At 69.4% G+C, this 55,135-nt stretch carries 51 protein-coding genes and 1 riboswitch (2 of these 52 only partly in view); of the genes, 24 read left to right on the forward strand and 27 right to left on the reverse strand.

The genetic code is table 11. The features are described from left to right. The 11 genes in view from WG898_RS09120 to WG898_RS09170 are tightly spaced (at most 32 nt apart) and all read right to left on the reverse strand, a layout consistent with a single transcriptional unit that may run on beyond the window. On the reverse strand, window positions 1-31 hold the beginning of the coding sequence (locus WG898_RS09120; RefSeq protein WP_339602459.1) for a hydroxymethylglutaryl-CoA lyase. It extends 878 nt beyond the left edge of the window; 31 of the gene's 909 nt are visible here — the first part of the coding sequence; it begins with the start codon at window positions 29-31; its stop codon lies off the left edge, out of view. A gap of 2 nt (window positions 32-33) precedes the next feature. Then, window positions 34-2,028 (reverse strand): acetyl/propionyl/methylcrotonyl-CoA carboxylase subunit alpha, encoded by a 1,995-nt coding sequence (locus WG898_RS09125; protein WP_339602460.1) that lies wholly within the window; start codon window positions 2,026-2,028, stop codon window positions 34-36. A gap of 25 nt (window positions 2,029-2,053) precedes the next feature. Then, complete coding sequence (gene bioB, locus WG898_RS09130; protein WP_339602461.1) at window positions 2,054-3,157, reverse strand: biotin synthase BioB; 1,104 nt, start codon at window positions 3,155-3,157, stop codon at window positions 2,054-2,056. Then, window positions 3,154-3,870 (reverse strand): dethiobiotin synthase, encoded by a 717-nt coding sequence (gene bioD, locus WG898_RS09135; RefSeq protein WP_339602462.1) that lies wholly within the window; start codon window positions 3,868-3,870, stop codon window positions 3,154-3,156. Before bioD ends, bioB begins: the two co-directional genes overlap by 4 nt. Continuing rightward, window positions 3,867-5,096, reverse strand: a complete 1,230-nt coding sequence (locus WG898_RS09140; protein ID WP_339602463.1) for an aminotransferase class I/II-fold pyridoxal phosphate-dependent enzyme — start codon at window positions 5,094-5,096, stop codon at window positions 3,867-3,869. The genes bioD and WG898_RS09140 overlap by 4 nt, the downstream gene beginning before the upstream one ends. Next, a complete protein-coding gene (gene bioA / locus WG898_RS09145) occupies window positions 5,086-6,381 on the reverse strand; it encodes an adenosylmethionine--8-amino-7-oxononanoate transaminase (RefSeq protein ID WP_339602613.1) in 1,296 nt (431 codons plus the stop codon). The genes WG898_RS09140 and bioA overlap by 11 nt, the downstream gene beginning before the upstream one ends. A gap of 2 nt (window positions 6,382-6,383) precedes the next feature. After that, window positions 6,384-7,169, reverse strand: a complete 786-nt coding sequence (locus tag WG898_RS09150) for an enoyl-CoA hydratase/isomerase family protein (RefSeq protein WP_339602464.1) — start codon at window positions 7,167-7,169, stop codon at window positions 6,384-6,386. Next, on the reverse strand, window positions 7,166-7,720 hold the full coding sequence (locus WG898_RS09155; RefSeq protein WP_339602465.1) for a GNAT family N-acetyltransferase: 555 nt from the start codon (window positions 7,718-7,720) through the stop codon (window positions 7,166-7,168). Before WG898_RS09155 ends, WG898_RS09150 begins: the two co-directional genes overlap by 4 nt. After that, window positions 7,708-8,109 (reverse strand): type II toxin-antitoxin system VapC family toxin, encoded by a 402-nt coding sequence (gene vapC, locus WG898_RS09160; protein ID WP_339602466.1) that lies wholly within the window; start codon window positions 8,107-8,109, stop codon window positions 7,708-7,710. The genes WG898_RS09155 and vapC overlap by 13 nt, the downstream gene beginning before the upstream one ends. Beyond that, the gene (locus WG898_RS09165; RefSeq protein ID WP_339602467.1) at window positions 8,096-8,359 is read right to left on the reverse strand and encodes a type II toxin-antitoxin system VapB family antitoxin; all 264 of its coding nucleotides are present in this window, start codon (window positions 8,357-8,359) and stop codon (window positions 8,096-8,098) included. The genes vapC and WG898_RS09165 overlap by 14 nt, the downstream gene beginning before the upstream one ends. 32 nt (window positions 8,360-8,391) lie before the next feature. After that, window positions 8,392-9,999 (reverse strand): carboxyl transferase domain-containing protein, encoded by a 1,608-nt coding sequence (locus WG898_RS09170; protein WP_339602468.1) that lies wholly within the window; start codon window positions 9,997-9,999, stop codon window positions 8,392-8,394. Window positions 10,000-10,163: 164 nt separating this feature from the next. Between WG898_RS09170 and WG898_RS09175 the strand changes: the two genes are divergently transcribed. The 6 genes from WG898_RS09175 (at window position 10,164) to WG898_RS09200 (ending at window position 16,601) form a co-directional block, all read left to right on the forward strand. Then, on the forward strand, window positions 10,164-10,904 hold the full coding sequence (locus WG898_RS09175; RefSeq protein WP_444718928.1) for a TetR/AcrR family transcriptional regulator: 741 nt from the start codon (window positions 10,164-10,166) through the stop codon (window positions 10,902-10,904). A 74-nt stretch (window positions 10,905-10,978) separates the two neighbouring features. Beyond that, window positions 10,979-12,586 (forward strand): ABC transporter substrate-binding protein, encoded by a 1,608-nt coding sequence (locus tag WG898_RS09180; protein WP_339602470.1) that lies wholly within the window; start codon window positions 10,979-10,981, stop codon window positions 12,584-12,586. Between the two features lie 64 nt (window positions 12,587-12,650). Further along, on the forward strand, window positions 12,651-13,661 hold the full coding sequence (locus WG898_RS09185) for an ABC transporter permease subunit (RefSeq protein WP_339602471.1): 1,011 nt from the start codon (window positions 12,651-12,653) through the stop codon (window positions 13,659-13,661). Beyond that, a complete protein-coding gene (locus WG898_RS09190; RefSeq protein WP_339602472.1) occupies window positions 13,654-14,535 on the forward strand; it encodes an ABC transporter permease subunit in 882 nt (293 codons plus the stop codon). Before WG898_RS09185 ends, WG898_RS09190 begins: the two co-directional genes overlap by 8 nt. Window positions 14,536-14,646: 111 nt before the next feature. Next, window positions 14,647-15,636, forward strand: a complete 990-nt coding sequence (locus tag WG898_RS09195; RefSeq protein ID WP_339602473.1) for an ABC transporter ATP-binding protein — start codon at window positions 14,647-14,649, stop codon at window positions 15,634-15,636. Then, on the forward strand, window positions 15,633-16,601 hold the full coding sequence (locus tag WG898_RS09200) for an ABC transporter ATP-binding protein (RefSeq protein ID WP_339602474.1): 969 nt from the start codon (window positions 15,633-15,635) through the stop codon (window positions 16,599-16,601). Before WG898_RS09195 ends, WG898_RS09200 begins: the two co-directional genes overlap by 4 nt. A gap of 13 nt (window positions 16,602-16,614) precedes the next feature. Here the strand turns inward: WG898_RS09200 and WG898_RS09205 are convergent, their stop codons facing one another. Then, on the reverse strand, window positions 16,615-17,202 hold the full coding sequence (locus WG898_RS09205; RefSeq protein ID WP_339602475.1) for an Hcp family type VI secretion system effector: 588 nt from the start codon (window positions 17,200-17,202) through the stop codon (window positions 16,615-16,617). Between the two features lie 82 nt (window positions 17,203-17,284). On the opposite strand from WG898_RS09205, the gene WG898_RS09210 reads away from it, so the two are divergent. From WG898_RS09210 to WG898_RS09220, 3 genes are read left to right on the forward strand one after another with little or no spacing between them, the layout of a single operon-like run. After that, window positions 17,285-18,712 carry a methyltransferase regulatory domain-containing protein gene (locus tag WG898_RS09210; protein WP_339602476.1) on the forward strand — a complete coding sequence of 476 codons (1,428 nt, stop codon included), beginning with the start codon at window positions 17,285-17,287 and terminating at the stop codon, window positions 18,710-18,712. Window positions 18,713-18,771: 59 nt separating this feature from the next. Then, window positions 18,772-20,379, forward strand: coding sequence for a FecR family protein (locus WG898_RS09215; RefSeq protein ID WP_339602477.1), 1,608 nt, complete (start codon window positions 18,772-18,774; stop codon window positions 20,377-20,379). Then, window positions 20,379-22,742 (forward strand): CHASE2 domain-containing protein, encoded by a 2,364-nt coding sequence (locus WG898_RS09220; RefSeq protein WP_339602478.1) that lies wholly within the window; start codon window positions 20,379-20,381, stop codon window positions 22,740-22,742. The genes WG898_RS09215 and WG898_RS09220 overlap by 1 nt, the downstream gene beginning before the upstream one ends. Here WG898_RS09220 and WG898_RS09225 read toward each other — a convergent pair. After that, complete coding sequence (locus tag WG898_RS09225) at window positions 22,735-23,325, reverse strand: DedA family protein (RefSeq protein WP_339602479.1); 591 nt, start codon at window positions 23,323-23,325, stop codon at window positions 22,735-22,737. The genes WG898_RS09220 and WG898_RS09225 overlap by 8 nt on opposite strands. After that, the gene (locus tag WG898_RS09230) at window positions 23,325-23,618 is read right to left on the reverse strand and encodes a hypothetical protein (RefSeq protein ID WP_339602480.1); all 294 of its coding nucleotides are present in this window, start codon (window positions 23,616-23,618) and stop codon (window positions 23,325-23,327) included. The genes WG898_RS09225 and WG898_RS09230 overlap by 1 nt, the downstream gene beginning before the upstream one ends. 124 nt (window positions 23,619-23,742) lie before the next feature. Between WG898_RS09230 and WG898_RS09235 the strand changes: the two genes are divergently transcribed. Both WG898_RS09235 and WG898_RS09240 read left to right on the forward strand, forming a co-directional pair. Further along, entirely contained in the window at window positions 23,743-24,213 is a 471-nt protein-coding gene (locus WG898_RS09235; protein ID WP_339602481.1) for a (2Fe-2S)-binding protein, read from the forward strand. 2 nt (window positions 24,214-24,215) lie between these two features. Then, window positions 24,216-26,357: a xanthine dehydrogenase family protein molybdopterin-binding subunit gene (locus tag WG898_RS09240; protein ID WP_339602482.1), complete on the forward strand. Its 2,142-nt coding sequence runs from the start codon at window positions 24,216-24,218 to the stop codon at window positions 26,355-26,357. A 4-nt stretch (window positions 26,358-26,361) separates the two neighbouring features. Here the strand turns inward: WG898_RS09240 and WG898_RS09245 are convergent, their stop codons facing one another. Beyond that, window positions 26,362-26,556: a heavy-metal-associated domain-containing protein gene (locus WG898_RS09245; protein WP_339602483.1), complete on the reverse strand. Its 195-nt coding sequence runs from the start codon at window positions 26,554-26,556 to the stop codon at window positions 26,362-26,364. Window positions 26,557-26,682: 126 nt separating this feature from the next. Beyond that, entirely contained in the window at window positions 26,683-29,532 is a 2,850-nt protein-coding gene (locus WG898_RS09250; protein WP_339602484.1) for a TonB-dependent receptor domain-containing protein, read from the reverse strand. 138 nt (window positions 29,533-29,670) lie between these two features. Here WG898_RS09250 and WG898_RS09255 point away from each other — a divergent pair, with 138 nt between their 5' ends. Continuing rightward, complete coding sequence (locus tag WG898_RS09255; protein WP_339602485.1) at window positions 29,671-32,049, forward strand: heavy metal translocating P-type ATPase; 2,379 nt, start codon at window positions 29,671-29,673, stop codon at window positions 32,047-32,049. Further along, window positions 32,049-32,459 carry a Cu(I)-responsive transcriptional regulator gene (gene cueR / locus WG898_RS09260; protein WP_339602486.1) on the forward strand — a complete coding sequence of 137 codons (411 nt, stop codon included), beginning with the start codon at window positions 32,049-32,051 and terminating at the stop codon, window positions 32,457-32,459. The genes WG898_RS09255 and cueR overlap by 1 nt, the downstream gene beginning before the upstream one ends. Window positions 32,460-32,463: 4 nt before the next feature. Here the strand turns inward: cueR and WG898_RS09265 are convergent, their stop codons facing one another. After that, window positions 32,464-34,428: a GspE/PulE family protein gene (locus WG898_RS09265; protein ID WP_339602487.1), complete on the reverse strand. Its 1,965-nt coding sequence runs from the start codon at window positions 34,426-34,428 to the stop codon at window positions 32,464-32,466. 96 nt (window positions 34,429-34,524) lie between these two features. On the opposite strand from WG898_RS09265, the gene WG898_RS09270 reads away from it, so the two are divergent. Continuing rightward, entirely contained in the window at window positions 34,525-35,076 is a 552-nt protein-coding gene (locus WG898_RS09270; RefSeq protein WP_339602488.1) for an NADPH-dependent FMN reductase, read from the forward strand. 1 nt (window position 35,077) lies between these two features. Further along, complete coding sequence (locus tag WG898_RS09275; protein ID WP_339602489.1) at window positions 35,078-35,983, forward strand: pirin family protein; 906 nt, start codon at window positions 35,078-35,080, stop codon at window positions 35,981-35,983. Here WG898_RS09275 and WG898_RS09280 read toward each other — a convergent pair. After that, the gene (locus tag WG898_RS09280; protein WP_339602490.1) at window positions 35,961-37,982 is read right to left on the reverse strand and encodes a hypothetical protein; all 2,022 of its coding nucleotides are present in this window, start codon (window positions 37,980-37,982) and stop codon (window positions 35,961-35,963) included. The two genes, WG898_RS09275 and WG898_RS09280, sit on opposite strands and share 23 nt — an antisense overlap. Then, window positions 37,979-38,530 carry a hypothetical protein gene (locus WG898_RS09285; RefSeq protein ID WP_339602491.1) on the reverse strand — a complete coding sequence of 184 codons (552 nt, stop codon included), beginning with the start codon at window positions 38,528-38,530 and terminating at the stop codon, window positions 37,979-37,981. The genes WG898_RS09280 and WG898_RS09285 overlap by 4 nt, the downstream gene beginning before the upstream one ends. Before the next feature lie 210 nt (window positions 38,531-38,740). Between WG898_RS09285 and WG898_RS09290 the strand changes: the two genes are divergently transcribed. After that, window positions 38,741-39,124, forward strand: coding sequence for a hypothetical protein (locus tag WG898_RS09290; RefSeq protein ID WP_339602492.1), 384 nt, complete (start codon window positions 38,741-38,743; stop codon window positions 39,122-39,124). A 70-nt stretch (window positions 39,125-39,194) separates the two neighbouring features. Here WG898_RS09290 and WG898_RS09295 read toward each other — a convergent pair whose 3' ends face one another. Genes WG898_RS09295 through WG898_RS09305 form a run of 3 tightly spaced genes read right to left on the reverse strand, consistent with a single transcriptional unit; the run spans window position 39,195 to window position 41,135 of the window. Next, window positions 39,195-40,058, reverse strand: a complete 864-nt coding sequence (locus WG898_RS09295) for a pirin family protein (RefSeq protein WP_339602493.1) — start codon at window positions 40,056-40,058, stop codon at window positions 39,195-39,197. A 39-nt stretch (window positions 40,059-40,097) separates the two neighbouring features. After that, window positions 40,098-40,454, reverse strand: a complete 357-nt coding sequence (locus WG898_RS09300) for a DoxX family protein (RefSeq protein WP_339602494.1) — start codon at window positions 40,452-40,454, stop codon at window positions 40,098-40,100. Window positions 40,455-40,502: 48 nt separating this feature from the next. Continuing rightward, window positions 40,503-41,135, reverse strand: a complete 633-nt coding sequence (locus tag WG898_RS09305; RefSeq protein ID WP_339602495.1) for an FMN-dependent NADH-azoreductase — start codon at window positions 41,133-41,135, stop codon at window positions 40,503-40,505. 140 nt (window positions 41,136-41,275) lie between these two features. Here WG898_RS09305 and WG898_RS09310 point away from each other — a divergent pair, with 140 nt between their 5' ends. After that, window positions 41,276-42,238 carry a LysR family transcriptional regulator gene (locus WG898_RS09310; RefSeq protein WP_339602496.1) on the forward strand — a complete coding sequence of 321 codons (963 nt, stop codon included), beginning with the start codon at window positions 41,276-41,278 and terminating at the stop codon, window positions 42,236-42,238. Here WG898_RS09310 and WG898_RS09315 read toward each other — a convergent pair. Continuing rightward, window positions 42,207-42,890, reverse strand: coding sequence for a TonB family protein (locus WG898_RS09315; protein ID WP_339602497.1), 684 nt, complete (start codon window positions 42,888-42,890; stop codon window positions 42,207-42,209). The two genes, WG898_RS09310 and WG898_RS09315, sit on opposite strands and share 32 nt — an antisense overlap. A 118-nt stretch (window positions 42,891-43,008) precedes the next feature. Further along, a riboswitch (TPP riboswitch) is annotated at window positions 43,009-43,136 on the forward strand. 101 nt (window positions 43,137-43,237) lie between these two features. Here WG898_RS09315 and thiC point away from each other — a divergent pair. Genes thiC through WG898_RS09340 form a run of 5 tightly spaced genes read left to right on the forward strand, consistent with a single transcriptional unit; the run spans window position 43,238 to window position 48,700 of the window. Continuing rightward, on the forward strand, window positions 43,238-45,088 hold the full coding sequence (gene thiC, locus WG898_RS09320; RefSeq protein ID WP_339602498.1) for a phosphomethylpyrimidine synthase ThiC: 1,851 nt from the start codon (window positions 43,238-43,240) through the stop codon (window positions 45,086-45,088). Window position 45,089: 1 nt separating this feature from the next. Beyond that, a complete protein-coding gene (locus WG898_RS09325) occupies window positions 45,090-46,148 on the forward strand; it encodes an FAD-dependent oxidoreductase (protein ID WP_339602499.1) in 1,059 nt (352 codons plus the stop codon). Then, entirely contained in the window at window positions 46,145-46,357 is a 213-nt protein-coding gene (gene thiS / locus WG898_RS09330) for a sulfur carrier protein ThiS (protein ID WP_339602500.1), read from the forward strand. Before WG898_RS09325 ends, thiS begins: the two co-directional genes overlap by 4 nt. Before the next feature lie 7 nt (window positions 46,358-46,364). Continuing rightward, window positions 46,365-47,162, forward strand: a complete 798-nt coding sequence (locus WG898_RS09335) for a thiazole synthase (protein ID WP_339602501.1) — start codon at window positions 46,365-46,367, stop codon at window positions 47,160-47,162. Next, window positions 47,159-48,700 (forward strand): PfkB family carbohydrate kinase, encoded by a 1,542-nt coding sequence (locus WG898_RS09340; RefSeq protein WP_339602502.1) that lies wholly within the window; start codon window positions 47,159-47,161, stop codon window positions 48,698-48,700. Before WG898_RS09335 ends, WG898_RS09340 begins: the two co-directional genes overlap by 4 nt. A gap of 201 nt (window positions 48,701-48,901) precedes the next feature. Here the strand turns inward: WG898_RS09340 and WG898_RS09345 are convergent, their stop codons facing one another. Together WG898_RS09345 and WG898_RS09350 are read right to left on the reverse strand one after the other, a co-directional pair. Continuing rightward, window positions 48,902-49,393, reverse strand: a complete 492-nt coding sequence (locus tag WG898_RS09345; protein WP_339602503.1) for a GNAT family N-acetyltransferase — start codon at window positions 49,391-49,393, stop codon at window positions 48,902-48,904. Window positions 49,394-49,549: 156 nt separating this feature from the next. Then, on the reverse strand, window positions 49,550-49,927 hold the full coding sequence (locus WG898_RS09350; protein ID WP_339602504.1) for a nuclear transport factor 2 family protein: 378 nt from the start codon (window positions 49,925-49,927) through the stop codon (window positions 49,550-49,552). Between the two features lie 182 nt (window positions 49,928-50,109). Here WG898_RS09350 and WG898_RS09355 point away from each other — a divergent pair, with 182 nt between their 5' ends. Then, window positions 50,110-50,925, forward strand: coding sequence for a transporter substrate-binding domain-containing protein (locus WG898_RS09355; protein WP_339602505.1), 816 nt, complete (start codon window positions 50,110-50,112; stop codon window positions 50,923-50,925). Window positions 50,926-50,946: 21 nt separating this feature from the next. Here the strand turns inward: WG898_RS09355 and WG898_RS09360 are convergent, their stop codons facing one another. Beyond that, entirely contained in the window at window positions 50,947-51,522 is a 576-nt protein-coding gene (locus tag WG898_RS09360; protein WP_339602506.1) for a CAP domain-containing protein, read from the reverse strand. Between the two features lie 177 nt (window positions 51,523-51,699). On the opposite strand from WG898_RS09360, the gene WG898_RS09365 reads away from it, so the two are divergent. Next, window positions 51,700-52,383 (forward strand): alpha/beta hydrolase, encoded by a 684-nt coding sequence (locus WG898_RS09365; protein ID WP_339602507.1) that lies wholly within the window; start codon window positions 51,700-51,702, stop codon window positions 52,381-52,383. 12 nt (window positions 52,384-52,395) lie between these two features. Here the strand turns inward: WG898_RS09365 and WG898_RS09370 are convergent, their stop codons facing one another. Then, a protein-coding gene (locus WG898_RS09370) for a transglycosylase domain-containing protein (protein ID WP_339602508.1) crosses the window boundary here: on the reverse strand, window positions 52,396-55,135 show its 3' portion. Its footprint extends 131 nt past the window's final position; the window shows 2,740 of its 2,871 coding nt (coding positions 132-2,871); the start codon falls outside the window, past its right edge; the stop codon is at window positions 52,396-52,398.

Here is a 55,135-nt window from a genome sequence, read left to right on the forward strand (position 1 = left end):
CGACCAGGGTGACGCGGCTGGGCAGGCTCATGATCAGACCTCCAGGCGCAGCAGTTCGGCGCCGTCAGTGACCTGGTCGCCGACGGCGAACAAGAGTTCGGCCACCACGCCGTCGCGCGGCGCATTGATGGTGTGCTCCATCTTCATCGCCTCCATCACCGCCAGGGCCTGGCCCTTGGCCACCTTGTCGCCGGGCTGGGCCAGGAAGGACACCAGCTTGCCTGGCATGGGGGCGGTGAGGCGGCCGGCGCTCGCGCCGTCATCGCCGGCATGGGCGATCACGTCCACCTCGGTGACGAGGGCCGAGCCCTGGGCCGCGAACACCGCGACGCGCTCGCCCTGGGCGTAGGTCTTCACCATCAGACGTTTCAGCGCCAGTCCTTCGCCGAGCAAGAGCTCGTGCGACTCCAGCCCCTGCGAATTCACCGCAAATGGCAAGACCTGACCCTCGACCGTGAGCTGCATGCCGCCCTGGTGGTGGCGCGAGAGCAGCACCTCGTGGTGCGTGCCGCCGGCCTCCAGATCGAAGCGGCGCGCCGAGGCGCCGTACATGCGCCAGCCGTCGCGTGCGGTCCAGGGGTCGGCGCTCTGCAGCGCGGCCTCCTTGGCCAGGGTATGGGCCACCACCGCGGCGGCGCTGATCTGCAGCGGCAGGCCGGGCTGGTCGAACAGCGCGGCGCGCTCGCGCTCTATCAGGCCGGTGTCCAGATCGGCACCGGCAAAGCTGGCCGTGGCGGCGCAGCGGCGCAGAAAGGCCACATTGGTCTGCAGGCCCACGATATGGGTGTCGCGCAGCGCTGCATCCAGGCGCGCCAGGGCCTGGGCGCGGTCCTCGCCCCAGACGATAAGCTTGGCCACCATCGAATCGTAGAAGGGGCTGATCTCGTCGCCCTCACCCACGCCCGCGTCGATGCGCACGTTGCCGCGCTCGAAGCTCACATGCGCCGGCCAGCGCGCCACATCGAGGCGACCGGTGGCGGGCAAAAAGCCGCCATCGGGGTTCTCGGCGCAGATGCGCGCCTCGATGGCATGGCCGTGCATCTGCAACTCATGCTGCTTGAGCGGCAGCGGCTCGCCGCTGGCCACGCGCAACTGCCACTCGACCAGGTCCTGGCCGGTGATCGCCTCGGTAACCGGATGCTCGACCTGCAGGCGGGTATTCATTTCCATGAAATAGAAGCGCCCGTCCTGCTCGGCGATGAACTCCACCGTACCGGCGCCCACATAGCCCACCGCCTTGGCGGCCGCCACCGCGGCCTCGCCCATCTCGCGGCGGCGTGCCGCGCTCATGCCGGGGGCCGGCGCCTCTTCCAGCACCTTCTGGTGGCGGCGCTGCACCGAGCAGTCGCGCTCGAACAGGTAGACGCATTGGCCCTGGCTGTCGCCGAACACCTGGATCTCGATATGGCGGGGCTTTTGCACATAACGCTCTATCAGCACGGCATCGTCGCCAAAGCTGTTGATGGCCTCGCGCTTGCACGAGGCCAGCGCGGCGTCAAACTCGGACGCCTGCAGCACCGCGCGCATGCCCTTGCCGCCGCCGCCGGCGCTGGCCTTGATCAGCACCGGATAGCCGATGCGATCCGCCTCACGCTTGAGCAGCGCGGGGTCCTGGTCGGCGCCGTGGTAGCCGGGCACCAGGGGCACGCCGGCCGCTTCCATCAGGCGCTTGGACTCGGCCTTCAGGCCCATCGCGCGAATCGCCGACGAGGGCGGGCCGATGAAGACCAGGCCGGCCTTGGCGCAGGCTTCAGCGAACTCTTCGTTTTCCGACAGAAAGCCGTAGCCGGGGTGCACGGCCTGGGCGCCGCTGGCCTTGGCCGCCTCGATGATGCGCTGCCATTGCAAATAGGAGTCGCGCGGCGCCGGGCCGCCGATCAACACCGCCTCGTCGCAGGCCTGCACATGCTTGGCGCGCGCATCGGCCTCGGAATAGACCGCCACGGTCTGGACACCCAGGCGCCGTGCCGTGGCCGCTACGCGGCAAGCAATCTCACCGCGATTCGCAATCAGGATCTTCTTGAACATGGGGTTCCTCGGCTCAATCGCCTACTCAGTGGGACACCGTCGCGCCGCTGCAGCCGCAGCTGCCGCTGCCACAACCGCCGCTGGCGCTGGCGCTCAGCTGGATCTTGGCTTCCTCGGGGCTCAGCTCGGCCTCGCTGGCGCAATGCATGCCCAGGCGCTCCAGCAGGGCGCGGTCCTTGGCGGCCTGGGGGTTGGCGGTGGTGAGCAGCTTGTCGCCGTAGAACATGCTGTTGGCGCCGGCCAGGAAACACAGGCTTTGCAGCGACTCGGGCATCTCCTCGCGGCCGGCCGACAGGCGCACCATGGCGCGCGGCATGCAGATGCGCGCCACCGCGATCATGCGCACGAATTCAAACGGGTCCAGCGCCGCGGTGCCGGCCAGCGGCGTGCCCTCGACCTGCACCAGGTTGTTGATCGGCACCGATTCCGGATACGGGTCCAGATTGGCCAGCTGCACGATCAGGCCGGCACGCTCGCGACGGCTCTCGCCCATGCCGACGATGCCGCCCGAGCAGACCTTGAGGCCGACATTGCGCACGCGCTCCAGCGTATCCAGGCGGTCCTGGAAGGTGCGGGTGGTGATGATCTGGCCGTAGAACTCGGGCGAGGTGTCGAGGTTGTGGTTGTAGTAGTCCAGGCCCGCCTCGCGCAGCTGCTCGGCCTGGCCCTCGCCCAGCATGCCGGCGGTGAGGCAGGTCTCCAGGCCCATGGCCTTGACCTCGCGCACCATCTCGCCGATCGCCTCCAGATGGCGCTCCTTGGGCGAACGCCAGGCCGCGCCCATGCAGAAGCGCGTCGCGCCATTCGCCTTGGCGGCACGCGCCGCCTCCAGCACCTCGTCCAGCGGCAGCAGCTTCTCGGCCTTCAGGCCGGTGTCGAAATGCGCCGACTGCGGACAGTAGGCGCAGTCCTCCTCGCAGCCGCCGGTCTTGATCGAGAGCAGCGTGGAGAGCTGCACCGCATTCGCGTCGAAGTTCTCGCGGTGCACCTGCTGGGCACGGAACAGCAGGTCGTTGAAGGGCAGCTCGAACAGCGCCGCGACCTCGTTGACGGTCCAGGGCTTGGCCTGGCGGCGCTCGGCATCGGTGCTGGGGGTGAGGGACTGGACTTGATTGGCGGTCTGTTTCATGGGAAGGATTCCAGGGCTTGCAGCAGCAGCGACGACGGCTGAGGCAGATGCGCGGCGACTGCCGCAGGGGAAGGATCGAACAGCCGGGGCACATGGCCCCAGCAGGGAGCGTTGAAGGGGGCGGCGCCCAGCAGCGCCGTCAATGCGGCCAGATTGTCCGCCACATGCGGCATGTCGGCGTCCACGGTATTGGCCACCCAGGCGGCCAGCCTGAGGCCGCGCGCGGCAATCGCCTCGGCAGTGAGCAAGGCGTGGTTGATGCAACCCAGGCGCAGGCCGACCACCAGCACCACCGGCAACCGCAGATCGGCCGCCAGGTCGGCGGTGTCCCAGTGCGGGCTCAGCGGCACACGGAAACCACCCACGCCCTCGACGATGCTCAGCTCGGCGCGCGCCGCGGTGCTGCGCACCGCGTGCAGCAGCGGCGCGCGGTCAATGGTGCAGCCCTCCAGGCGGGCTGCGATATGCGGTGCGCAGGCGGCGCGTAGCTGCAGCGGGCCTACCTCGGCATCGCTGAGCGCCATATTGCTGGCCGCGCGCAGGCGCCGCACATCCTCGTTGACCCAGGCCCCGTCGATGAAGTCCTGCCCCGCTGCGATCGGCTTGATGGCGGCCACGCGCAGGCCCAGCCGCGCAAATGCGTGGGCCAGGCCGGCGCTGATACAGGTCTTGCCGATCTCGGTATCGGTGCCGGTGATGAAAAGGCCTCTCATGCGGCAGCCTTGTCCATATCGTCAGCGCACGCAGACAAGGCGGACAGCAATTGCTCAACATCGGCCGCGGTGTGCGTCGCGCACAGCGTGATGCGCAGCCGCGCCTCGCCCTTGGGCACGGTGGGCGGGCGTATGCCGGGCACGCGCAGGCCCTCGCGCTCCAGCCTGGCGGCCAGCTGCATCACCTCGGCATTGCCGCCCACGATGAGCGGCTGCACCGGCGTGTCCGAGGCGGCCAGCTTCCAACCCAGGCGCGGATGGCGCTCCAGCAGGTCCGCGATGCCCTTGCGCAGCTGGGCCTGCAGGCGCAGCAGGTTCTCGCGCCGCTGCACGCCGGTGTCGCTGGCGATCAGATCGAAGCTGGTGAGCAGCGCATGCTCGATCGCCGCCGGCGAAGCGGTGGAAAAAATGAAGTTGCGGGCCGCCTGCAGCAGGTACTCGACCACCGTCTCATGCGCCACCACGAAGGCGCCGGACAGGCCCGCGGCCTTGCCCAGCGTGCCGACCAGGATCAGGCGCTGGCTGTGCAGATCGAAGTGCTCCAGCGAGCCACGGCCCTTGGCGCCCAGCACGCCGAAGCCATGCGCGTCGTCGACGATCAGCCAGGCATCGAATTCCTCGGCCAGGGCCAGCAGAGCGGGCAGCGGCGCGAGGTCGCCGTCCATGCTGAACACCGCGTCGGTGACGATCAGCTTGATCTTGGCCTGGCTCGCCGCCAGCAGCGCGCGCAGCTGGGCCACGTCGGCATGGCCGAAGCGCGTGACCTTGGCCTTGGCCAGGCGCGTGCCGTCAATCAGCGAGGCATGGTTGAGCGCCTCCGAGAAGATCTCGGTCTGCTCGTCTCCCAGCGCGGTGACCACCGCCAGATTGGCCATATAGCCGGTGCAGAAGCCGATCGCGCGCGCCTGCGGAATATGCGGCGCAAACCAGGCCGCCAGGGTCTGGGCGACGCGCTCATGCGCCACCGTGTGGCCGCTGATCAGCGGCGATGCGCCCGAGCCGCCGCCGTAGATGCGCGCACCCTCGGCCAGGGCCGCGGCCACGCGCGGATGTGCGGCCAGGCCCAGGTAGTCGTTGGAGCAGAACATCAGCAGTTCGCGCGCATGGCCGTCCGCTCCCCGCACGATCTGGCGCGGCGCGGTGCGGCTCTCGGCCTGGCGCAGAAAGCGCGTCAGGCTTTGCGCCTCAATGGCCTTGAGTTTGGTGTTCAGGTGTTCAAGCAACATCGTCGAGGGTCCGGCGCACGGCCTCGGCCAGCAAGGCCGCGCTCTGCGCATCAATCAGATAAGGGGGCATCAGGTAGACGGTGGCGCCGATAGGCCGGATCAGCAGCTCATGGGCGCGCGCCGCCAGATGGAAACGCTCGGCGAAGCGCTCGCCGGGCTGCTTCACGTCGAAAGCCAGGATCATGCCGCGCTGGCGAAAGTGCTCGACGCGCGCGTCCCCGGCCAGTGGCGCGAAGGCCTCGGCCAGCAGTGCGGCCTGCACGCGGTTGGCCTCCAGCTGGCCGGCGTCGAAGCGGTCCAGCACCGCGTTGGCGGCGGCGCAGGCCAGGGCATTACCGGTGTAGGAATGCGAATGCAGAAAGCCGCGCGTCACGTCCTCGGACCAGAAGGCACGGTAGACCGCATCGGTGCTCAGCACCAGTGAGAGCGGCAGGGTGCCGGCGGTGATGCCTTTGGAAAGCAGGATGAAATCGGGCCATTCGGCCCCCGTTTGTTCCCAGGCGAAAAAAGTCCCCGTCCGCCCGCAGCCGACGGCAATTTCGTCGGCGATCAGGTGCACATCGAACTCGCGCGTTAGCGCACGCAAGGCCGACAGGTATGAAGGCGCGTGCATCACCATGCCCGCGGCGCCCTGCACCAGAGGCTCGACGATCACCGCGGCGATATGCGCATGGCGCTGCTCCAGCAGCGCGCGCATCGCGGCCAGGGCCTCGGCCTCGTTGCCCAGCCGGCTGTCGGGCGAGGCGACGATGTGGGCGCGCATCAAGAGCGGATCGTAGGCGTCGCGGAAGATCGCCACATCGGTGACGGCCAGCGCGCCAATCGTCTCGCCGTGGTAGCCGTTCTTCAAGCACACGAACTCGCGCTTGTCGCCGCGGCCCAGATTGCGCCAGGAATGAAAGCTCTGCTTGAGCGCGATCTCCACCGCGCTGGCACCGTCGCTGCCGAAGAAGCAATGACCCAGGGCGCCGCCGGTGCGCGCCGCGAGCCGCTCGGCCAGCCGCACCGCCGGCTCATGGGTGCAGCCCGCCAGCATCACATGCGGCAGGGTATCGAGCTGGCGCTTGATGGCGGTGTTGATGCCGGCGTCGGCATGGCCGAACAGGTTCACCCACCAACTGCTGTTGGCATCGAAGTAGCGCCGGCCGTCGAAGTCGTACAGCCACGGCCCCTCGCCGCGTGCGATCGGCAGCGGCGGCACGGCTTCGGCCCGCGCCATCTGGGTGCAGGGGTGCCATACCGCATCGAGGCTGCGGCGCTGCAGGGCCTGGGTCGCGCTTGTCATGCTCATGCCAGCCAGCTGGGCTTGCTCTTGTTCAGGAAGGACTGCACACCTTCGCGCCCCTCGGCGCTGGCGCGGATGTCGGCAATGCGGCGCGCGGTGTCGTCGCGCAGCGCCGGCGTGATCTCGCGCTGCGCCACGTCCTGCACCAGCTTCTTGCAGGCGCGCACGGCGGCCGGGCCGTTGGCGCTGACAGCGGCGAGCAGCGCGTCGACCTTCTCATCCAGGGTCTCGGGCGTGGCCAGCTCATGCACCAGGCCCAGGCGCTGCGCCTCGGCGGCGCCGAAGCGCTCGGCGCTAACGAAATAGCGGCGCGAGGCCTGCTCGCCCAGCGCGCGCACTACATAGGGGGCGATGGTGGCCGGCAGCAGGCCCAGCTTGGCCTCCGAGAGGCAGAAGCCCGCGCCCTCCACCGCCACCACCATGTCGCAGGCCGACACCAGGCCCACGCCGCCGGCATAGACATCGCCATGCACGCGTGCGATCACCGGCACCGGGCAGCTGTAAATGGTCCACAGCATCTCGGCCAGGCGCGCGGCATCGGCATGGTTCTCGTCCCAGCTGTAGCCGGCCATGGCCTTCATCCAGTTGAGATCGGCGCCGGCGCAGAAGGCCTTGCCCTCGGCGGCCAGCACGATGGCGCGCAGGGTCAGGTCTTGCCCGAGTTCGGCAAACGCGGCCGTCAGCTCGGCGATCACCGTCTCGTTGAACGCGTTGCGCACCTCGGGGCGATTCAGGGTCACGCGGGCCACATGGCCCTTGCGTTCAATCTTCAAACTGCTGGTCGTCATACGATTTCCTTCGTCCGCAGCGGCTTCACCATCAGCACGCTGGAATAGCTCTTGCCTTCCCACTGCACCTCGCCCACCTGCTGGTAGCCGCGCTTCAGATAGCGCTGGCGCAGATGCTGGGCCGGGCTGGCGGTGTCGAGTGCCATATGGGCAAAGCCGCGCTCGGCGGCCCAGGCCTCGGCGGCGTCCATCAGACGCTCGCCCAGGCCCTGACCCTGGCAATCCGGGTCGACCGCGAACTGCGACAGGATGGCGGTGTCCTCGCGCAGGTACCAGGGCGTGTTGAGGCACCAGGCATCCTGTTCGGGGCGGTAGGGGCCGCGCACATTCACCGTGCCAACCAGCCGCCCATCCTGCTGCGCCACCAGGCAGCCGCCGGCGGCCACGCGCTTGGCGGTGACGTCCACGCTCTGGTCGGCGGCGGTGAAGTTCCAGCCCTGCGCGGCCAGCGCCGCATAGGCCTTGTGCAGCAGCGCGGTGAGCGCGTGCAGATCATCGTCGGCACGCAGGGGGCGGATGGGCGCTGGCGCGCTGGCGTTCAATGCGTCCATACCTTCAATCCGCGCTGCGTCTCCAGCGCATCAAAGTCCCGGTCCTTGTGCAGCAGGGCGTAGTCGTTCTCTATGCAGAAGGCTGCTACCAGCACATCGACGCTGCTGCGCACCGTGTGGCCCTGGGCACGCAGGCCGCGGTAATGCTGCACACCGGCCAGGGCCACGGCCTCCCCCACGCAGGGCTCGATGCTCAGCCCCTGCATCAGGAGGCTGGCCTGGCGCAGGTCGCGCTCATGCCGAAAGCCGCGCAAGACCTCGTAGAGCACCAGGTCCGGCACCACCAGGCGCACCTCGCCATGGCCCAGCAGCAGAGCCAGCTGCTCGACCGCCGGATGGCGCGAGCCGCGGAAGAAGTCGATCCAGACCGAAGAGTCAACGACCAGCATGGCGCTTCTTGCCGATGGCCGGCTTGGGTTCTTGGGCCGCCAAGGCGGCGGTCTCCGTCGGGGCCGTCCAATCCACCTCATCGCCCCCCTCCCAGTGGAGCTTGCCGCGCCACTTGAGGATTTCGCGATAGGCCGACTGGCGCGCAAGCAGACGCAGGCCCGCCTCCACGGCCTCCTTCTTGGTCTTGAAGGGGCCCGCCTGCAAGGCCTGCTCCATCAAGGCGTCATCGATCTCGATATTGGTGCGCATGATGTGTACCACATTGCGAATGTGTGCACATTTTACATCCGGAACACACCGAACTTGGTGTCCGGGATAGGCGCGTTGAGCGCGGCCGACAGGCCCAGCGCCAGCACGCGGCGGGTGTCGGCGGGGTCGATCACGCCGTCGTCCCAGAGGCGGGCGCTGGCGTAATAGGGATGGCCCTGGTCCTCGTACTGCTGGCGGATCGGCGCCTTGAAGGCTTCCTCTTCCTCCGCGCTCCAGGCCCCGCCCTTGGCCTCGATGCCATCGCGCTTGACGGTGGCCAGCACGCTGGCAGCCTGCTCGCCGCCCATCACCGAGATGCGCGCGTTGGGCCACATCCACAGGAAGCGCGGGCTGTAGGCGCGGCCGCACATGCCGTAATTGCCGGCACCGAAGCTGCCGCCGATGATGACGGTGAACTTGGGCACCTGGGCACAGGCCACGGCGGTGACCATCTTGGCGCCGGCGCGGGCAATGCCCTCGTTCTCGTACTTGCGCCCGACCATGAAGCCGGTGATGTTCTGCAGGAACACCAGCGGGATCTTGCGCTGGCAGCACAGCTCGATGAAATGCGCGCCCTTGTTGGCGCTCTCGGCGAACAGGATGCCGTTGTTGGCGACGATGCCCACCGGCATGCCCTCGATATGGGCAAAGCCGCACACCAGGGTGGCGCCGTAGCGGGCCTTGAATTCATCGAATTCGCTACCGTCGACGACGCGTGCGATCACCTCGCGCACATCGAAGGGCTTGCGCGTGTCGGTCGGGATCACGCCATGCAACTCGCTGGCGTCGAACAGCGGCGCACGTGGCGCCTGCATGGCCATGCCGATGTTCTTCTGCCAGTTCAGACGCGCCACCGACTGGCGTGCGATCGCCAGCGCATGGGTGTCGTTGTTGGCGAGGTGGTCGGCCACACCCGAGAGCCGGGTATGCACGTCGCCGCCGCCCAGGTCCTCGGCGCTCACCACCTCGCCGGTGGCGGCCTTCACCAAGGGCGGTCCGCCCAGGAAGATGGTGCCCTGGTTCTTCACGATGATGGTCTCGTCGCTCATCGCCGGCACATAGGCGCCGCCGGCCGTGCACGAGCCCATCACCACGGCGATCTGCGCCAGGCCCTTGGCCGAGAGATTGGCCTGGTTGTAGAAGATGCGGCCGAAATGGTCGCGGTCCGGGAAGACCTCGTCCTGGTTCGGCAGATTGGCGCCGCCCGAGTCCACCAGATAGATGCACGGCAGGTGGTTCTGCTCGGCGATCTCCTGGGCGCGCAGATGCTTCTTCACCGTGATGGGGTAGTAGGTGCCGCCCTTCACCGTGGCGTCGTTGCACACGATCATGCATTCCACGCCCGAGACGCGGCCGATGCCGGCGACGATGCCGCCGCCGGGCGCAGCGTTGTCATACATATTCAGGCCGGCCAGCGGGGCCAGTTCCAGAAACGGCGTGCCGGGGTCCAGCAGCATCTCCACCCGGTCGCGCGGCAGCAGCTTGCCGCGGGCGGTGTGCTTGGCGCGGGCGGCATCGCCGCCACCCTGGGCGATCTTCTCCAGCCGCGCGCTGAGGTCAGCAACGAGCGCCCGCATGGCCTCGGCATTGGCCTTGAAATCGGCCGAACGGGCATTCAGTTTGGTCGTCAAATGCGGCATGGTGTCTCCAGCGAGGCGTACAAACTGAGTACGGCTCAATTCATCCTGTTGCAGCGCCCACCCAGCTTGGCAGCACGCCTGTGAGGGCGCAAGGATAAGCCAGGCGGCGCCCCAAGGCAAGCCGGCCCGACAAAGACTTGAGCTTTACTCAATTTCCACGCAGAATGCGCCCCGTGAGCGCCATTCTCCCCGCCAACACCGCACGCCGGGCGCCCGTCAGCGCCCGCGCCTCGCAGCGCGTGCGCGACATCCTGCGCGTGGGCCGCGCGGTGTTTGCCCAGCGGGGCTACGAGAAGGCCACCACCACCGAGATCGCCAAGCAGCTGGGCATTTCCGAGGCCACGGTGTTCACCTACTTCCGCGGCAAGCGCGAGCTTTGCATGCGCGTGATCGCCGACTGGTACGACGAGATCATTGCCGCCATCGAGGGCGGGCTGCCGCGCGAGGCCTCGGTGCGCGAGCAGCTGGAGTTCGTGGTCCACACCCACCTGCGCCTGTTCCTGATCCAGGGCACGGGGCTGTGCGAGCTGGTGCTGTCGGAAGGCCGCAAGCGCGAGGCCGACATGACCAACGCCAAAGGTGCGGAACAGGGCGCCGAGTTCGGCGAGGCCTTCATCGAGCTGCAGCGTCGCTATACCGCACCGCTGATGGACCTGCTCTCGCGCGGCCAAGCGCTGGGCCAGGTGCGCCAGGACATCCCCTTGCGCATGCTGCGCTCGCTGGTGTTCGGGCCCATGGAGCACATGCTCTGGGAGGTCATCATCGCCGGGCGCCAAATCGATGTGGACCAGAGCGCGCGCGATCTGGTGGCGCTGCTGTGGCCGGCGCTGCAGGCGCCCGATGCCGAGCTGCAGGCGCTGCGCCGCCTGCGCAGCGAGATCCAGCAGGCCTTGCAGGGCAGCTGATTCACCCCGGGTTAGCCCGATGTTTCATGCCGACAGACCGGCTAGCATCGGCCCACTTTGCTCAGGAGGGTGAGATGAAGAAGAACGCTGCAAATCGCGCATTGGCCGCCTTGCCGGCTCTGTTGCTGACGCTGGGCCTGCAGGCCGGCGCCGCCCAGGCCAAGACCCTGGTCTATTGCTCCGAGGGTTCGCCCGAGAACTTCACCCCCGCACTCAACACCACCGGCACCAGCTTCGACACCATCCGCGGCGTGTTCGACAAGCTCACCGCCTTCAAGCGCGGCAGCACCGAGGTGGTGCCAGGTCTTGCCGAAAGCTGGACCATCTCGCCCGACGGCAAGAGCTATACCTTCAAGCTGCGCGCCGGCGTCAAGTTCCACAGCGTGCCCGGCTTCAAGCCCACCCGCGAGCTCAATGCCGACGACGTGCTGTGGAGCTTCGAGCGCCAGTGGAAGGCCGATCATCCCTATGCCAAGGTCTCGGGTGGCAAGTTCGACTACTTCGCCGACATGGGACTGAAGGACGACCTGTTGGCGGTGGAGAAGGTGGACCCGCTCACCGTCAGGATGGTGTTCAAGCGCCCCAACGCCACCATGCTGGCCAATCTGGCGATGGAGTTCGCCTCCATCCAGTCGGCCGAATATGCCGAGCACCTGGCCAGGCAGAACAAGAAGGAGCAGTTCGACCAGGTGCCGGTGGGCACCGGCCCCTTCAACTTCGTGATGTACCAGAAGGACGCGGTGATCCGCTACAAGGCCAACAAGGATTACTTCGGCGAGAAGGCCCTGGTGGACGATCTGGTGTTCGCCATCACCCCCGACCCGACCGCGCGCTACAGCAAGGTCAAGGCCGGCGAATGCCACTTCGCCGCCTACCCGCGCCCGGCCGACCTGCCCGAGATGCAGAAAGACCCCGCGCTCAAGGTCATCAGCGCGCCCGGCATGAACATCGCCTACTGGGCCTTCAACACCCAGAAGCCGCCCTTGGACAAGAAGGAGGTGCGGCTGGCACTGGCGATGGCGGTGGACAAGGCCGCGATCCTGAAGGACGTCTACCTGGGTGCCGGCCTGCCCGCCAAGAACTTCATCCCGCCCACCCTGATGGGCTACAACGACGCCATCAAGGAAATACCCTTCGACCCGGCCAAGGCCCGCGAGCTGCTGGCCAAGTCGGGGGTGAAGCTGCCGCTGGAAATCGACCTCTGGTACATGCCGGTGCAGCGGCCCTACAACCCCAACGCCAAGCGCATCGCCGAGATGATGCAGTCCGACCTTGCCAAGGTGGGCGTGACCGCCAAGCTGGTGAGCTTTGAGTGGGGCGAGTACCGCAAGCGCCTGCAGCAGGGCGAGCACATGACCGGCATGATGGGCTGGACCGGCGACAACGGCGACCCCGACAACTTCTTCTTCCTGCACGGCTGCGACGCCGCGCGCCCGGGCGGCCAGAACCTCGCCAAGTGGTGCCACAAGGGCTTCGACGACAAGCTCGAACAGGCCCGCGCCCTCACCGACAACAAGGCGCGCGCCAAGCTCTATGGCGAGATGCAGCAGATCGAGCACGACGAGGTGCCCGACTTCAAGATCGCGCATGGCGTGGTGTTCGAGCTGATGCGCAAGGAGGTCACGGGCTACAAGCAAAGCCCGTTTGGCGCGCACCTGTTCAACGGCGTGGACCTGAAGTAATCCCACATGCACAGGCAACGCCCGGCAGCCCTGCCGGGCGTTTTTCTTGCCTTAGCGAGCCCCCATGTTCAAGTTCCTGCTGCGCCGCCTGGCGCTCACCATCCCGACCTTCTTCGCGCTGATGTTCGTCACCTTTGTGGCGATACGCATGGTGCCGGGCGACCCGGTGGAGGCGCGCGTGGGCGAGCGCGGCATCTCGGCCGAGCGCCTGGCCTATTTCCGCCATGAGCTGGGGCTGGACCAGCCGGTGTGGAAGCAGTTCGCCGACTATTGCTGGCAGCTCCTGCAGGGCGATTTCGGCACCTCGCTGGCCACCAACGAGAAGGTGCTGACCGAGTTCCTCGCGCTCTTCCCCGCCACCATCGAGCTCTCGCTGTTCGCCATGGGCATGGCGGTGCTGATCGGCGTGCCGGCCGGCACGCTGGCCGCGGCCAAGCGCGGCAGCTGGTTCGACCAGGGGCTGATGGGGCTCTCGGTCACCGGCTACTCGATGCCCATCTTCTGGTGGGGCCTCCTGCTCATCATGTTCGTGGGCGAGCGCTGGGGCCTCACGCCGGTCTCGGGCCGGGTGGACCTGATCAAGTATTTCTACGAGCCCGTCACCGGCTTCATGGTCATCGACGCCTGGCTCTCGGGCCAGGCCGGCGCCGTGAAAGACGCGCTGCACCATCTGGTGCTGCCGGGCTTTGTGCTGGGCACCATACCGCTGGCGGTGGTCGCGCGCATGACGCGCTCGTCGATGCTGGAGGTGCTGGGCGAGGACTATGTGCGCACCGCGCGAGCCAAGGGCCTGCCGGCCTGGCGCGTGGTGGGCGTGCATGCGCTGCGCAATGCGCTGATCCCGGTGGTCACCATCATCGGCCTGCAGGTGGGCACGCTGCTGGCTGGCGCGGTGCTGACCGAAACCATCTTCTCCTGGCCCGGCATCGGCAAATGGCTGATCGAGTCGATCTCGCGACGCGACTACCCGGCCCTGCAGGGCGGCGTGATGCTGGTCTCGGCCGTCGTCATCCTGGTCAATCTCCTGGTCGATCTCAGTTACGGCCTCATCAATCCCCGCATCCGCCATGGCTGAGCTCGCTGCCCCTCCCTCCCGCATCAAAGCCTTCTGGTTGGCCTTTGCCGAGAACCGTGGCGCCGTCGCCGGCCTGGCCCTGCTCACCCTCATCATGCTGATGGCGGTGTTTGCCGATGTGATCGCGCCGCATTCGCCCACCGAGCAGTTCCGCGAGGCGGTGCGCGCCCTGCCGGCCTGGGAAGAGGGCGGCAGCGGCCGCTTCCTGCTGGGCACCGATGCGCTGGGGCGCGACCAGCTCTCGCGCCTGATCCATGGCGCGCGCATCTCGCTCTTCATCGGCCTGTCGGTGATGGGCGTGGCCCTAGTCGTCGGCGTGCTGCTGGGCCTGGCCTGCGTGAGTTTCGGCAATGCGGTGGACGTGCTCATCACCCGCTGCATGGACCTCATCATGGCCGTGCCCGGCCTGGTGCTGGCCATCCTGGTGGTGGCGGTGCTGGGCCCCAGCCTGGCCAATACCATTGTGGCGGTGACCCTGGTCTCGCTGCCGCGCTATGTGCGCCTGCTGCGCGCCTCGGCGCAGGCCGAACTGGGCAAGGATTACGTCACCGCCGCGCGCGTGGCCGGGGTGCGCAAATGGCGGCTGATGTTCGTCACCGTGCTGCCCAACTGCCTCTCGCCGCTGATCGTGCAAGCGGCACTGGGCGTGTCGGACGCGATTCTCGAAGCCGCGGCGCTGGGCTTTCTGGGTCTGGGCGCGCAACCGCCCACCGCCGAGTGGGGCACCATGCTGGCCGATGCGCGCGAGTTCATACGCTCCAACCCCTGGCAGGTCACCCTGCCCGGCCTGGCCATCCTCGTCACCGTGGTCGCGATCAACCTGACCGGCGACGGTCTGCGCGATGCGCTCGACCCCAAGATGCGCAGAACATGAAATCCTATGAATACGAAGTCAGTCTTGAGGTGGCCCAGCGCCGGGCCGCCCCAAGCGGGCCACGATCCCCACGGGGGATCGACTGGCGTACCCGCCAGGCGAGGGGCTGACATGTTGCTTGACATCAAGGGCCTGACGGTCCGCTTCGCGACCCGCGGCGGCGCCTTCACGGCCGTCGACGGCGTGGATCTGCAGGTCTCGCCCAACGAGGTGCTGGCCATCGTCGGCGAATCCGGCTCGGGCAAGTCGGTGGCCATGCTGGCGCTGATGGGCCTCTTGCCCTGGACCGCCAGCGTCAGCGCCGAGCGCATGGTGTTCGACGGCCATGACCTGAGCCAGCTGAGCCCGCGCGCACGCCGCCAGATCGTCGGCCGCGACATGGCGATGGTGTTCCAGGAGCCGATGAGCTCGCTGAACCCCTGCTTCACCGTGGGCTACCAGATCGGCGAGGCGCTGGCCGCGCACACCGATCTGGACCGCCGCGCGCGCCGCGCCCGCGTGATCGAGTTGCTGGAGCGCGTCGGCATCCCGGATGCGAGCAAACGACTGAATGTGTTCCCGCACCAGCTCTCGGGCGGCATGAGCCAGCGCGTCATGATCGCGATGGCGCTGGCCTGCCACCCCAAGCTGCTGATCGCCGACGAGCCCACCACCGCGCTGGACGTCACCATCCAGGCGCAGATCCTGGACCTGCTCTTGCAACTGCAGTGTGAAAACGGCATGGGCCTGGTGCTGATCACCCACGACCTGGGCGTGGTGGCCGAGACCGCGCACCGGGTGGTGGTGCAGTACGCAGGCCGCCAGGTCGAGTCGGCGGCTGCGGACACGCTATTCAGCAATCCGCACCACCCCTATACCGCCGCCCTGCTGGCGGCCCTGCCCGAGCATGCGGCCGAGGATGGCAGCAAGCTGCTGGCGGCCATCCCCGGCATGGTGCCGGGCCAGTTCGACCGGCCGCGCGGCTGCCTGTTCGCACCGCGCTGCGCCCATGCCACGCAGCGCTGTCAAGACCTGGCCCCGGCGCTGGCCGGCGAGGCGCTGGGGCGCGCGCTCTGCCACACCCCGCTGCAGGCCGGCGTGCCGCAGGAAGTCTCAGCATGAGTCAGCCAGAAGTCGTCTTGAGGGCGCGCGATCTGAAGCGCAGCTACGAGGTCAAACGCGGCCTGTTTGCCGGTAGCGCCAGCGTCCAGGCCCTGGGCGGGGTGAGCTTCGAGGTCGCGCGCGGCCAGACCCTGGCGGTGGTGGGCGAATCCGGCTGTGGCAAGTCCACGCTGGCGCGCCTGCTCACCATGATCGAGCCGCCCAGCGCCGGCAGCCTGCAGCTCAAGGGTGTGGAAGTGGCGACGGCCAGCGAAGAGCAGAAGCGCCTCTTGCGCCGCCAGGTGCAGATCGTGTTCCAGAACCCCTATGGCTCGTTGAACCCGCGCCAGACCGTCATCGACGCCTTGATGGAGCCGCTGCTGGTGAATGGCCTCGGCGACGCGGCCTCGCGCCGCGCCGAGGCCGAAGCGATGATGGCCCGCGTGGGCCTGCGGCCAGAGCAGGCCGCGCGCTATCCGCATATGTTCTCGGGCGGCCAGCGTCAGCGCGTGGCGATCGCGCGCGCGCTCATGCTCAGGCCCGAGGTGCTGGTGCTGGACGAACCGGTCTCGGCCCTGGACGTGTCGATCCGCGCCCAGGTGCTGAACCTGCTGGTGCAACTGCAGCGCGAACTGGGCGTGGCCTATGTGTTCATCTCGCACGACCTCTCGGTGGTGCGGCATATGGCCGACGAAGTGGCGGTGATGTACCTGGGCCGCATCGTCGAGCGCGGCCCGCGCGACGCGATCTTCGAGCACCCGGCCCACCCCTACACCCAGGCCCTGCTATCCGCCACGCCGACCGTGGACCCGGCGCTGCGGCGCGAGCGCATCATCCTGCAGGGCGAGTTGCCCTCACCGCTGAACCCGCCCAGCGGCTGCGCCTTCCATGCACGTTGCCCCAGGGCCGAGGCACGCTGCGCGGCCGAGGGTCAGGTCTTGCGCACGCTGGGCGGCCAGCAGGCTGTCGCCTGCTTCAAGGCCTGAACTGAACTCGAAATCAGAATGCCCTGTTCGCCTTGCAGTCGAAGGTGAAGGTCTTCGGCGTATCCAAGCTGCCATCGGCCTTCTGCGTGCGGTAGCTGAATTCGAACTTGGACGCGGCCAAGGACACCGACTCGGTGATGCGCGTGCCATCCGAGGCGGAATCGCTTTGCTGCACCGAGGTGACGAAAATCTCGCTCAGGACGACGGTGTAGTAGTCCGTGTCGCCCTTGCCAGACACCGAGCGGAACGCCAGCGTGCCCTTGGCAATGTGCTTGCCGGTCATCACCGCCTCCATCAGCTTCGGGCTGGCAATATCGATGGACTTCATCACGTTCACATCGCCACAGCTGACCTTGCCGGCGCCACCGCCACCGCCAACGCCGGTGGAGGCAGGATTGGAGAAGCCCTGGGAGTAGGAGCGGATCTCGATCCATTCCTTGTGCTTGGCATCGGTGGATTCGCCCTTGATGCCGTCGAGCTGCAGGAACACATCGGTGGCGGCCTGCGCTGGCAAGGAGCTGACTGCGACCAGCGCCCCAGCGAGCATCGGACGGGCCAGGCGGGAGCCCAACTTGGGCTTGGAATCGGCGGCATCTGACATAGGACCTCCTGAGGTAGGCAGTGCGCCGATTCTCAAGCGCCCCCCTAGCCACCACAAGCCCCTCCCCCTAGACTGGCCCCGCATGAGCCAAGACAGCTACGACAGCCTGCCCTACCCCGGGCATCCCTACCCGGACACGCATATTGCCCATCTGCACAGCCTCGGCTGTTGGTTCGGCCTGCGGCCGGCGCCGCCCGAGCAATGCCGGGTGCTGGAGCTGGGCTGCGGCGATGGCGCCAATCTCGTGCCGATGGCGGCGCAATACCCGGGCAGCCAATTCACCGGCCTGGACCTGGCGCGTCTGCCGATCGCCCGCGCCGAGGCGCTGGGCAGGCAGATCGGACTGCATAACGCCTCCTGGCTGGCCGCCGACCTGTGCGATTGGCAGCACCAGGGACCCTACGACTACATCATCGTGCACGGCCTCTACTCCTGGGTGCCGGCGGCGGTGCGCCAGGCCCTGCTGGCCTTGCTGGAGCGGGCGCTGGCGCCGCAGGGCATCGCCTTTGTCAGCTACAACTGCTATCCCGGCTGCCACCGCCGCGCCCAGGTGCGCGAGATGCTGCGCTACCACGTCGAGGGCATGGAGTCGGAGCAGGCCCGCCTGAGCGAGGCGCGCGCCCTGCTGCAGCTGCTGATCGGCGCGCGCGCCGAGACCGATGTGGCCGCGCAAGCCTGGCAGCGTGAGCTGGAACGCGCCGCGCGCAGCTCGGACGGCTCGCTCTTCCACGACGACCTTGCCGAGGTCAACCAGCCCTTCTACTTCCACGAATTCCTGGCCCAGGCCGAGGGCGCGGGCCTGCAGTTCCTGGCCGAGGCCGAGCTGCCCGCGATGGGCATGCATGGGCTCTCCGTCGAGGCGCGCGCGGCGCTGGGCCAGCTGGACCCGCTGGCGCGCGAGCAGTACCTGGACTTCGTGCGCGAACGGCGCTTCCGGCAAAGCCTCTTGTGCCGGCAAGACCTGACCCCGAATCGCCAGCCTGCGGCCGGCCAGCTGGCGGACTACCACATCAGCGCCGACCTCAAGCTGAAGGGCGAGCTGGACGCCGCCGCCCTGCACAGCCCGCAGACCGTGATGCGCGACGCGCTGCTGGCCCTGCAGGCGGCGGCGCCGCGCAGCCTGCCGGTGCCGGCGCTGCTGGCCAAGCTCATGCAGCTGCACGCCCCGGCCCACCATGAGGCCGGCCTGCTGGCGATCCTGCATGCCGGCTTGATGAGCGGGGTGGCGCGCCTGCATGCGCAGGCCCTGGCGCTGCCCGAGCAAGCGGGCGTGCACCCGGTGGCCAGCGCGGTGGCCAGGGCGCAGCTGCGGCAGGACCCCGCCTGCACCACCGTCACCACTCTGCGCCACGACCTGCTGGTGCTGGACCAGCCGGTCGTGCGCGAGCTGCTACCCCTGCTGGACGGCAGCCGCGACCGCGCCGCGCTGGCGGCTGCGCTCGGCCTGGATGCGGCCACGCTGGATGCCCATTTACGCACCCTGAACGACCTGGCCCTGCTCAGCGCTTGAGCACCCCGCCCCGCATGGCTACTATGGTCGCAAAGGCCCAGCCAGGCCCAGGAGGAGGCATGAAAGCAAGCGTAAGACTCGCAGGCGTAATGCTGCTGACGGCCTGCGCGGCCGGGGCCCAGACGCCGGCCGAGGCCGACTGGCGCTATCGCATCCAGACCGGCGACACCCTGATCGCCCTCACCGACGCCTATCTGCAGCCCGGCCATAGCTGGCGCGAGCTGCAAAATCTCAACCATGTGGCCGACCCGCTGCGCCTGCCGCCCGGCGGCGTGCTGCGCATGCCGCTGGCCTGGCTAAAGCGCGAGGCCAGCGTGGCCGAGGCCCTGTTCGTGCAGGGTCAGGTCACGCTGAGCCGGCCCCAGCAAACGGAGCAGCGCCTGCAGACCGGCGCCGAGCTGCGCAGCGGCGATCGCCTGCGCAGCGCCGCCCAGTCCTCGGCCAGCCTGCGCTTCGTCGATGGCTCGCGCCTCTTGATCCCGCCGCTCAGCGATGTGACGCTGGAGCAGCTGCTGGTGTATGGCCGCAGCGCCATCCCAGCGGTGCGCCTGCGCCTGCATGAGGGCGGCGCCGACAGCCAGGTCTTGCCCAGCGCCGGCCGGGTGCCGCATTACGAGATCCGCACCCCCAGCGTCAACCTGGGCGTGCGCGGCACCGAGTTCCGCGCCCAGGTGGACGGTGCGGCCGCGCGCCTGCAGGTGCTCAGCGGCACGGTCGCGGCCGATGGCCAGGCGGTGCCGGCCGGCATGGGCCTGCTGGCCGATGGCCAGGGCCGCCCGCGCAGCGCGGCCCTGCTGGCCGCACCCGATGTCGGCGCCCTGCCGGCGCTGTTGGAGCGCCTCCCGCTGCGCTTTGCCTGGAAGGCGTCGGACGGGGCCAGCGGCGGCTGGCGCGCCCAGGTGTTCGCGCGCGGCGACTTCACGCGCCTGCTGCTCGACCAGCGCAGCGACGCCGCCCAGGCGGCCTGGCCCGATGATCTGCCCGACGGCGACTACAGCCTGCGCCTGCGCGCCATCGACGCCCTAGGGCTGGAGGGCCGGGCGGCCGAGCACGCGTTCCGCCTCAAGGCGCGCCCGGAGCCGCCCTTCATCCAGGGCCCGGCGCCCGCGGCCAGGCTGTATGGCGAGGCCGTGGACCTGCACTGGACCATCAACACCCAGGCGCGCGCCTACCGCCTGCAGATCGCGCGCGACGCTGGCTTTGGCGAGCTGGTGCTGGAGCAGGCCGCGCTGAGCGGCAACAGCCACCGCGCCGCCCTGCCGCCGGGCCGCTACCACTGGCGCCTGGCCGCGCTGGCCGCCGACCAGGGCCCCTGGGGCGATGCGCAGCAGTTCGAGCTTATACCCGTGCCGCCCAGCCCGGCCCCGGCCGAGCCCGAGCTGAGCGGCGACGGTCTGCAACTGCGCTGGCGCGCCGAGGCCGGCGTGGCCCGCTACGAGCTGCAGTGGGCTGGCGACGCGGCCTTCAGCCAGGGCCTGCAAAGCCTGGCCAGCGAGCAGCCGGCGATCAGCCTGCCGCGCCCCGGCCCCGGGCGCTACTACCTGCGCCTGCGCTGCCTGGACGCCGACGGACAGGCCGGCCCCTGGGGCCAGGTGCAGCTGGTCAACGTGCCCTACCCGCGCTGGCTCTGGCTGCTGCCGTTGGCTCCGCTGCTGCTGGCGCTCTGATGCCACTCGGCCTGACCCGGCATCTGCAGCGCAGCGGCCGCCTGGCCATGCTGCCCCTGCTGGCCCTGCCGCTGGCCCTGCTGCTGTGGCTGCTCGCGCGCCCGCTGCTGCAGCCGCTGGAGGCGGCCCTGGAAGACCGTCTGCTGCGCGCCACCGCCCAGCCCCTGGTGGCGAACGAGCTGGCGCTGATCGACATCGACGATGCCTCGCTGCGTGCACTGCAGCCGCAGCTGGGCGACTGGCCCTATCCGCGCAGCGTCTATGCGCTGCTGCTCGACTATCTGCGCGATGCCGGCGCCGAGCTGGTGGTGTTCGATCTGGTGCTGAGCGGCACGCGCGAGGGCGACGCCGCGCTGGCGCGCGCGATGGCGCTGGGCCCGCCCACGGTGCTGGCCGCCGCCGGCCACCAGCAGGACACCGGCCTGCTGGAGCTGCAGCCGGCCGAGCTGGCCATGCTGCGCCGCCAGGCCATGCCCGCGGGTGGTGCCGCCCAGCCCTGGGGCGCCCTCACCCTGCCCGCCCCCGCCCTGCTGCTGAGCGCGCCGCCCGGCAGCCTGGGTCTGATCACGGCGCCGCTGGACGGCGACGGCGTGCTGCGCCGGCTGCCGCTCTGGCACCGCTTCCAGGGTCAGGTCTTGCCGGTGCTGCCGCTGGCCGCGCTGCAACGCCAGGGCAGGCCCCTACCGGACTGGCACCGCGATGCGCAGGGGCGCGTGCAGCTCAGGCTGCCCAGCCGCCTGGACGGCGTGCTGCCGCTCAGCTGGGCCCATCTGATGCAGGCCGCGCTGGGTGCCATCGACGACCCCGAGCAACGCCGGCTGCTGCGCGGGCGCACCGTCTTCATAGGCAGCAGCGCATTTTTTGCCGATGCCGTCAGCACCCCGCAGGGCCGGCTCTCCGGCGGCACCTTGATGGCCAGCGCCTATGCCCTGCTGGCGCGACAGCAGGTGCTGGCGCCCGCCGGCGCGCTATGGAGCGGGGTGCTGCTGCTGCTGGCCTGCGGCCCGGCCCTGCTGGGCTGCCGGGCCGCAGGCCCGCAAGGGCGCCGACTGGCGGCCCACTCGCTGCTGGCCTTGCTGCTGATGCTGGCGCTGGCCTGGGCTTTGGTGCGGCAGGCCTTGCTGATGCCGCCCCTGCTGCTGCCCCTGACCGTGCTGCTGCTGGCGCTGCTGCTGGCGGCGCTGGCCCAGCAGCGCTGGCATGCGCTCACCGAGCGCCAGCTGCGCCATGAGCGCGAAATGGCCGACGCCGCCAACCAGGCCAAGACGCGCGTGCTTGCCCATGTCAGCCACGAGATACGCACGCCCATGAATGCGGTGCTGGGCATGGCCGAGATCCTCGCGCGCACCGAACTCAGTGCCGAGCAACGCCGCTATGTGCAGGTGTTCCAGCAGGCCGGCCAGCAGCTCTTCGAGCTCATCAACGACCTGCTGGACAACGCCAAGATCGAGGCCGGCAAGCTGGGCCTGGCGCCGCATGCCTTTGAGCTGGCCGAGCTGCTCGGCCAGCAGATCGAGCTGCTGCGTCCGCGCGCCGAGGCCCAGGGCCTGTGGCTGCGGCTCGCCATCACGCCCGAAGCCCGGGGCTGGGTCTGGGGCGATGCGCAGCGCGTGGCCCAGATCCTTGCCAATCTGGTGGGCAATGCCATCAAGTTCACGCGCCAGGGTGGCGTCGAGGTGCATGCCTGGCGCGCTGCCGATGGCCGCCTGGCCCTGTCGGTGCAGGACACCGGCATAGGCATCGCCCCCGAACAGCATGAGCGCATCTTCCAGCCCTATGCCCAGGCGCATGCCGAGACCGCGCGCGAGTTCGGCGGCACCGGCCTGGGCCTGGCGATCACGCGCAGCCTGGTCGAGCTGATGGGGGGCCAGATCAGCCTCAGCAGCACGCCCGGCGCGGGCAGCCGCTTCGAGCTGCAGCTGGATCTGCCGCCCCACCCGGCGCCGCAGCATGCCGCGGCACCGCGCCACGAGCCGGGCCAGGCCCTGGCACCGCTGCGCCTGCTGCTGTGCGAGGACAACGAGGTCAATGTGCTGGTGATCTCGGCCATGCTGCAGCCGCTGGGCCATCAGATCGAGCTGGCCAGCGATGGTGAACAGGCGCTGCGCATGCTGCAGCAGGGCCGCTACGACCTGGTGCTGATGGACCTGCAAATGCCGGCGCTGGACGGTCTGGAGGCGACGCGGCGCTGGCGCGCCTGCGAGGCCGCCGAGGGGCGCCGGCGCACTCCCATCATCGCGTTCACCGCGAATGCCTTTGCCAGCGATGTGGCGCTGAGCCTGGAGGCGGGCTGCGATGCCCACCTCAGCAAGCCGATAGGTCGGCAGGCCCTGCTGCAGGCGCTGGCGCGCTGGGCTACTTGAACAACATGCGCAGACCCAATCCACCCAGCCCGAGCACCAGGCCCAGCACAACCAGGCCGCCCAGGTGTTCATGCACCAGCGGCACGCGGCCCAGCCAGTAGCCCGCGCCGATCAGGCCGCCCGACCAGGCCAGGCTGCCGGCCAGCGTGGCCATGGCGAAATGCCGTGCCGGCATGCGCGCCACCCCGGCCGCCAGCGGCGCAAAGGTGCGCAGCACCGCCACATAGGGCGAGATCAACAGGCTGGGCCCGCCCCAGCGGGCAAAGAATTGCTGGCCGCGCGCCAGCAGCGCGCGGTTCAGCCACCGGTAGGCATGACTCTCCAAATGCATGCCCAGCCGCAGGCCCAGGCGGTAGGCCAGCTGGCTGCCGCCCCAGGCGGCCAGCGCCAGCAGCGGCACCAGCAGCGAGGCGCTGAGGGCCCCCTGGGCGCACAGCGCGCCGCACAGGAACAGCAGCGGATCGCCGGGCAGGAAGAACAGCGGCGCCACGCCGATTTCGCAGAACACCAGCGCGAACAGCAGCAGGTAGACGCCCTGGTCGTAGCGCGCGATCCACTCGCTCAGCAGGGCGGTGAGGTCCATCAGCGCCTCCGGTACGACAGACCGTGCACCAGCACATGCTCGCAGAGCTTGAACAGCAGGTAGGCGGCGATCGCGGCGAAGGCGCTCAGCCACAGCTCCAGCAACTGCTGCAGGCCACCGTCCTGCAGGGCCTGCCAGCCATGCGTGCTCAGCAGACTGGCGTTGGCGCTCACCAGCCTCACCAGGTCCAGCGAGAGGCAGCCGAACAGCACGAAGCTGAGCGTCATCAGCGCAAAACAGGCCAGGCGGTGCTGGCCCAGCCAGTGGTGGAGCTTGCTGTGACCGTTGTGCATGGGCGTCTCCCTTCGTCCGCAAGCGCCCATCCTAGCCCTCCGGCCGTCTCATGCCTTGTCAAGCAAGGACGGGCGCGGCTGTGTATGCTTGCCGCCATCTTTGCCATCCACCAAGGGGACTTGGATGAACATCACGCTGACCGTCAATGGCAAGCCGGCGAACCTGGACGCCGACCCCGAGATGCCCCTGCTGTGGGCCTTGCGCGAGGATCTGCAGCTCACCGGCACCAAGTTCGGCTGCGGCATGGCGCTGTGCGGCGCCTGCACCGTGCATCTGGATGGCCAGCCGGTGCGCGCCTGCTCAACGCCCTTGTCGGCCGCGGCCGGCAAGAAGGTCACCACCATCGAGGGCGTGGGCAGCAGCAAGACCGGCCGCGCGGTGCAGCAATCCTGGCTGAAGCTCGACGTGCCGCAATGCGGCTATTGCCAGAGCGGCCAGATCATGAGCGCCTGCGCTCTGCTGGGCAGCAAGGCCGGGCCCAGCGACGCCGATATCGACGCGGCCATGAGCGGCAATCTGTGCCGCTGTGGCACTTACAACCAGGTGCGGGCGGCAATCCACGACGCCTCGGCCACCCTGAGCAAGGGGGGCTGATCATGCGCAGCTCACGCCGGGACTTTCTCGTCAAGACCAGCGGCGGTAGCGCCGCCCTGGTGCTTTCCTTTGCCCTGCCCCTGGCCGCACCCAAACGCGCCGCCGCAAGCACCAGCAACACCTTCACGCCCAACGCCTATCTGCGCATCACGCCCGACAACCGCGTCACCGTGGTGTGCGGCTCGGCCGAGATGGGCCAGGGCGTGCTCACCGCCATCCCCATGCTGGTGGCCGAGGAGCTGGACGCCGACTGGGCGCTGGTGAGCGTCGAGCAGGCGCCGGTGGACCAGGCCTACAACAACCCCATGTTCGGCATGCAGGCCACTGGCGGCAGCACCACCGTGCGCGGCCAATGGACGCCGATGCGCGAGGCCGGTGCCGCCGCGCGCGCCATGCTGGTGGCCGCCGCGGCCGAGACCTGGGGCGTCGATGCCGCCACGCTGCGCACCGAGCGCAGCCAGGTGTTCGGCCCGGGCGGCAAGCAGCTCAGCTATGGCGCGCTGGTGGCCGCCGCAGTCAGGCAGAAGGCGCCGGCCAAGCCCGCGCTCAAGTCCAGCCGCGACTTCAAGATCCTGGGCAAGCCCACGCGCCGCCTGGACAGCGCCGCCAAGATCCAGGGCACGGCGCAGTTCGGCATCGATGCACGCGTGGACGGCATGCTGGTGGCGGTGATGGCGCGCGCCCCGATTGCCGGCGCCAAACCCAAGGCGATGAACGAGGCCAAGGCACGCGCCGTCAAGGGCGTGCGCAAGATCATCAGCATCCCGAGTGGTGTGGCCGTGCTGGCCGATGGCTACTGGACCGCCAAGCAGGGCCGCGATGCGCTCGCGGTGCAATGGGATCTGGGCACCCATGCGGATCTCTCCAGCGCCAAGGTGCATGACATGCTGGTCTCGGGCGCCAACCAGGCCGAGGCGGTGGCGCGCGACGAGGGCAATGTCAAGGACGCCGCCGCCAACGCCGCCAAGACCCTCAGCGCCGAGTACGAGGTGCCCTATCTGGCCCATGCCTGCATGGAGCCGCTCAACTGTACCGCCTGGGTGAAGGGCGACGAGGTCACGATCTGGGCCGGCACGCAGAGCCAGGGTCCAGCCCAAGGCATCCTGGCCCAGGTGGGTTCGGTCACCCCGGCCAAGGTCAAGATCAACACCTTGCTGCTGGGCGGCGGCTTCGGGCGCCGCTTCGCGCCCGACTTCAGCATCGACGCCACCCTGCTCTCCAAGCTCAGCGGCAGCCCGGTGAAGCTGATCTACAGCCGCGAGGACGATATGGCGGCGGGCTACTACCGCCCGGCCGCGCTGGTGCGCTTCGAGGGCGCGCTGGACGAGCGCGGCCTACCCAGCATGTTGCGCGCCGCGGTGGCCAGCCCCTCCATCATGGCGGCCTCGGGTTTCATGCAGATCCCCGACAGCGGCGTGGACGCGATGGCGGTGGAGGGCCTGGCCGACCATCCCTACGAGATCGCCAACCAGCGCATCGTCTATGGCCGCGCCGAGCCTGGCCCGCAGGTCTGGTTCTGGCGCTCGGTGGGGCATTCGCAGAACGCCTTCTTCATCGAGAGTTTTATCGACGAACTGGCGCATGCGGCCAAGGCCGATCCGCTCAGGTTCCGCCTCGGCCTGCTGGCCAAGCATCCGCGCCTGCGCGGCGTGCTGGAGCTGGCCGCGGCCAAGGCCGGCTGGGGCAAGCCGGCGCCCCAGGGCGTGCATCGCGGCATCGCCGTGGCCGAGAGCTTTGGCAGTTATGTCGCCGAGATCGCCGAGGTCTCGGTGGCCAAGGACGGCACGCCCAAGGTACACCGCGTGGTGGCGGCGGTAGACTGCGGTCAGACCGTGAACCCGCAGACCATTGCACGCCAGATCGAGAGCGCCATCGTGTTTGGCCTCTCGGCCGCGCTCTACGGCAAGATCACCCACCAGGACGGGCGCGTGGAGCAGAGCAACTTCCACGACTACCCGGTGCTGCGAATGAGCGAAATGCCGAAGGTCGAGGTGCACATCGTGCCCAGCATGGAGGCGCCCGGCGGCATCGGTGAGCCCGGCACGCCACCGATCGCGCCGGCCGTGATGAACGCCATCTTTGCCGCCACCGGCGTGCGCGTGCGCAGGCTGCCGCTGGAGACGGTCGCGCTGGCCAGGGCCTGAGCGCTCAGGCCGCCGGCGGGTAGCCGGCCTCGGTCAGCAGCGCGGCCAGCTGGGCCTCGCTGAGCTGGCTCTCGACCTGCAGCTTGTGGCTGGGCAGGTCGAACTGCAGCTTGGCCTGGGCATCAAGCGCCTCGATGGCCTTGGTGATGCTGGCAACGCAATGGCCGCAGCTCATATCGGGCAGGGTGAATTCGGACATGGGGAACTCCTGTTGGTGCTGACAATCTAGAGCCTGCCATGATGGCAAGGTCAAGCCGGCGAGGTCAAAAAAAGGGCCGCCTCGCAGCATGCAAGGCGGCCCAGCCCCAGGAGCAGGGGATGAGGATCAGTAGCTGAAGCTGCCGCTCAGATAGAACTGCCGGCCCAGCGGGCTGGCATAGCGGCCGTCATAGCCGATCTGGTTGCCACCACCGGAGGTGCGGATCGACAGCGGCGGCGCCTCGTCGAGCAGGTTCTTGATGCCCAGCGTGACGGTGATGCCCTTGGCGACATTGGCGCGGGTCTGCCAGTCGAAGGTCGAGTAGGCCTGCACATCGCGCACGATGCTGGCGTAGGCACCGAGGCTGCCGTCGGCGTTGACGCTGCGCACCTTGCCATCACCGGCGTCCTGCACCGCATCGTGGTAGCCCGAGCGCCAGTTCCAGGCCAGCGTATGGCTGAACATGCCGCCGGTCTGCAGGTTCGCCGTGACGCGCTGGATGACGCGTGACACCGCGCTGTTATAGGCATCGAAGCGGCCCAGGCTGACCTCGATCTTGCCGGTGCCGTCGTCACTCTCGGCCTTCAGCATATAGGTGCCCGACCAGCCCACCGTCAGGCGCCCCAGCGCGGTGGTGGTGTGCAGGCTGGCGTCCCAATCGATGCCGCTATAGGTCGACCTGCCCAGGTTGAAGTTGGGCAGCAGCACCGCCAGCTTGTCCGAGCCGCGCGCCGCGTCATAGACGGTACGGATCAGGTTGTCATAGGCGGCCGGATTGGTGAAGGGGGCCGACTCGGGCAGGCCGACGATCTGGTTCTTCATCTTGACCGACCAGTAGTCCAGGCCGGCGGTCAGCTCGCGCGTGGGCTCCACGCGCAGACCCAGCGTCATGTTCCTGGACTCTTCGGGCTTGAGGCCGTTGGCGCCGGTCAGCGGGTTGCCGCCGCTGAGCAGGTCGTACTGTGTCGTGCCCTCGCAGTTGACCGCGCGCGGATCCGGTGCCTTGACCGGGCAGGGGTAGCTGCCGCTGGTATTGCTGCCGCCGGAGATGGCCTGCGTGATCAGGTCCATATTGGGCACCTTGAAGCCGGTGCCGTAGGAGGCGCGCACCATCAATGCGTCGATCGGCCGGTAGCGCATCGCCAGCTTGTAGGTCGCCTTGCTGCTGGCGTTGCCCTGCGTGGCCGGCGCCTGGAGCTTGCCGTCGAGGTCGAACACGAAGCGGTTGCGGACGGCGGTGTAGTCGTCATAGCGCAGCGCCGCCGAGGCCTCCAGGGTCTTATGCAGCGGCACCATCAGCTCGGCAAACGCGCCCCAGTTCTTGCGGTTGGCGCCCACCGGCAGCGCGCCGGTGCCGCGGCCGAACACGGCATCGGTGCCGCTGTGCAGGCTGTTAGGGCCCATGGCCAGCGCCGAGGGCGTGTAGTCGTAGCCCTGCTTGGTGTAGTCCAGGCCGGCGCCCAGCATGGCGGCGCCGCCCGGTGCCTTGAACAGCTCGCCCGAGGCGCGCGCGCTGACGATGTCCAGCTTGGTGGCAATGGTCTGGTTCCATTCCTTCAGCACGCAGGGCGCGAGCAGCGCGGTGTTGCCGCCCGAGGCGGCAAAGGGGTTGTACTTGCCGGCGGCCAGCAGGTCGTTGTAGCAGCTCTTGCGCATATAGCCGCCGTCGTACATCGTGTCCTGGGTGCTGGTCGAGTGCACGTAGGAGAGCGTGTAGTCGAAGTCCCGCAGCACGCCCTCGATACCCACGGCCAGGTGGCGTGCCTGGGTCTCGAACAGGTCGCTGCGGCCACCGGCGTCGACAAAACGGTTGTTGGTGGTGGCCTTGTTGACATTGACCGGGTCGATGCCGAACTGCGCCAGATAGGGCGCGACATAGCTCGCGTACAGCGGGTCGGCCAGGTTCAGGCCGATCGCCTGCGCCACCGGCGCGTGGCGCTCCTTCAGCGAGAACTTGGAGGCCACGCCCTCCATGAAGAGATTCGTGTCCTTGCCGATGCGCCAGTTGCCCGACAGGAACAGGCTGTCGCGCTTGCTGATCGGCACCAGCTGCACGGTCGAGGCATAGTCGAACTGGCAGGCCTTGTCGAGCAAGACCGTGGTCAGCACCGTGTTGCTCGCGCACTTGCCGTCCTTGAGGTAGTTGGGCGAGAAGGTGATGGCGCTGACCGAGGCATTGTTGGGGCCGGTGACCGGCGTCTTCAGGCCCAGCGTCACCGAGGCCGGCGTGGTGTTGCGCGCCGACTCGTACAGCGAGTAGGCCTTGCCCTCATGCGTGAAGGGCACGATGCCCGACTTGCCGAAATCCCGGTCGGCCGCATTGAGCTCCTTCTGCTCATCGCGTGCATAGGACAGCAACACATTGAAGCCGTCCTTCTCCAGATCGCCAAAGCCCTTGGACAGCGCAAAGCTGCCGGAGCGCCCACCCTTCTTCTGCGGGCTGTTGATGCTGGCGCTGACGCTGAAGTCGGTCTGGTTCTTGCGCAGGATGAAGTTCACCACGCCGGCCACCGCATCGGAGCCGTAGAGCGCGGACGCGCCGTCGGTGAGCACCTCCACCCGCTCCACCGCCGATAGCGGAATGCTGGACAGGTTCACCGCCGAGCCGGCGCTGTAGGAAGCCAGCCGCCGCCCGTTGAGCAGCACCAGGGTGTAGCTCGCGCCGATCGAATGCAGCGAGGCGTTCTGCACGCCGCCGGGGCCATCGCCGTTGACCGAGGCCGAGGAGGTCTGAAACCCCTGCATCGAGGGCAGGCCCTGGATCAGCTCCTCGGCGCTCGTGGCGCCGCTGCGCTCGATGTCGCCGCGCGTCAGCGTCTGCACCGGCAGCGCCCCCTCGCTGGCAATGCGCTTGATCGACGAACCGGTTACTTCCACGCGTTCCAGCGTGGCTTGTTGTGATGACTGTGCCAGCGCGGGTGCGCCAGCCGCCAGGGCCAGCCAGGCGGCCAGGGCGATCGGGTTGGTCTTGAACATGCTTGTCTCCTCTTGGTTGTGTGCGTTAGGTATTCTTCTAATATATTGTGAGCACATTTACACGAAAGCCAGCTAGGGAAAGCCCTTTGCATGGCCACGGCTTGACATTGACACCATGTCAAGCATCAGACTGTGCTCATGTTCTCCACCCTCATCCTCCCCATCACCGGCATGAGCTGCGCCTCCTGCGTCAAACGCGTGGAGAAGGCCCTGCTGGCCTTGCCCGGCGTGCAGGCCGCCGAGGTCAACCTCAGCACCGAAAGCGTCAGCGTCAGCGGCAACGCCGCCTTGCCGGATATGGCGGCCACGCTGGCGCGCGCCGGCTATGCCGTCGCCGAGCGCGAGCTGACGTTGCAGATCGGCGGCATGACTTGCGCCTCCTGCGTCGGCCGGGTGGAGAAGGCGCTGCTGAAAGTGCCCGGCGTGCTGCGGGTGAGCGTCAATCTGGCGCTGGAGCACGCCAGCGTCGGCATGCTCGCCAATGTGGACCCGGCCGCGCTGCTGGCCGCCGTGCAGCAGGCCGGCTACCAGGCCGCCGCCGGCGAGGCCAGCGGCGCCGATGCGCCACGCCCGGTGGACTGGCAGCACAGCGCCTGGCCGGTGCTGATCGCCGCCCTGCTGTCGGCGCCGCTGGTCTTGCCCATGCTGGCGATGCTGGCCGGCCGCCATTGGATGATCAATGGCTGGCTGCAGCTGGGCTTGAGCCTGCCGGTGCAGTTCTGGCTGGGCGCGCGCTTCTACCGGGCCGGCTGGGCCGCGCTGCGCGCCGGCAGCGGCAATATGGACCTGCTGGTGGCACTGGGCACCAGTGCCGCCTTCGGGCTCTCGGTCTACGAGCTGCTGCGCGAGGGCGCTTACAGCATGTCGCTGTACTTCGAATCCGCCGCGGTCGTGATCACCCTGGTGCTGCTGGGCAAATGGCTGGAGGCGCGCGCCAAGCGGCAGACCAGCGCGGCGATACGCGCCCTCAAGGCGCTGCGCCCCGAAACCGCGCGCGTGCGCCGCGCCGGCGTCGAGCTGGAACTGCCCATGGCCCAGCTGCTGCTGGGCGACGAGGTGATCGTGCGCCCCGGCGAGCGCATCCCGGTCGACGGCCTGGTGCTGTCCGGCGCCAGCCAGGTGGACGAATCGCTCATCACCGGCGAGAGCCTGCCGGTGGCCAAGGAGGCGGGTGCCCGGGTGGTGGGAGGCTCCGTCAACGGCGAGGGGCTGCTCGCGCTGCGCACCACCGCGCTGGGCGCCGAATCCACGCTGGCGCGCATCGTGCGGCTGGTGGAATCGGCGCAGGCCAAGAAGGCGCCGATCCAGCGCATGGTCGACCAGGTCAGCGCCTGGTTCGTGCCTGCGGTGCTGCTTGCCGCCCTCGTCACCCTGCTGGGCTGGGGTTTCCTGCGCGGTGACTGGACGCAGGCGCTGCTGAACGCGGTGGCGGTGCTGGTGATCGCCTGCCCCTGCGCGCTGGGCCTGGCCACGCCCACCGCCATCATGGCCGGCACCGGGGTGGCGGCCCGCCATGGCATCCTCATCAAGGACGCCGAGGCGCTGGAACTCGCCGCCAAGCTGGAGGTGGTGGCCTTCGACAAGACCGGCACGCTGACCCTGGGCAAGCCCGAGTTGCTGGCCTTCCACAGCGCCGCCGGCCTGGACGAGGGCCAGACCCTGGGCCTGGCCGCTGCCCTGCAGGCGGGCAGCGAGCATCCGCTCGCGCTGGCAGTGCGCCAGGCCGCCGCCCAGCGCGGCCTGGATGTGCCGGCGGTGCAGGGCCTGCGCGCCGTGGCCGGCCGCGGCGTGGCGGCCCAGCTTCCCGCGCAAGACCTGCCCCCGCGGGAGTTGCAACTCGGCAGCACCCGCTATATGCAGGAGCTGGGCGTGGATCTGGGCGCCATGCAGGCCGAGGCCACCGCCCTGCAGGCGCAGGGCCGCACGGTCTCGTGGCTGGCCGAGGGCGGCAGCCAGCCACGCCTGCTGGCCCTGCTGGCCTTTGGCGACCGGCTCAAGCCGAGCGCGGCCGCGGCGCTGGCCAGCCTGCGCGCGCTGGGCGTGCGCAGCGTCATGCTCAGCGGCGACAACCGCGGCAGCGCGGAGGCCGTGGGCAAGATGCTCGGGCTGGACGAGGTGCGCGCCGAGGTGCTGCCCGAGGACAAGGCCCGCATCGTCGGAGAGCTGAAGCGGCAGGGCCATGTCGGCATGGTGGGCGACGGCATCAACGACGCGCCGGCGCTGGCCGCGGCCGATGTGGGCTTCGCGATGGCCACCGGCACCGAGGTGGCGATGCAGGCGGCCGGCGTGACCCTGATGCGCGGCGACCCGGCCCTGGTGGCGCAGGCGATCTCGCTCTCGCGCCGCAGCGTGCGCAAAATCCACCAGAACCTGTTCTGGGCCTTTGCCTACAACGTGGTGGGCATTCCCCTGGCCGCGCTGGGTTATCTGAACCCGGTGATTGCCGGCGCGGCGATGGCTTTTTCGAGCGTGTCGGTGGTCAGCAATGCCCTGCTGCTCAAGCGCTGGAGACCGTGATGGAGCAAGAGATGTGCAATATCGGCGAGGCGGCCACGCGCAGCGGCGTCTCTGCCAAGATGATCCGGCACTACGAGTCGCTGGGCATGCTGCCCAAGGTGGCGCGTACCGAGGCCGGCTACCGGCTCTATTCCGAGCGCGAGGTGCATACGCTGCGCTTCATACGCCGGGCGCGCGACCTGGGCTTCTCGATCGCCGAGATCGGCGAGCTGCTCAAGCTCTGGCAGAACCGCCGCCGCGCCAGTGGCGACGTCAAGCGCATCGCGCTGGCGCATATCGCCGACCTGGAGCGCCGCCTGGCCGAGATGCAGGCGATGAAGCAGACGCTGGCGCAGCTGATCAGTTGCTGCCATGGCGACGAACGCCCCGACTGCCCCATCCTGGACGATCTCGCCGCCAGCGCCGGCTGATCACTCATTGGCTGGTGGCGGCCAGCACCTCGGGCAGGTCGGTCAGGCCGGCCAGCAGTTTCTCGATGCCGTCCTGGCGCAGGGTGCGCATGCCGCTGCGCTGCGCGCTGACGAACATCTCGGCGGCCGGGGCGCGGCGCCGTATCAGTTCGCGCAGCGACTCGTCGGCAATCACCAGCTCGTGGATGCCCAGGCGTCCGTGGTAGCCGGTGCCGCCGCAGGCATCGCAGCCATGACGCCGGTACTGGCGCAGGCCGCCGCCGCTGCCGACATCAACGCCGAAGCGCCGCTGCCATCCGGCGAGCAACTCCTCCTCGTTGATGGCCTCGGCCGCGCCACCGCCGCTTTGCTGATACAGGCGCAGCAGCGAGCGCGCCGCACGCTCATCGAGCGGCTCGACGATGCGGCAGTCCAGGCACAGCCGCCGCACCAGGCGTTGCGCCAGCACCGCCAGCAGCGAGTCGGAGAACATGAAGGGGTCCAGGCCGATCTCCAGCAGCCGCGTCACGCTCTCGGGCGCCGAGTTGGTGTGCAGGGTCGACATCACCAGATGGCCGGTCAGCGAGGCCTCCACCGCGATGCGCGCGGTCTCCTCGTCGCGCATCTCGCCGATCATGATGACGTCGGGGTCGGCGCGCAGAAAGGTGCGCATGGCGGCCGCAAAGGTCCAGCCTATGCGCGCGTTCACCTGCACCTGGCGCAGCCCGTCCTGGCTGATCTCGATCGGGTCCTCGGCGGTCCAGATCTTGCGCTTGTCCTCGTTGAGCTCGCGCATCACCGAGTGCAGGGTGGTGGTCTTGCCGCAGCCGGTGGGGCCGCAGATCAGCAGCAGGCCATAGGGCTTGCTCATCATGCGGCGCAGGCCCGCCAGATTGGTCTCGGACAGGCCGATCGCGTCCAGCGGCAGCGGCTTCATGCCACCCAGCAGGCGCAGCACCACATCCTCCAGGCCGCTGTTGGTGGGCACGGTGACCATGCGCAGCTCCAGCGCCGTGCCGCCGAAACGCGCGAAGTCGATCTTGCCGTCCTGCGGCCGGCGGTGCTCGGAGATGTCGAGGTTGGCCATGATCTTGAGCCGCGCCACCAGGGCGTAACGCACCCGCGCCGGCAGCTCCAGATAGCGGATCAGATCGCCGTCCACGCGCAAGCGGATGCGCACCGGCTTGGGCGCCTCGAAGGTCTCCACATGGATGTCGGAGGCGCGCAGCTCGATGGCGTCGGCCAGCAGGCGATTGACCAGGCGCACCAGCGCGTTGTCTGACTCCGACACCACCTCGGCATCGGCCTCGGCGCTGCCGGGGTCGGCCTGGCTCAGCTCCTGGGCGAGCTCGCGCACCGTGGCCATCTGCATCGCGCCAGTACCGGCATTGGCGCCATTGGCGGTGTCGCCGCTCGACAGCTGGTAGGCGCTGGCGATGGCCTGCGGCAGCGTGCCCGCCGCCGCCAGCACCGGCCGCACGCGCAGCTCGCAGGCGAAGCGCAGGTACTCCAGCAGCCGCTGGTCCCAGGGGTCGGAGACCACCACCACCAGCACCTCCTCGCGCACCATCAGCGGCAGCACGCCCTCGCGCTGCGCGAGCGCGCGCGGCACCCGCGCCAGCGCGGCCGGTTCGGGCTTGAGGCGGGCCAGATCGACGGTGGGCACGTCCAGCCAGCTGGCCAGGGCGATGCGTAGCTGGGCTGGGCTGAGCAGCCCCAGCTGCACCACCAGCTCGCCCAGCGGCACATGCAGCTCCTGCGCGCGCTGGTGGCGCAGCGCCATTTCCAGCTGGCTGGCGGTCAGCATGCCGGCCGCCACCAGGGCCTGGCCCAGATGCGCGGCATGGTGTTCGGGCTGGCGCTGCAGCGCCGCCCAGACGCCATCCAGGTCCGCCTCCACCGGCGGCACGCCCAGCTCGATGGCCGGCCCGCTCAGCGCGTCCAGGGCCGCGGGTATGGTGTCGTGTTCGTAGTGGTGCGGCTCGCTCATGTGCACAGGCTAAGCCCGGCGCGCCGGCGCGGCGCTTGATCTGCGTCAGAACGTGGCCGCTCGGCCACAATCGGCCATCCATCCACAGGTGCCGACATGACCCGCTTGATCGCCCTCTCCGGCAGCCTGCGCCAGGCTTCCTTCAACACCGCCCTGCTGCGCGCCGCCATCGGCCTGGCCCCGCAAGAGGTGGACATCGAGCTGCGCACCCTGCACGGCATCCCGCTCTACGACGGCGATGTGGAAGCCCAGGGCGTGCCGGCAGCGGTGAGCGCATTGCGCGCCGACATCCAGGCCGCCGATGGCCTCATCATCGCCACGCCCGAGTACAACAACTCCATCCCCGGCGTGCTCAAGAACGGGCTCGACTGGCTCTCGCGTCCGCCGGCCGAAGGGCGCAAGACCTTCTTCGGCAAACCGGTGGCGGTGCTGGGCGCCACGCCGGGCGGCTTCGGCACGGTGCAGGGCCAGGACGCGATCCTGAGCGTGCTGCGCGCCTTCGGCTGCAGCTGCTGGTTCGGCGGCCGGCTGATGGTGTCCAAGGCGAATACCTTGTTCGATGCGCAGGGCGAGCTGCTCGACGAGGCGCTCAAGCAGCAGCTGCGCGACTTTCTGGCCGGCTTTGCCGCTCAAATTCGGAGGCCCTGAGATGAGCAACAAGTTCGAACTGCTGCCGGCGCATTTGGGCGCCGTCGGCGGGTTGACGATACGCCGCGCCCTGCCCACCGCGCGCCGCCGCATGGTGGGCGCCTGGTGCTTTCTCGACCACGCCGGGCCGGCCGAGCTGCCCGCCGACCAGCCGATGCGCGTGGGCCCGCATCCGCACACCGGCCTGCAGACCTTTTCCTGGCTGATCGAGGGCGAGGTGCTGCACCGCGATTCGCTGGGCACGGTGCAGATGCTGCGCCCCGGCCAGGTGAATCTGATGACGGCCGGCCGCGGCATCGCGCATTCGGAGGAATCGCAGTCGGGCCGCCTGCAGCTGGCGCAGCTGTGGATCGCGCTGCCGGACGCGCAGCGCTTTTGCGCGCCCGCCTTCGAGCATTTCCCGCTGCTGCCGCAGCTCGCCCTGAGCGGCTTCGACACCACCCTGCTGCTGGGCCGCTACGGCGCTGCGCAGTCGCCCGTGCCCAGCCACAGCCCCCTGCTGGGCATGGACCTGCGCTGCCAGGCGCCGGCCAGCACCGAGCTGCTGCTGACGCCGGGCTACGAGCATGGCCTGATGGCGCTGGAGGGTGAGCTGCAGATCGGCCTGGAGCATGGCGAAGCCATCACGCTGAGCCCCGGCCAGCTGCTCTACCTGGCCCCCGGCGCGCATCGCCTGCAACTCGGCAGTGCGGCGCCCGCGCGAGCGCTGCTGCTGGGCGGCACGCCCTTCGAGGAACCGGTGCTGCTGTGGTGGAACTTCGTCGGCCGCAGCGGCGCGGAGATACAGCGCTTCGCCGCCGACTGGAACGCCGGCAGCGGCTTTGGCGTGGTGCAGGGCTATGAGGGCGAGCGCCTGCTCGCCCCCGATGCGTCGGGCCTCAAACTCAAGTCCCCGGCGCGAAATTGAACACGCCCGAGCCGTGCTGCGGGCGCGCCCCGCCGGCACGTATCAGTATCAGCACGGTGAAGCTGACATTGCCGCCCGAGACGTTCTTGAAGCCGTTCGGGTACTGGAACTCCATGCAGAAGTCCGAGAAGGTGGCGAGGCAGCCGGAGTTCTCGCTGAAGCTGTTGTAGGCCACCTGGGCGGGCTGCTGGTGCGCCAGGTCATAGGCCTCGCCGACCGCGTTGATGGCCGAGATCAGGCCATCGAAATAGTCATAGACCTCCTTGATGCTGGCCGGCTTGGGTGGCGGCAGGGCGCTCGCCAGGCCGCCCAGCGCATTGATGGCCGCGCCACCGATCAGGTAGACATCGGCCGCCTGCGCCACCGCCAGGTCCATGCCGCTCACCTCGATGCTGCTGTCGGGGTAGTTATAGGCATAGGGGCCCAGCACGGCAGCACCCGAATGGATGCCATCGATGAAGGCGGTGCCGGGCAGGAATTTGTCCAGCAGGCCCTTGGCCGCCAGGATGGCCGTCATGTTCTGCAACTGGTTCAGGTAGTCGCCATAGATCTTGTTGACCAGCTGGCCGATCGGCCCCAGGGCGTTCAACATGCCGCCCAGCAGGAACTGTGGCTTCGCCTGGCCGGCGGCGCTGGGCCAGGCCTGCAGCGCGCCGGGCTTGCCCAGCAGGCGATCCAGGCTCAGCGCCTTGGCGCTGGGCACCGCGCCCAGCAGGGCCTGCGGCGCCAGCTGGGCATTGGTGCGCTCGGCCATGGCCTTGAGCAGGGCGGGCATCTCGGTGGCGATCAGGCCTTGGATCAGGTCGGCCTTGTCGACCAGCCCGTACAAGCTGGGCTGCGCGCCGGCCAGCTGGGCGGCCAAGGTCTGCAACTCGCCGCGGTACTGGTCCAGCAGCGCGGTATTGGCGGCATCGCTTCCGCCCGACTGCTTCAGGAGCGCGGTGATCTGCTGCAGCTTGGCCCTGAGCTGCGCGCTGGCGGCGCCATGGGCCAGATCGCCGGGCGTCTGCGCATAGCCATTGGCCGCCAGCTTGGCCGGCAGCGGCACGAAACCGCTGGCGGGCTGGTAGGGCGTGCTGAAGTGCAGCCGCACCGGATCCACGCTGGCCGCCGCCGCCGTAATGGCGTCCTTGGCCGCGGCCGCGCCGCTGTTGTCGCCGCGGTCCAGCGCAGCCTTCAGCAGTTGCAGCTGGCGCGCCATATTGCCCTGCGCCGCCGACAAATTGGCGTACAGGCCGGAGTTTTTGGACACCGGGGTCGGCGCGATCACCGTGAAGGGCTGCTGCGCGCTGATGGCCGTGCCATCCACCGTGGCCACCAGGGTGAAGCCGCCGCGCGTGTCGGCAGCGCTCTGCAGCTGCGCGCCGGCCACCGCGGGCGTCGCCCCCTCCGCGCCCTCGGCCGGGCGCAGCACCTGGTAGTTGATCGGCGGCAGGGGGTTCATGGCCTTGCCATCGGTGTCAAGCACGGTCGGCATGATCGCCACCGCCGTGCCTGCGCCCGCAACCAGCTGGCTCAGCTCCAGCGCGATGCTGGCCGGCGCGGCCGCCGGCGGCGCGGCCGCGAACTGCCACAGCAGTTGCGCCGGCAGCAAGGGCAGCAGCCGGTCCTGTCGCAAGGTGATGGTGTCGGCCGGCGTGACGCTGGCATGCGCGGCGATATCGCCGACGTTGACATCGCCATCGAGAACGGTGGTGCCGGCACCACTGCCCACCAGCTTGGCAGTCAGCGCCTTCTGCGCCTGGGCGCCATTCAGCACCGTGATCTTGAAGACATAGTCGTAGAGCGTGCGCCCCACGCGCGTCTCGCCGACCTTGGTGAGCGAGACCACCGTGGCGCTGGCGGCCGCCACCGACTGGATGCGCGCCTGCGTGGCCTGCGGCTTCGTCAGGGTCAGGTCTTGACTCTCTCCGCCGCCTCCGCAGGCGGCCAGCAGCAGTGCAGCGCTGCAGATGATGAGGCCCTGCAGGCAGCGTCGCATCAAGATAGCGGCGCTCATGAGCGGCTCCCGGCGCCGCGCCGGCGCATCAGCAGGCCCAGCAGGCCCAGGCCGCCGCACAGCTGCGCCCAGCCGGCGGGCTCGGGCACCAGCGTGGTCTGGCCGCTGGCCAGCAGCTGGAAGTTCTCGTCGGTGATCTCGTAATGCAGGCTGCCCGGCGCCGTGGCGCCCAGGTAATCGAACTTGACGACAAAGCCGCCCTGCGACTGTCCCGCGCCCAGGCCCAGCGCGCGGTTCAGCATCACGCTGTCGAAGAAGCCGGCCGCCGGGATGCCGGTATCCGGCTGTGCCACCAGGCTGTCCCAGCTGGCGGGCGATCCCAGCACTTGCAGATTGCTGAAGTCGGTCTCGGCGAAGAACACGGTGAAGCCGGACAGGCTGGCCGGCGTGCCATCGCCCAGCACGGTGAAATCAGCCGTCCAGCTGTTGCCGCCCAGCGGCGTGAAGACGCTGTTGATGGTGGCGGCGATGGCGGCACCCTGGCCAAGCGCCAGGGTGAGCAGGGCGGGTGCGAGCCAGCGGGCGCGCGGGATGGGCATCGGCTGCATGGAAGAGGCTCCTGAAGGCAAGGCCTGACCCTAAGCAGCTGCCGCCGCGACAACCATCCCTAACTTGGCCGTTCGCCCGGTTTCACTGACAAGCGTCAAAGCCTCAGGGCAGCTGTTCTTGAGGCGCTGTTTCCGAGTGCGGAATTGCCAGGCGGCTTCGCTATTATCGCGCTGCCCTGCGCTCAATCCCCTCACTCCGCACCGGCCAGCATGAACAAGACAACCGCGTTTGCACTGATCGCCATGATGGCTTGCAGCCTGCCACCCGCGTATGCCGAAGACGACGCCGCTGCCAGCCCGGCCGCCGCCATCAGCCGGCTCAGCCTCGCGCACCAGTTGGTGGATGGTTCCCCCTGGCGATTCGAGACCGCACACGAGAACACCCTGCATCACTTCCGCATCTCGCCCGAGGGTCGCCTGCAGAGGCAATCGGCGCCCGATCAGCCCTGGAAGAACCTGACGCTGGACCAAGACGGCCAGACCGCCAGCTACAGCACCATCAGGGGCCACACCATCACCTTCTCCCTGGGCGAGAACGGCAAGCCCAGGGCGGCACATTCCAAGCACGCGTCGACGTTCAGTTCGGCCCGGTGAAGGGCAGGGGCTGCATGGCCCGGGAGACACCGGCGCCCCGTCAAGACCCATGTTCCGAGCCAGCCCTGCCTCACGCCAGCCTGCCGCCCTGGAAATCCCGCACCGCCTGCATCAGTTCAGCCTCGGTGTTCATCACGAAGGGGCCGTACTGCGCGATCGGCTCCTTGAGCGGCTTGCCGGCGATCAGCAGCAGGCGCGCACCCGCCTCGCCGGCGCTGAAGGCCACGCCGTCGCTGCCCGCGCTATTGGCCAGGATGGCCATACGCTGCGCCGGCACGCTGCAGCCGGAGGCGAACTGCACGCCGCCGCGGTAGACATAGATGAAGGCGTTGTGCGTTTCCGGTAGTGCCTGTTCAAACCTGACCCCCGGCTCAAGATGCAGGTCCAGGTAGAGCGGCTCGGTGCCCTCGCGCTGCACCGCCCCCTGCACGCCGCGGCTGGCGCCGGCGATCACGCGTACGCTCGCACCCTCGCCATGCCATTCGGGGATCTCGGCCGCGGGAATGTCGCGGTACCAGGGCGCGCGCATCTTGTCCCTGGCCGGCAGATTCAGCCAGAGCTGGAAGCCCTCCATGCGGCCCTCTTCCTGCTCGGGCAGCTCCGAATGGATCACGCCGCGCCCGGCCGTCATCCACTGCACGCCGCCGCTGCTCAGCAGGCCCTCGTGACCGGCCGAGTCGCGGTGGCGCATGCGGCCTTCCAGCATATAGGTGATGGTCTCGAAGCCGCGGTGCGGATGGTCGGGGAAGCCGGCGATGTAGTCGTCGGCCTGGTCCGAGCCGAAGGCGTCGAGCATCAGATAGGGATCGAGGCGGCGCTGCAGGTTCTGCGTCAGCACGCGGGTGAGTTTGACGCCGGCGCCATCACTGGTGGGCTGGCCGGCGATCAGGCGCTCGACGGCGCGTGCTTGTTGCAGCTTGGGGTTCGCAGTCATGATGACAATCATCCTCTGAGATCGGGTTTGGGTGTCGCCCTACATCGCATCGGGGCGTGCCTGCCGCATCACCAGGAGGCTGAGCAGCAGCAACACCAAGGCGGGCAGGCCCTGCGCCAATGGCGTGTGCAGGACATGGAAGTAGATGGCGCCGGCCATGATCACCGCCAGACCGGCTGCCGCCCAGGCGCGCAGCGGCCGGATGAACAGGCCGATGGCGCCGGCTACCTCGGCCGCGCCGATGAAGTAGCCGAACCAGACCGGCAGGCCCAAGAGGGCAAAGCTGGCATGCAGCTGAGGCACGCCGGCCAGTTTGGCACTGCCCGCCGCCAGCAGCGGCAGGGCCAGCAGCACCAGCGACAGGCGGCGCAGGACGAGAGATCGGTCGATTTTCATGGTGTTTCGAGGCTCAGGAGGTCGGTCGAAGGGTGGGTAGGTATTTGCTTAGGCCAGCGCCAGGTCGGCACCCGTCAAGGAGGCGATCTGCTCGCGGGCGCTGGCGAGTCCGGCGGCCAAGGCATCGGGGCCCATGGCCAGGCCCTCGGCGTAGATGAACTCGACCTCGCTCATGCCCAGGAAGCCCAGCACGGTGCGCAGATAGGGCACCATGGTGTCGCTGGGCTGCTCGCGGTAGATGCCGCCGCGGGTCAGCACGGCATAGACCTTCTTGCCCTTGAGCAGGCCTTCCGGGCCGTTCGCGGTGTAGCGGAAGGTCACGCCGGCCTTGGCCACCGCGTCGATCCAGTTCTTCAGCTGGGTGGGCACGCCGAAGTTGATCATGGGCACGGCCAGCACCAGCACGTCGGCGGCGCGCAGCTGGTCGATCAGGGCCATGTCCAGCGCGGCGCGCTCGGCCTGCACCGGGCTGCGCTGCTCGGCCGGGGTGAAAAGGGCCTGCAGGGCGGCTTCGTCGAGTGCCGGATGCGGCTGCAGGCCCAGGTCCAGCACCTCGACACGGGCGTCGCTGCGTGCCTGGCTCAGGCCCTGCACCAACTCCTTGGCCAGGCGGGTGGAAAACGAACCCTGACCGTCTTCTTGAACACGGCGGGCGCTGGAATTGATTTGCAGAATGTTCATCTGGGGGCTCCGTTGGTTTGCCTGGTTGATCGGGTCTTGAACTGAAAGACCATGGGATGAACTGTATTGATCGCATCAAAGCTACAGAAGACCTCAGAATGGATATGATCGTTCCGCCTGCGGAACAATCAACCACACCCATGAGCCTGGACGCCGACGATCTGCTGCTGTTTGCCCGCGTGATGGAGGCCGGCAGCTTCAGCCGCGCGGCCGAGCGGGTGCACTTGCCCAAGTCCACCGTGTCGCGCCGCATCGCCGCGCTGGAGCAGCGCCTGGGCGAGAAGCTATTGCAGCGCAGCACGCGCCGGCTGGCGCTGACCGAATTCGGCCAGGGCGTGCTGGAACACGCCCGCGTGCTGGCCGCCGAGGTGGATGGCGCCCTGGCCCTGGCCCTGCACCGCCAGCAGCGCCCCACCGGGCGGCTGCGCGTCTCGATGCCGGGGGACTTTGCCAACCAGGCGCTGAGCGGCATGCTGTGCCGCTATGTGCTGGACTACCCCGAGGTGCAGTTGGAGCTGGACCTCTCACCCCGCCGCGTCGACCTGATCGCCGAGGGCTTCGACCTGGCGGTGCGCATGGGCAGCCTGCCGGAAGATTCGCAGCTCGCGGCGCGCCGACTGGCGCAGATCGACGTCGGCCTGTACGCGGCGCCCGACTACCTGCGCCGGCATGGCGAACCACAGCTGCCCGAAGCGCTGACCAGCATGCAGGGTCTGATGATCCTCGGTCGAACCGGCGAGCCCCTGCCCTGGACCCTGATGCGTGCAGAAGGCGGCCAAGGGGAACAAGCGCAGCGCTGGCAGGGAACCCCCGCTCAGCGCACCCTGGTGAATGCGCCCGACATGCTCTTGCGCATGGCCTGCGCGGGCCTGGGCATCACCGCGGTGGGCGAGCATTTCGCGCAGCCTTTTGTGGAACGCGGCGAACTGCTGCGCGTGCTGCCCGGCTGGTGCCTGCCGCCGCACGCCTGCTGGGCGGTATTCCCCGAGCGCCGTCTGATGCCCTTGCGCACCCGCCTCTTCATCGAGGCGATGAGCGACGCTCTCTCAAGCTGCCCGGCCAGTTCAAGCCCTACTCCGCCTGAAAGCCAATCTCCACGCTGACCTCGCGGGCCTTGGGAATGGGCGCAAAGCGCCACTGGTTGACGGCATCGATGGCCGCCACCGCAAGCTTGCGATGCGAGCTCTTGGTGGCCTCGGCCCCGCTCACCGCGCCATTCGGCTCGACGGTGAACTTCACCACCACCAGGCCGCTGCGCACGCTGCTGAGCAGCTGGCGCGGGATCTCGGGCTCGACCTTGCTGACCAGTTGCAGCGCTACCTCGGTTTCGGGCTCGGGCGCCGGCGCAATGGCGGCGGGCGGCGGCGGATTCAGCGTCGGGCTCGCGGCGGCCAGTTGCACCGGCTCGGGCGCGGGGCTGCTGCTGGCGGCGCTGGCCAGGGCAGGCTCGGGCTGGGTCTGCGCTTCCTCGACCTTACGGCTGGGCGCCGGCGCCTCATGCCGCGGCGCGGCCTTGGCCACCGGCTTGGCCGGCGCCGGTGCAGGCGCGGCGGGCTTGGCGGGCGCCTTGTCGGCGTTGAACTTGATCCACTGGAACACCTTGTCGGCGTCGCGCTTGGCACGCTCGGCATCGCTGAGCGCCGACTTCTTTTCCAGGTCGCCCAGCTGCTGGGCGCCAGCGCCCAGCGCCAGCACGCCTAGGCCGATGGCCAGCGCCAGGCGGCACAGGCTGGTGGTGGGCGAGAAGCGGTTCATCGTTGAGCGTTGTTCGCGGCGGAGTGAGCGTGGGGAGTGTACGCAGCGCCCCCGGCCGGCCCGGCCAGGGGTTTGCCCGCAGCAGCGTCAGAGTTTTCACGCTTGCCGCCTATACTCACGCCTCGCTCCGGGGAGCCCTGCCGTGCGTCGCAATCGCGTCGCGCCGGGCTGAGATGTGGTGGAAGCCACGGACCCGCTGAACTTGATCCGGCTCGTACCGGCGTAAGAAGAGCTTGTCTGCATGCCCGCCACCGCCGCGCGGGCCTCAGGCCGCCCCGCGCGCCCGTCCGTCCCGCCTCCTGTTCTGTCTCCGGAGTCTTCTCAGCCAAGACCGGAGGACGAGCCCTATGAACAGCGTGACCGAGCCAGGCCTGGAAGGCCTCGGCGGCAGCATCGAGTTGACCCGCGAGCCCCTGCCCGGCTCCAGCAAGCAATACCTGAGCGGCAAGCTGCACCCCGAGCTGCGCGTGCCGATGCGCGCGATCGCGCTCACCAACGGCGAGGTCGTCACCGTCTACGACGCCTCCGGCCCCTACACCGACGCCGTGGCGCCCATCGACGTGCACCGCGGCCTGCCCGCGCCGCGCGCCGCCTGGGTGGCAGCGCGTGGCGATACCGAGGCCTATGAGGGCCGGCGCATCCAGCTGATCGACGACGGCCTGCGCGATCAGGAACAGCAGCTCAAGCTGCAGGCCCTCAGCGCCGGCCTGCAGCGCCAGCCGCGCCGCGCCAAGCCCGGCGCCAACGTGACCCAGCTGCACTATGCGCGCCGCGGCATCGTCACGCCCGAGATGGAGTTTGTGGCGATCCGCGAGAACCAGCGCCACGCATGGATGCAGGAATACCAGCTTGATGCCGAGCGCGAGGCGCGCCTGGCCGGCAACGCCTTTGGCGCCAGCATCCCGGCGCAGATCACGCCCGAGTTCGTGCGCGACGAGGTGGCGCGCGGCCGCGCCATCATCCCGGCCAATATCAACCACCCCGAGCTGGAGCCGATGGCGATAGGCCGCAACTTCCTCGTCAAGGTGAATGCCAATATCGGCAACTCGGCGGTCACCTCGAGCATCGAGGAAGAGGTTGAAAAGCTGGTGTGGAGCACGCGCTGGGGTGCCGACACGGTGATGGACCTCAGCACCGGCCGCAATATCCACACCACGCGCGACTGGATCATCCGCAACAGCCCGGTGCCGATCGGCACCGTGCCTATCTACCAGGCACTTGAGAAGGTAGGCGGGGTGGCAGAGGATCTCAGCTGGAACTTGTTCAGGGATACGCTGATCGAGCAGGCCGAGCAGGGGGTGGACTACTTCACCATCCATGCCGGCCTGCGCCTGCCCTTTGTGCCGATGACGGTGAAGCGCCGCACCGGCATCGTCTCGCGCGGCGGCTCCATCCTCGCCAAGTGGTGCATCGCCCACCACCAGGAGAATTTTCTCTACACGCATTTCGAAGAGATTTGCGAAATCATGAAGGCCTACGACGTCAGCTTCTCGCTGGGCGATGGGCTGCGCCCGGGCTCGCTGGCCGACGCCAATGACGAGGCCCAGTTCGCCGAGCTGCGCACGCTGGGCGAGCTCACAAAAATCGCCTGGCAGCACGATGTGCAGACCATGATCGAGGGCCCCGGCCATGTGCCCATGCACATGATCCAGGCCAATATGACCGAGCAGCTGAAACACTGCGATGAGGCACCCTTCTACACCCTGGGACCGCTCACCACCGACATCGCACCCGGTTACGACCACATCACCAGCGGCATAGGCGCGGCCATGATCGGTTGGTTCGGCTGCGCCATGCTCTGCTATGTCACGCCCAAGGAACACCTGGGCCTGCCCAATCGCGACGATGTGAAAGCCGGCCTGATGGCCTACAAGATCGCCGCCCATGCGGCCGACATCGCCAAGGGCCACCCGGGCGCGCGCGCCCGCGACGACGCACTCAGCAAGGCGCGCTTCGAGTTCCGCTGGAGCGATCAATTCAACCTTGGCCTCGACCCCGAGACCGCGCGCGAATTCCACGACGAGACCTTGCCCAAGGACAGCGCCAAGGTGGCGCATTTCTGCTCCATGTGCGGGCCCAAGTTCTGCTCGATGAAGATCACCCAGGATGTGCGCGAGTACGCCGAGGGCATGGCGGCAAAAAGCGCCGAGTTCAAGGCGCAGGGCGGCGAGTTGTATATCCCGATCGCGAAGGCCTGAGATGGCGAAAGAAACGATCGCAATCGCCGGCGCCGGCCTGGCCGGCCGCCTGTTTGCCTGGGCCTTGAGCCGGGCCGGCCATGCGGTGCAGGTCTGGGACGCCGGACCCGGCCCCGCGCCGGCCTTTGACGGCCAGGGTGCGGCCGCTTTCACCGCCGCCGGCATGCTCAGCCCGCTGGCCGAGCTGGACCGTGCCGAGGCCGAGGTGGCGGCGTTGGGCTTCGACTCGCTGCGCCTGTGGCCCGCCATCGTCGCGGCGCTGCATCAGCCCGTTAGCCTGCAGACCGAGGGCAGCCTGCTGCTGGCGCACCGACCCGACCAGGGCGCCGCGGCGCGCGTGCTGCAGCGCCTGCAGCAGCATGCCGCCCATGGTGATTTCCCGGCGGCACAGCCGCTCAGCGCCGCCCAGCTGCGCGAGCTGGAGCCCGCGCTGCTGGCCGGCCCGCAGGCCTGGCTGCTGCCGGGCGAGGGGCTGATCAATCCGCTGCAAGCCATGCAGGCGCTGCACGCCTCGGCGCATGGTGTGCAGTGGCATTGGCAGTGCCCGGTGGCGGAGGTGCAGGCCGGCCGGATCACGCTTGGCGATGGCAGCCGAGTCAAGGCCGACTGGTCCATCGACACGCGCGGCCTCGGCGCCCGCGCCGCCCTGCCGCTGCGCGGCGTGCGCGGCGAGGTGGTGGCGCTGCAACTGGCCGGCCACGGCCTGCGCCGACCGCTGCGCCTGATGCACCCACGCCATTGCGTCTACCTGGTGCCGCGCAGCGCAGACGAGTTGCTGATCGGCGCCAGCGAGATCGAGAGCGAGGACCGCTCGCCCGTCAGCCTGCAAAGCGCGGTGGAGCTGATGGCCGCGGCCCACAGCCTGATGCCCCAGCTGGGCGAGGCCCGCATCACGCGGCTGGATCGCAATCTGCGCCCCGCCCTGCCCCACCACCGCCCGCATGCGCATAGCGCGCCCGGCCTGATCCAGCTCAACGGCCTGTTCCGCCATGGCTGGCTGCTGGCGCCGGCCCTGGTGCAGCGCCTGCTGACGCAAACCCAATTGGCGAGGCTGACATGAACAGCAAGATCGAGGTCTTGATGGACGAACAGGCTCTTGAGCTGCCGGCCGGCAGCAGCCTGGCTGAGCTGCTGAATGAACTGGCGCACGAGCCGCACAGCGTGGCCACCGCGTTGAACGGCCAGTTCGTGGCGCGTGATGCAAGACCTGGCACCCTGCTTCAAGACGGTGACAAGGTCTTGCTCTTCAAACCCATTGTTGGTGGATGAATCGACCATGATCGACAAATTCGAAATCTCTGGAGTCCCGCTGTCCAGCCGCTTCCTGCTCGGCTCAGCGGGCTACCCCAATCCGCAGCTGCTGGCCGAGGCGGTAAAGGCGTCGGACACCCAGCTGCTCACCGTGGGCCTGAAACGCAGCATGGCAGAGACCGCGGGCGACAACGGCTTTGTCGCAATGGCGCTGGCCGCCGCACGCGCCCAGGGCGCGCGCCTGCTGCCCAACACCGCCGGCTGCCGCAGCGCCGGCGAGGCGGTGCAGCTGGCCTGCATGGCGCGCGAGCTCTATGGCACGGACTGGATCAAGCTGGAGGTCACGGGCGACGAGCACACCCTGCAGCCCGACCCCTTCGAGTTGCTGGCCGCCGCTGGCGAACTGGTGAAGCTCGGCTTCACCGTGCTGCCCTATTGCACCGACGATCTGGTGCTGTGCCGCCGCCTGCTGGACGCCGGCTGCGCCGTGCTGATGCCCTGGGGCGCGCCGATCGGCTCGGGTCAGGGTTTACTCAACCCCTGGGCCCTGCGCACGCTGCGCGAGCGCCTGCCGGAGGCCGTACTGATCGTCGACGCCGGGCTGGGCGCGCCCTCGCATGCGGCCCAGGCCATGGAGCTGGGTTACGACGCGGTGCTGCTGAATTCGGCGGTGGCCCAGGCGCGCGACCCGGTGCGCATGGCCAGCGCCTTCCGCGACGCGGTGCGCGCCGGCCGCCAGGCCTTTCTCGCCGGGCTGATGCCGGCGCAGGACTTCGCCGTGCCCAGCACGCCCGTCGGCGGCCACGCCTTCTTGCTGTCATGAAAGCGCCCCACCCCTGCCTGCCCTCGCCCTGGGCCAGCGCGGTTGATTGGCATGGTGCCTGGGCGCAAGACCCGACCCTGCCCATCATCTGGTCCATCGCCGGCACCGACAGCGGCGGTGGCGCCGGCCTGAGCGCCGACCAGCGCGCCGCCGCCGCCCTGGGCGTGCATCTGTGCCCGGTGGTGGCCGCCGTCACGGCCCAGCATTCACGCGGCGTCGTGGCCGTGCATGCGCTGCCGCCCGCGCAGCTGCAAAGCCAACTCGACGCACTGGCGATTGACCTGCGCCCGCGCGTCATCAAGACCGGCCTGCTGGCCAGCGTGGCTGCGGTGCAGGCGGTGGCGCGCTGCGTGGATGACTTGCGCCGCGATGGCAGCGTGGCGCTGGTGGTGGACCCGGTGCTGGCCGCCACGGCCGGTGGCGCCGCGTTTGCGGATGCCGCCCTGATCGCCGCCTATCGCGAGCTGCTGCTGCCGCGCGCCACCCTCGTCACGCCCAACCACCGCGAGGCCGAGCGCCTGGCTGGCGTGCCGCCGCGTTCTCACTCGGTGCCGCAGCTGGCCCAGGCCCTGCGGGAGCTGGGCGCGCAGGCGGTGTGTATCACCGGCGGCGACAGCCCCGACCCGGCCGCGCAAGACCTGGCCCTCGATTGGCTCGCGAGCGAGCTGGCCGACGGTTGGCTGGCGCTGCCGCGCCTGCCCTCGACCCACCATCATGGCAGCGGCTGCTGCTTTGCCAGCGCGGCCGCCGCGGGGCTGGCGCGTGGCCATGCGCTGCCCGACGCGGTGCTGCTGGCGAAGATGCTGGCCTGGACCGCCGTGCGCGATGGCTACGCCGCCGGCGCGGGCGCCGGCCCGGTGCGCCCCGGCCCTGGCTTCATCAAGGACCCAGGCGCCATGCCGGTGATGGGCTTCGGCGAAGAATTCGCGCCAGCCCGCTGGGGCCAGGTCTTGCGCGGCGCCCTGCCGCCCACCGACTTCCAGCCCGGGCTCTACGCCATCACCGACGATGCAGGCCGTGTCGCCGAACTGGCCGCCGGCGGCCGCTTCGCCCACATCCAGCTGCGCATCAAGGACGCCGACGCCACCCCGCTGCCCGCCGCCATCGCCAAGGCGCTGCAAGCCAGTCAAGAGGTGTGGATCAACGACCATTGGGAGCTGGCCCTGGCCTGCGGTGCGTGCGCCCTGCACCTGGGCCAGCAGGACTGGGCCGCCCTGCCCGCAGCGGCGCGCGCACGCCTGCTGCAGCCCGATGTGCGCCTGGGTATTTCCAGCCACAGCCTTTGGGAGCTGGCGCGCGCGCGCGGCCTGGCGCCACACTACATCGCCTGCGGCCCGATCTGGGCCACCAGCACCAAGCACATGCCCTGGCAGCCGCAAGGCCTGGACAACCTGGCCTGGTGGGTGCGCATGGCCGGGCGGCCGGTGGTGGCCATAGGCGGCATCACCACCCGCGAGCGCCTGCAAGCCGCCCAGGCCGCCGGACCGGCCGCGGTATGCCTGGTGCGCGGGCTGGAGCTGGCGCAGGCGCCCGGCTGACGCCGGAATTCCATGTCCGTTTCCGGCGCGACAAGGGCGCCTGCGCCTCGCCCGCATGGGACCCTATTCCGCTCGTGCCTGTGCCAGAGGCCCAGGCACGAGCGGAACCACGCCCCCGGCGACGCTTGGCACACACCAACCGGCAACAGGCGGCCATGTGCCGATGGCAGCCCCGCGGGCCACCGCCCAGGGCGCGCACCATCAAGCGGTGCTGAAACGATACAGCTGCGCGGGCATGTCATCCATTAGCACCGAACGCAGTTCCAGGCCGGCGCAGGCAGACTGGCCCAGCACCTTGCGCCAGAACCTGCCGGCGGGCACATTGCTGTCGTAGTGATAAAGCTCCCAGCGCCCCGGATGGCGGCGCAGCAGCTCCTGCACGACCGGCAGGCCCAGCCCACGGCCACGGTAGCGCCGCGCGATGAAGAAGTAGCCCATATTGAATTGGGCCGCCGGATCCAGCACCTCATCGTCCACCACCGCGAAACCAGCCAGTTCGCCCCGCACCCGCAGCAGATAGGGCCGCACCCCGGGCTGCGCCCAATAGGCCGCCTTGGAGCGTATGTTGTAGAGGCCGCCGTCACCGACCTCAAGCTCGCACCACTCGCTCAGGTCGTAGTTGTAGAACTGCATCAGGCGCTCGATGCGCGGCAGGTCCTCGGCCCCGGCGGGCAGCAGCTCGAACGCGCTCACAGCACCGGCACCGCCAGCATGTCCTGCTGCCCGCGCGGCAGGGGCGGCTCGCAGGTGTCTTCGAAGTTCTCACGGCTCAGGGCCAGCAGGCTCACGGCTTCTTGCATGGGTTCCTCCCGGCGCGATTGTGGCGTGCCCGGCCGCGCCTGGCTTCGTTCAGTAACGCCGCACCACCGCGCTGGCACGCGCCGGCGGCTCATAGTCCTCGGGCCAGTAGTCGGTGAGGCGGGTGATCAGCCCCTCGGCCACGGCGAAGAAGGTCATGCCGCGCATGCTCGGCGCGCCGGGCGAGACGAAATCGAACACCGTCACCGCCGATTTGTCATCGGCGATCAGCTGCAGCAGCTCGACCCGCCACTCGCCCGGCCAGGTGCGAAAGAACTCCACCATATCGTCGCGCCCACGCACGCGTTCGCGCGTTTGCGGCACCTCGTAGACCATGTCGGGACTCAGCAGCGCGGCAAAGCTCGTCCAGTCGGTGGCGTTGGCGGTCTCCCAGAAGCGGGTGGCGAGGGTTCTGGCGTCAGGCGGCATGCTTGCTCCTTGCTTGGCTGCGCATGGCCGGCAGTCTACTGTAATTACATACAGCTTACAGCTCACAACTCGGGCGAGCGGCACTGCGCGGATGCGCTAAGGTAGCGGCTGTGCCACTCCCGCCAGACCCGAAACGCCGCCGCTGTCTTCACAGCGGGGCGGCGCTGCTGTTCGCGCCAACCATGGCCCGCGCCGCCGAGCCCGAATTGGCGCTGCACTATCCGCGCCACAACAAGATGCCGGACCCGCAGCAGGCCTATATGGTCGAGCTGCTGCAGCTCGCGCTGGGCCGCGGCAGCAAGCCCTACCGCCTGCAGGCGCTGCCTCTGACGATGGCGCAAAGCCGCACCATGGTGGAGATGGCGCATGGCGGCAACGCGCTCGACCTGATGTGGACCATGACCAACCGCGAGCGCGAGGCGATGGGCCTGATCCCGGTGCGCATCCCGGTGGACCGTGGCCTGCTGGGCTGGCGCCTGATGCTGATACGCCAGGCCGACGCGCCCTTCTGGCGCCAGCTGCGCAGCCTCGCCGAGCTGGCGCCGCTGGTGGCCGGCCAGGGGCACGACTGGCCCGACGCCGAGGTGCTGCGCGCCAACGGCCTGAACGTCGGCACCTCCAGCTCCTACGAGGGCCTGTTCCGCATGCTGCTGCGCGGCCGCATCGACTATTTCCCGCGCTCCATCATGGAAATCGACGCCGAGCTGGCCATGCATGCCGACGCGGGCCTGGTGATCGCGCCGCATGTGATGCTGTACTACCCGACGGCCTCCTACTATTTCCTCGCGCCCCGGCATGCCGAGGCCGCCGAGCAGCTGCGCCAGGGGCTGGAGGAATGCCTCGCCGACGGCAGCTGGGACAAGCTCTTCCAGCGCCATTACAGCGCCCTGCTGGCACGCCACCAGATCGGGCAGCGCCTGGTGTTGAGGCTCTCGAACCCACTGCTGCCCGAGGCCACGCCCTTGCAGCGCAAGGCCTTCTGGCTGCAGCCGGGCTGAGCGCCTTGCGGCCCTCAAGACTCAGGGGGCGGCCAGCGTCTGGGCCCACCAGATGCGGTACTGGCCGGCGTTGCTGCGCACGCAGGCCAGGCCTATCTCGGTGAACTCGGCCTGCATCAGATTGCGGCAATGGCCCTCGCTGGCGATCCAGCCGGCCACCACCGCGGCACTGCTGTCATAGCCCGCGGCGATGTTCTCGCCCCAGCGGCTCCAGCGATAGCCGCTGGCGCTGATGCGCGCGCCGGCATCGCTGCCATCGGTGCCGGTGTGCGAGAAGTGATCATGGGCCGCCATGTCCAGGGCGTGGCGCGCCGCCGCCTGGCCCAGCAGCGTGTTCCAACGCAGTGCCGGCGCGGGCGCAAAGCGCGTGCTGCCGCATAGGCCGCCGCGCGCGCGCTGCTCGTTCACCAGCCGCAGCAGTTCGGCCTGGAAGTCGGGCAGGCCGCAATCGGCCACCGCAGGGCCGGGTGCAGGTGCAGGTGCAGCAGCGTCGCCACCGCCACCGCCGCAGGCGCTCAGCAGCAGGGCCAGGGCGCAGGCCGGCAGATACGCGCCGCCGCGGCCGCGCCCTTGGCTTGTTTGACGAACATCGCTCATACCCCTTACACCCTCCACGCCATGTCATGTCGAAAAGGCGCGATTGTGGCGGCGCGCACGGCGCCAAATCCGTTTGGCAACACCCGCTTACCTCGGGCACATCCGGCACACAACTCGCCGGCGCGGCGCCGGCTGGCCGTCTCGCCTGTAGGATGCCGCTGCACAGGAGTCCGCCGCATGAATCCCTCGCCCTCTTCCGCTCTTCTCGACTGCATCGAGCTGCAAACCCAGGCCACGCCGCGCGCCAGCCTGATCGTGCTGCACGGCCTGGGCGCCGACGGGCGCGATTTCGTGCCGGTCTGCCAGGCCCTGGACCTGCAGGCCATAGGCGGGCTGCGCTGCGTGCTGCCGAATGCGCCAGCGATTCCCGTCACGCTGAACGGCGGCTACGTCATGCCGGCCTGGTACGACATCCTCGGTACGCAGATAGAGCGGCGTGAGGACGAGGCCGGCCTGCGCGCCTCGCAGGCCGCCATCGCCGCGCTGCTGGACCGTGAACGCGCGCGCGGCATCGCCGCCGAGCGCATCGTGCTGATGGGCTTCTCGCAGGGCTGCGCGATGGCGCTGCTGACGGGGCTGCGCTACCCGCATCGCCTGGCCGGCATCGTCGGCCTGTCGGGCTATCTGCCGCTCCTGGCCCACACCGCGGCCGAGCGCCATGCGGCCAATGCCGCCACGCCGATCTTCCTGGCCCATGGCCGCCAGGACGAGGTGGTGACGATGGCGCGCGGCGCCGCCGGCCGCGACGAGCTGCTGCGCCTGGGCCATGCGCCCGAGTGGCATGAGTACGCGATGCAGCACGAGGTCTGCGAGCAGGAAATCGAAGACCTGAACGCCTTCCTGCTGCGCGTGCTCGCCTGAGCAGAGAGCCGCTCACTCGACCTGGCAGGCCTGGCTGCGCAGCGCCGTCAGCAGGCTCGGGCCCAGCGACTTCAGCAGCTGCACCGAGATCGCGCTGGTGAAGTGGTAATGCGCCGCGTCGGGTTCCTGGGCATAGGTCATCACGGTGCCGAAATAGCGCTCGCCCAGGGTGAAGGCAAAGCTGGCGGAACGGCCCAGCACGCGCTCGGCCTGCAGCTGCCCGCCCCTGCCCAGCTGGCGCAAGCGATGGTCGCCGGTGCCGGTCTTGCCGCCCAGCGCGAGCGGCTCGCCGTGCTCGTCCAGCAGGGCGCCGCGCAGGCGCCGTGCCGTGCCGTCCCGCACCACCTCCAGCAGGGCCTGCGCGGCCGCGGCGGCCACCAGCGGATCCAGCAAGGGCTCGGCGGCGCGGCCCTGGCGCTGCAGCCGCGTCTCGTAGGGCGTCGCGCTGCCGAAGTGCAGGGCCGCGATCGCCTGCGGTGCCAGGCGCTCGCCGCGGTTCAGGATGATGCCCATCAGCTCGGCCAGCGCCGCCGGCCGGTCGCCCGAGGCGCCGATCGCGCTGGCATAGGAAGGCGTGAGTGATTCAAAGGGGTAGCCCAGGCGCCGCCAGGAAGCATGGATGCGCGCGAAGGCCTCGCGTTCCAGCATGTCGGCGAGGCGCTGATCCTGGGCGCTCTTGTGGCGGGTCTTGAACAGCCAGGCATAGGCCAGCTGCCGCTCGGCCTGGCTGGCCGCGATCAGCTCGGCCAGCTTGGCGTCGGGCCGGCGCTGCAACTGCTCCAGCAGCCACAGCTCGAGCGGATGCAGGCGCGCCAGAAAGGCGCGGTCCAGCAGCGACAGCGCGGCCGCGCCACCGCGCGCGCGCGCCGCCGCGGCGTGCGCCTGCTGCAGCCGCGCCTCGATCTCGGCCGCGGGCCGACCCCGGTATTTGCGGTAGAAGCCCTGCAGGAACACGCGTCCCTCGGCGTCGGCGAACTGCGCCAGCAGCAGGGCACGGCGCGGGTCGGCCTCATCGGCCAGCAGGCGAGCGTTGTCGTCCGGGCCGCCGTAGATCTGGTGCCGCACCAGTTCGCGCAGCAGGCGTATGAAGACCAGGTTGACCGAATGCTTGAAGGCCTCGCGCACGCTCAGGCGCTGGCCGTCATGCTCATGCTCGAAGTTCTCGAAGCGGTGCAGGCCGCCGCCGGTGTAGAAGCTCTCGGCGGGGCTGGCCGAGAAGCTGCGTTGCAGCGCCGCGTCGAGCATCGCGCCCAGGCCCACCGGCGCACCAGCGGCACGCTCGGCCAGCAGGTATTGCTGCGCCCAGCGGCTCAGCTCGTCGGGCGCGGCGGGCCGCAGTGCCGCCAGCTCGGCATCGGTGAGCGCGGCCCAGCGCCCATGCAGGGCCGCCACCGCCTCCAGATAGCTGATCAGGGTGCGCAGCTTGGCGGTGGAGCCCAGGTTGAGCCTGGCGCCCTGGTTGAGGTCGAAGGGCTGGTCGATGTTATCGGCCTGCACGCGCAGCAGATTGGCGTGGCGGCCGCGCTCATAAAGCGTCAGGCTGAAGCGCAGGCGCTGCGGCGCATCGCGCTCGCCCAGCAGATGAAAACCATAAAGGCCGGCGGCGCGCGCCGCGGCCGGCTCGCTCAGGCCCACCAGGGTGCGCACCGCCAGGGCCTGTGCGCGCGCGTCCAGGCTGGTCTGTACCGCCAGGTCCAGCCGGTCCAGCGCATAGGCGCTGGGCAGGTTCAGCAGCTGGGTCAGCTCGACGCGCAGCGCACTCACGGCCTTGCGCTCGGTGAAGTCCAGGCGCGGCAGGGGTGGCGCGGCGTCCAGCAGGGCCAGCGGCTGGCGCAGCGCGGCATCGCGCAGCGCCGGCGCTATCACGCCGGCCTCGGCCAGCAGGCGCAGATAGCTGTCGGTCAGCGGCGCCAGCGTGGCGCCGCGCTGCAGCAGGTAATGCGAGGGCCGGCGCTGCGCCAGCATCAGCGACAGCGCCTGCTTGTAGGCGAGCGCGCGCTGCGGCAGCGGCGCGTCGGGTGCCAGCGCGCGGTTGAAGTCGGCAAAGTCGCGCCCATACCAGGCCCACAGGCCATCGCCCAGGCCATGCACCTCGCCCGAGCCAGGGCGTGCCGCCAGCGGCACGGTGTTGAGGTAGTCGAGCACGATCTGGCGCCGTCGCCCCAGCGTGTCGGCGCCGTCCAGATAGGCGCGCCGCGAGGCCGACAGCATCTGGCGCAGCTTCTCGCTCACCGAGCCGGTGCGCCCGCCCGGCGAGTGGCGATATTTCTCCAGCTGGGTAGCCAGGGTGCTGCCGCCGGCGGCGCCGGGACGCGCATCCACCGCATGCAGGGCCTGCTCCAGCGCGGCCTTGGCAAAGCGCTCGGGGTCCAGCGCCGGATTGCGGTGTGGGCTCGCGTCGTCCAGCAGATGGCGGTCCTCGACGAACAGCAGGGTGCGCAGCAGCAGCTCGGGCACGGCCTCGAAACCTTCGTACTGGCGCTGCGGCAGGCGCAGGCTCAGCAGCGGCTCGCCCCGGCAGTCCGCGAGCGTCAGGCCGGCCTGGCTTTTCTCGCGGTAGGGCACGTTGAGGCCCTGCTCGCCAAGCCCCAGCAGCGCGGGCGACCAGCGCGCCTGCGCGGTCACCGCAAAGCCCTGCTCGCGCAGGCGTTCGATGTGGGCGGGCAGGTCGCGATAGCCCAGGCGTTCGTCGTAGGGCCCGTGGCTGGGGAAGCGGATCGCCGGGCTGGCGCCGGGCTCGACCCGAAAGCCG

Origin of the sequence: Paucibacter soli (assembly GCF_037482845.1) — a bacterium.
Classification (GTDB): Bacteria; Pseudomonadota; Gammaproteobacteria; order Burkholderiales; family Burkholderiaceae_C; genus Paucibacter_B; species Paucibacter_B soli.

Bases quoted from the DNA above. Each gene is read 5' to 3' on its own strand.
- WG898_RS09285 (WP_339602491.1), bottom strand. From the start codon at position 38,530: ATGCAGCCGATGCCCATCCCGCGCGCCCGCTGGCTCGCACCCGCCCTG.
- WG898_RS09235 (WP_339602481.1), top strand. From the start codon at position 23,743: ATGAACATCACGCTGACCGTCAATGGCAAGCCGGCGAACCTGGACGCC.
- WG898_RS09155 (WP_339602465.1), bottom strand. From the start codon at position 7,720: ATGGACGCATTGAACGCCAGCGCGCCAGCGCCCATCCGCCCCCTGCGT.
- WG898_RS09310 (WP_339602496.1), top strand. From the start codon at position 41,276: ATGAGCCTGGACGCCGACGATCTGCTGCTGTTTGCCCGCGTGATGGAG.
- WG898_RS09275 (WP_339602489.1), top strand. From the start codon at position 35,078: ATGAGCAACAAGTTCGAACTGCTGCCGGCGCATTTGGGCGCCGTCGGC.
- WG898_RS09255 (WP_339602485.1), top strand. From the start codon at position 29,671: ATGTTCTCCACCCTCATCCTCCCCATCACCGGCATGAGCTGCGCCTCC.
- WG898_RS09245 (WP_339602483.1), bottom strand. From the start codon at position 26,556: ATGTCCGAATTCACCCTGCCCGATATGAGCTGCGGCCATTGCGTTGCC.
- WG898_RS09300 (WP_339602494.1), bottom strand. From the start codon at position 40,454: ATGAAAATCGACCGATCTCTCGTCCTGCGCCGCCTGTCGCTGGTGCTG.
- WG898_RS09315 (WP_339602497.1), bottom strand. From the start codon at position 42,890: ATGAACCGCTTCTCGCCCACCACCAGCCTGTGCCGCCTGGCGCTGGCC.
- WG898_RS09355 (WP_339602505.1), top strand. From the start codon at position 50,110: ATGGCCCGCGCCGCCGAGCCCGAATTGGCGCTGCACTATCCGCGCCAC.
- WG898_RS09365 (WP_339602507.1), top strand. From the start codon at position 51,700: ATGAATCCCTCGCCCTCTTCCGCTCTTCTCGACTGCATCGAGCTGCAA.
- WG898_RS09265 (WP_339602487.1), bottom strand. From the start codon at position 34,428: ATGAGCGAGCCGCACCACTACGAACACGACACCATACCCGCGGCCCTG.
- WG898_RS09190 (WP_339602472.1), top strand. From the start codon at position 13,654: ATGGCTGAGCTCGCTGCCCCTCCCTCCCGCATCAAAGCCTTCTGGTTG.
- WG898_RS09180 (WP_339602470.1), top strand. From the start codon at position 10,979: ATGAAGAAGAACGCTGCAAATCGCGCATTGGCCGCCTTGCCGGCTCTG.
- bioB (WP_339602461.1), bottom strand. From the start codon at position 3,157: ATGAAACAGACCGCCAATCAAGTCCAGTCCCTCACCCCCAGCACCGAT.
- WG898_RS09335 (WP_339602501.1), top strand. From the start codon at position 46,365: ATGATCGACAAATTCGAAATCTCTGGAGTCCCGCTGTCCAGCCGCTTC.
- thiC (WP_339602498.1), top strand. From the start codon at position 43,238: ATGAACAGCGTGACCGAGCCAGGCCTGGAAGGCCTCGGCGGCAGCATC.
- WG898_RS09270 (WP_339602488.1), top strand. From the start codon at position 34,525: ATGACCCGCTTGATCGCCCTCTCCGGCAGCCTGCGCCAGGCTTCCTTC.
- WG898_RS09305 (WP_339602495.1), bottom strand. From the start codon at position 41,135: ATGAACATTCTGCAAATCAATTCCAGCGCCCGCCGTGTTCAAGAAGAC.
- WG898_RS09280 (WP_339602490.1), bottom strand. From the start codon at position 37,982: ATGAGCGCCGCTATCTTGATGCGACGCTGCCTGCAGGGCCTCATCATC.
- WG898_RS09150 (WP_339602464.1), bottom strand. From the start codon at position 7,169: ATGACGACCAGCAGTTTGAAGATTGAACGCAAGGGCCATGTGGCCCGC.
- vapC (WP_339602466.1), bottom strand. From the start codon at position 8,109: ATGCTGGTCGTTGACTCTTCGGTCTGGATCGACTTCTTCCGCGGCTCG.
- bioD (WP_339602462.1), bottom strand. From the start codon at position 3,870: ATGAGAGGCCTTTTCATCACCGGCACCGATACCGAGATCGGCAAGACC.
- WG898_RS09195 (WP_339602473.1), top strand. From the start codon at position 14,647: ATGTTGCTTGACATCAAGGGCCTGACGGTCCGCTTCGCGACCCGCGGC.
- WG898_RS09250 (WP_339602484.1), bottom strand. From the start codon at position 29,532: ATGTTCAAGACCAACCCGATCGCCCTGGCCGCCTGGCTGGCCCTGGCG.
- WG898_RS09125 (WP_339602460.1), bottom strand. From the start codon at position 2,028: ATGTTCAAGAAGATCCTGATTGCGAATCGCGGTGAGATTGCTTGCCGC.
- thiS (WP_339602500.1), top strand. From the start codon at position 46,145: ATGAACAGCAAGATCGAGGTCTTGATGGACGAACAGGCTCTTGAGCTG.
- cueR (WP_339602486.1), top strand. From the start codon at position 32,049: ATGGAGCAAGAGATGTGCAATATCGGCGAGGCGGCCACGCGCAGCGGC.
- WG898_RS09225 (WP_339602479.1), bottom strand. From the start codon at position 23,325: ATGGACCTCACCGCCCTGCTGAGCGAGTGGATCGCGCGCTACGACCAG.
- WG898_RS09295 (WP_339602493.1), bottom strand. From the start codon at position 40,058: ATGACTGCGAACCCCAAGCTGCAACAAGCACGCGCCGTCGAGCGCCTG.
- WG898_RS09165 (WP_339602467.1), bottom strand. From the start codon at position 8,359: ATGCGCACCAATATCGAGATCGATGACGCCTTGATGGAGCAGGCCTTG.
- WG898_RS09240 (WP_339602482.1), top strand. From the start codon at position 24,216: ATGCGCAGCTCACGCCGGGACTTTCTCGTCAAGACCAGCGGCGGTAGC.
- WG898_RS09340 (WP_339602502.1), top strand. From the start codon at position 47,159: ATGAAAGCGCCCCACCCCTGCCTGCCCTCGCCCTGGGCCAGCGCGGTT.
- WG898_RS09230 (WP_339602480.1), bottom strand. From the start codon at position 23,618: ATGCACAACGGTCACAGCAAGCTCCACCACTGGCTGGGCCAGCACCGC.
- WG898_RS09185 (WP_339602471.1), top strand. From the start codon at position 12,651: ATGTTCAAGTTCCTGCTGCGCCGCCTGGCGCTCACCATCCCGACCTTC.
- WG898_RS09220 (WP_339602478.1), top strand. From the start codon at position 20,379: ATGCCACTCGGCCTGACCCGGCATCTGCAGCGCAGCGGCCGCCTGGCC.
- WG898_RS09140 (WP_339602463.1), bottom strand. From the start codon at position 5,096: ATGTTGCTTGAACACCTGAACACCAAACTCAAGGCCATTGAGGCGCAA.
- WG898_RS09290 (WP_339602492.1), top strand. From the start codon at position 38,741: ATGAACAAGACAACCGCGTTTGCACTGATCGCCATGATGGCTTGCAGC.
- WG898_RS09350 (WP_339602504.1), bottom strand. From the start codon at position 49,927: ATGCCGCCTGACGCCAGAACCCTCGCCACCCGCTTCTGGGAGACCGCC.
- WG898_RS09360 (WP_339602506.1), bottom strand. From the start codon at position 51,522: ATGAGCGATGTTCGTCAAACAAGCCAAGGGCGCGGCCGCGGCGGCGCG.
- bioA (WP_339602613.1), bottom strand. From the start codon at position 6,381: ATGACAAGCGCGACCCAGGCCCTGCAGCGCCGCAGCCTCGATGCGGTA.
- WG898_RS09170 (WP_339602468.1), bottom strand. From the start codon at position 9,999: ATGCCGCATTTGACGACCAAACTGAATGCCCGTTCGGCCGATTTCAAG.
- WG898_RS09215 (WP_339602477.1), top strand. From the start codon at position 18,772: ATGAAAGCAAGCGTAAGACTCGCAGGCGTAATGCTGCTGACGGCCTGC.
- WG898_RS09200 (WP_339602474.1), top strand. From the start codon at position 15,633: ATGAGTCAGCCAGAAGTCGTCTTGAGGGCGCGCGATCTGAAGCGCAGC.
- WG898_RS09210 (WP_339602476.1), top strand. From the start codon at position 17,285: ATGAGCCAAGACAGCTACGACAGCCTGCCCTACCCCGGGCATCCCTAC.
- WG898_RS09175 (WP_444718928.1), top strand. From the start codon at position 10,164: ATGCGCCCCGTGAGCGCCATTCTCCCCGCCAACACCGCACGCCGGGCG.
- WG898_RS09205 (WP_339602475.1), bottom strand. From the start codon at position 17,202: ATGTCAGATGCCGCCGATTCCAAGCCCAAGTTGGGCTCCCGCCTGGCC.
- WG898_RS09325 (WP_339602499.1), top strand. From the start codon at position 45,090: ATGGCGAAAGAAACGATCGCAATCGCCGGCGCCGGCCTGGCCGGCCGC.